Annotated in this window: 73 protein-coding genes and 1 tRNA gene (1 of these 74 running past the window's edge); 38 read left to right on the top strand and 36 right to left on the bottom strand. The window is 31.0% G+C overall.

The window, feature by feature from the left end:
- The 4 genes in view from OEM44_02570 to OEM44_02555 are tightly spaced (at most 3 nt apart) and all read left to right on the top strand, a layout consistent with a single transcriptional unit that may run on beyond the window.
- Positions 1-579, top strand: the 3' portion of a protein-coding gene (locus OEM44_02570) for a ribose-phosphate pyrophosphokinase (protein MDH3515685.1). 297 nt of this gene lie to the left of the window's left edge; 579 of the gene's 876 nt are visible here — the last part of the coding sequence; the start codon falls outside the window, past its left edge; its stop codon occupies positions 577-579.
- Entirely contained in the window at positions 579-1,526 is a 948-nt protein-coding gene (locus OEM44_02565; GenBank protein ID MDH3515684.1) for a methyltransferase domain-containing protein, read from the top strand. Before OEM44_02570 ends, OEM44_02565 begins: the two co-directional genes overlap by 1 nt.
- On the top strand, positions 1,523-2,422 hold the full coding sequence (rnz, locus tag OEM44_02560; protein ID MDH3515683.1) for a ribonuclease Z: 900 nt from the start codon (positions 1,523-1,525) through the stop codon (positions 2,420-2,422). Before OEM44_02565 ends, rnz begins: the two co-directional genes overlap by 4 nt.
- Positions 2,423-2,425: 3 nt before the next feature.
- Complete coding sequence (locus OEM44_02555) at positions 2,426-3,148, top strand: NAD-dependent deacylase (protein MDH3515682.1); 723 nt, start codon at positions 2,426-2,428, stop codon at positions 3,146-3,148.
- Positions 3,149-3,233: 85 nt separating this feature from the next.
- Here the strand turns inward: OEM44_02555 and OEM44_02550 are convergent, their stop codons facing one another.
- Both OEM44_02550 and OEM44_02545 read right to left on the bottom strand, forming a co-directional pair.
- Positions 3,234-3,632 carry a hypothetical protein gene (locus tag OEM44_02550; protein MDH3515681.1) on the bottom strand — a complete coding sequence of 133 codons (399 nt, stop codon included), beginning with the start codon at positions 3,630-3,632 and terminating at the stop codon, positions 3,234-3,236.
- On the bottom strand, positions 3,629-4,177 hold the full coding sequence (locus OEM44_02545; GenBank protein ID MDH3515680.1) for an AAA family ATPase: 549 nt from the start codon (positions 4,175-4,177) through the stop codon (positions 3,629-3,631). Before OEM44_02545 ends, OEM44_02550 begins: the two co-directional genes overlap by 4 nt.
- Positions 4,178-4,249: 72 nt before the next feature.
- On the opposite strand from OEM44_02545, the gene thpR reads away from it, so the two are divergent.
- The 3 genes from thpR to OEM44_02530 are packed head-to-tail and all read left to right on the top strand — an operon-like array spanning position 4,250 to position 6,856.
- Positions 4,250-4,789, top strand: a complete 540-nt coding sequence (gene thpR, locus OEM44_02540) for an RNA 2',3'-cyclic phosphodiesterase (protein ID MDH3515679.1) — start codon at positions 4,250-4,252, stop codon at positions 4,787-4,789.
- Positions 4,786-6,120, top strand: a complete 1,335-nt coding sequence (cca, locus tag OEM44_02535) for a CCA tRNA nucleotidyltransferase (GenBank protein ID MDH3515678.1) — start codon at positions 4,786-4,788, stop codon at positions 6,118-6,120. The genes thpR and cca overlap by 4 nt, the downstream gene beginning before the upstream one ends.
- The gene (locus OEM44_02530) at positions 6,095-6,856 is read left to right on the top strand and encodes a serine/threonine protein kinase (protein ID MDH3515677.1); all 762 of its coding nucleotides are present in this window, start codon (positions 6,095-6,097) and stop codon (positions 6,854-6,856) included. Before cca ends, OEM44_02530 begins: the two co-directional genes overlap by 26 nt.
- Here OEM44_02530 and OEM44_02525 read toward each other — a convergent pair.
- Positions 6,857-6,930 (bottom strand) — tRNA-Pro (locus tag OEM44_02525). It lies immediately after the preceding gene.
- Between the two features lie 56 nt (positions 6,931-6,986).
- On the opposite strand from OEM44_02525, the gene OEM44_02520 reads away from it, so the two are divergent.
- Positions 6,987-7,202: a hypothetical protein gene (locus tag OEM44_02520; protein MDH3515676.1), complete on the top strand. Its 216-nt coding sequence runs from the start codon at positions 6,987-6,989 to the stop codon at positions 7,200-7,202.
- Here the strand turns inward: OEM44_02520 and OEM44_02515 are convergent.
- Both OEM44_02515 and OEM44_02510 read right to left on the bottom strand, forming a co-directional pair.
- A complete protein-coding gene (locus OEM44_02515; protein ID MDH3515675.1) occupies positions 7,197-8,345 on the bottom strand; it encodes an NAD(P)/FAD-dependent oxidoreductase in 1,149 nt (382 codons plus the stop codon). The two genes, OEM44_02520 and OEM44_02515, sit on opposite strands and share 6 nt — an antisense overlap.
- A gap of 1 nt (position 8,346) precedes the next feature.
- Positions 8,347-9,138 (bottom strand): SDR family oxidoreductase, encoded by a 792-nt coding sequence (locus OEM44_02510; GenBank protein MDH3515674.1) that lies wholly within the window; start codon positions 9,136-9,138, stop codon positions 8,347-8,349.
- Positions 9,139-9,196: 58 nt separating this feature from the next.
- Between OEM44_02510 and OEM44_02505 the strand changes: the two genes are divergently transcribed.
- Complete coding sequence (locus OEM44_02505) at positions 9,197-9,418, top strand: nucleotide-binding protein (GenBank protein MDH3515673.1); 222 nt, start codon at positions 9,197-9,199, stop codon at positions 9,416-9,418.
- A gap of 3 nt (positions 9,419-9,421) precedes the next feature.
- Here the strand turns inward: OEM44_02505 and OEM44_02500 are convergent, their stop codons facing one another.
- Together OEM44_02500 and OEM44_02495 are read right to left on the bottom strand one after the other, a co-directional pair.
- Positions 9,422-9,706: a hypothetical protein gene (locus tag OEM44_02500; GenBank protein MDH3515672.1), complete on the bottom strand. Its 285-nt coding sequence runs from the start codon at positions 9,704-9,706 to the stop codon at positions 9,422-9,424.
- A 31-nt stretch (positions 9,707-9,737) separates the two neighbouring features.
- Positions 9,738-10,295: a hypothetical protein gene (locus tag OEM44_02495; GenBank protein MDH3515671.1), complete on the bottom strand. Its 558-nt coding sequence runs from the start codon at positions 10,293-10,295 to the stop codon at positions 9,738-9,740.
- A 54-nt stretch (positions 10,296-10,349) separates the two neighbouring features.
- Here OEM44_02495 and glnA point away from each other — a divergent pair, with 54 nt between their 5' ends.
- Positions 10,350-11,810 (top strand): type I glutamate--ammonia ligase, encoded by a 1,461-nt coding sequence (gene glnA / locus OEM44_02490; GenBank protein ID MDH3515670.1) that lies wholly within the window; start codon positions 10,350-10,352, stop codon positions 11,808-11,810.
- Here the strand turns inward: glnA and OEM44_02485 are convergent.
- On the bottom strand, positions 11,807-12,085 hold the full coding sequence (locus tag OEM44_02485) for a hypothetical protein (GenBank protein ID MDH3515669.1): 279 nt from the start codon (positions 12,083-12,085) through the stop codon (positions 11,807-11,809). The two genes, glnA and OEM44_02485, sit on opposite strands and share 4 nt — an antisense overlap.
- A 54-nt stretch (positions 12,086-12,139) precedes the next feature.
- Positions 12,140-13,843, bottom strand: coding sequence for a thermosome subunit beta (thsB, locus tag OEM44_02480; protein MDH3515668.1), 1,704 nt, complete (start codon positions 13,841-13,843; stop codon positions 12,140-12,142).
- A 103-nt stretch (positions 13,844-13,946) separates the two neighbouring features.
- On the opposite strand from thsB, the gene OEM44_02475 reads away from it, so the two are divergent.
- The gene (locus tag OEM44_02475; protein MDH3515667.1) at positions 13,947-15,269 is read left to right on the top strand and encodes a serine hydroxymethyltransferase; all 1,323 of its coding nucleotides are present in this window, start codon (positions 13,947-13,949) and stop codon (positions 15,267-15,269) included.
- A gap of 2 nt (positions 15,270-15,271) precedes the next feature.
- Here the strand turns inward: OEM44_02475 and OEM44_02470 are convergent, their stop codons facing one another.
- Both OEM44_02470 and OEM44_02465 read right to left on the bottom strand, forming a co-directional pair.
- The gene (locus tag OEM44_02470) at positions 15,272-18,649 is read right to left on the bottom strand and encodes a DNA polymerase II large subunit (GenBank protein ID MDH3515666.1); all 3,378 of its coding nucleotides are present in this window, start codon (positions 18,647-18,649) and stop codon (positions 15,272-15,274) included.
- Positions 18,650-18,666: 17 nt separating this feature from the next.
- A complete protein-coding gene (locus OEM44_02465) occupies positions 18,667-19,416 on the bottom strand; it encodes a geranylgeranylglyceryl/heptaprenylglyceryl phosphate synthase (GenBank protein MDH3515665.1) in 750 nt (249 codons plus the stop codon).
- Positions 19,417-19,481: 65 nt separating this feature from the next.
- Between OEM44_02465 and OEM44_02460 the strand changes: the two genes are divergently transcribed.
- From OEM44_02460 to OEM44_02450, 3 genes are all read left to right on the top strand, one after another.
- Complete coding sequence (locus tag OEM44_02460) at positions 19,482-19,844, top strand: hypothetical protein (GenBank protein MDH3515664.1); 363 nt, start codon at positions 19,482-19,484, stop codon at positions 19,842-19,844.
- A gap of 138 nt (positions 19,845-19,982) precedes the next feature.
- A complete protein-coding gene (locus tag OEM44_02455; GenBank protein MDH3515663.1) occupies positions 19,983-20,585 on the top strand; it encodes a winged helix DNA-binding protein in 603 nt (200 codons plus the stop codon).
- 123 nt (positions 20,586-20,708) lie between these two features.
- Positions 20,709-20,870, top strand: coding sequence for an AbrB/MazE/SpoVT family DNA-binding domain-containing protein (locus OEM44_02450; GenBank protein MDH3515662.1), 162 nt, complete (start codon positions 20,709-20,711; stop codon positions 20,868-20,870).
- 4 nt (positions 20,871-20,874) lie between these two features.
- On the opposite strand, the gene OEM44_02445 is transcribed toward OEM44_02450, so the two are convergent.
- A complete protein-coding gene (locus tag OEM44_02445) occupies positions 20,875-21,264 on the bottom strand; it encodes a hypothetical protein (protein ID MDH3515661.1) in 390 nt (129 codons plus the stop codon).
- 485 nt (positions 21,265-21,749) lie between these two features.
- On the opposite strand from OEM44_02445, the gene OEM44_02440 reads away from it, so the two are divergent.
- Complete coding sequence (locus tag OEM44_02440) at positions 21,750-22,952, top strand: AAA family ATPase (protein MDH3515660.1); 1,203 nt, start codon at positions 21,750-21,752, stop codon at positions 22,950-22,952.
- On the opposite strand, the gene OEM44_02435 is transcribed toward OEM44_02440, so the two are convergent.
- Positions 22,929-24,374, bottom strand: coding sequence for a DNA-directed DNA polymerase II small subunit (locus OEM44_02435; protein ID MDH3515659.1), 1,446 nt, complete (start codon positions 24,372-24,374; stop codon positions 22,929-22,931). The two genes, OEM44_02440 and OEM44_02435, sit on opposite strands and share 24 nt — an antisense overlap.
- 76 nt (positions 24,375-24,450) lie before the next feature.
- On the opposite strand from OEM44_02435, the gene OEM44_02430 reads away from it, so the two are divergent.
- Positions 24,451-24,987: a stage II sporulation protein M gene (locus OEM44_02430; GenBank protein MDH3515658.1), complete on the top strand. Its 537-nt coding sequence runs from the start codon at positions 24,451-24,453 to the stop codon at positions 24,985-24,987.
- Between the two features lie 86 nt (positions 24,988-25,073).
- Positions 25,074-26,000 carry a plastocyanin/azurin family copper-binding protein gene (locus tag OEM44_02425; protein ID MDH3515657.1) on the top strand — a complete coding sequence of 309 codons (927 nt, stop codon included), beginning with the start codon at positions 25,074-25,076 and terminating at the stop codon, positions 25,998-26,000.
- Here OEM44_02425 and cbiE read toward each other — a convergent pair.
- On the bottom strand, positions 25,997-26,713 hold the full coding sequence (gene cbiE / locus OEM44_02420; GenBank protein ID MDH3515656.1) for a precorrin-6y C5,15-methyltransferase (decarboxylating) subunit CbiE: 717 nt from the start codon (positions 26,711-26,713) through the stop codon (positions 25,997-25,999). The two genes, OEM44_02425 and cbiE, sit on opposite strands and share 4 nt — an antisense overlap.
- A gap of 2 nt (positions 26,714-26,715) precedes the next feature.
- Positions 26,716-27,207, bottom strand: coding sequence for a hypothetical protein (locus OEM44_02415; GenBank protein ID MDH3515655.1), 492 nt, complete (start codon positions 27,205-27,207; stop codon positions 26,716-26,718).
- A 73-nt stretch (positions 27,208-27,280) separates the two neighbouring features.
- Here OEM44_02415 and OEM44_02410 point away from each other — a divergent pair, with 73 nt between their 5' ends.
- Positions 27,281-28,795 carry a peptidylprolyl isomerase gene (locus tag OEM44_02410; GenBank protein MDH3515654.1) on the top strand — a complete coding sequence of 505 codons (1,515 nt, stop codon included), beginning with the start codon at positions 27,281-27,283 and terminating at the stop codon, positions 28,793-28,795.
- A 2-nt stretch (positions 28,796-28,797) separates the two neighbouring features.
- Here OEM44_02410 and OEM44_02405 read toward each other — a convergent pair whose 3' ends face one another.
- Both OEM44_02405 and OEM44_02400 read right to left on the bottom strand, forming a co-directional pair.
- The gene (locus tag OEM44_02405; GenBank protein ID MDH3515653.1) at positions 28,798-30,153 is read right to left on the bottom strand and encodes an NAD(P)/FAD-dependent oxidoreductase; all 1,356 of its coding nucleotides are present in this window, start codon (positions 30,151-30,153) and stop codon (positions 28,798-28,800) included.
- Between the two features lie 69 nt (positions 30,154-30,222).
- On the bottom strand, positions 30,223-30,798 hold the full coding sequence (locus OEM44_02400; GenBank protein MDH3515652.1) for an ACT domain-containing protein: 576 nt from the start codon (positions 30,796-30,798) through the stop codon (positions 30,223-30,225).
- A 125-nt stretch (positions 30,799-30,923) separates the two neighbouring features.
- Between OEM44_02400 and OEM44_02395 the strand changes: the two genes are divergently transcribed.
- From OEM44_02395 to OEM44_02385, 3 genes are all read left to right on the top strand, one after another.
- Positions 30,924-31,001 carry a hypothetical protein gene (locus tag OEM44_02395; GenBank protein MDH3515651.1) on the top strand — a complete coding sequence of 26 codons (78 nt, stop codon included), beginning with the start codon at positions 30,924-30,926 and terminating at the stop codon, positions 30,999-31,001.
- A gap of 145 nt (positions 31,002-31,146) precedes the next feature.
- Positions 31,147-31,365, top strand: a complete 219-nt coding sequence (locus tag OEM44_02390) for a hypothetical protein (GenBank protein ID MDH3515650.1) — start codon at positions 31,147-31,149, stop codon at positions 31,363-31,365.
- A gap of 140 nt (positions 31,366-31,505) precedes the next feature.
- A complete protein-coding gene (locus OEM44_02385; protein MDH3515649.1) occupies positions 31,506-31,877 on the top strand; it encodes a DUF3450 domain-containing protein in 372 nt (123 codons plus the stop codon).
- An 18-nt stretch (positions 31,878-31,895) separates the two neighbouring features.
- Here OEM44_02385 and OEM44_02380 read toward each other — a convergent pair whose 3' ends face one another.
- Positions 31,896-32,816, bottom strand: a complete 921-nt coding sequence (locus tag OEM44_02380) for a transcription initiation factor TFIIIB (protein MDH3515648.1) — start codon at positions 32,814-32,816, stop codon at positions 31,896-31,898.
- 173 nt (positions 32,817-32,989) lie between these two features.
- A complete protein-coding gene (locus OEM44_02375) occupies positions 32,990-33,181 on the bottom strand; it encodes a DUF1059 domain-containing protein (GenBank protein ID MDH3515647.1) in 192 nt (63 codons plus the stop codon).
- Between the two features lie 132 nt (positions 33,182-33,313).
- Between OEM44_02375 and OEM44_02370 the strand changes: the two genes are divergently transcribed.
- Positions 33,314-33,694, top strand: coding sequence for a CrcB family protein (locus tag OEM44_02370; protein ID MDH3515646.1), 381 nt, complete (start codon positions 33,314-33,316; stop codon positions 33,692-33,694).
- A gap of 238 nt (positions 33,695-33,932) precedes the next feature.
- Here the strand turns inward: OEM44_02370 and OEM44_02365 are convergent, their stop codons facing one another.
- Positions 33,933-34,205, bottom strand: coding sequence for a hypothetical protein (locus OEM44_02365; protein ID MDH3515645.1), 273 nt, complete (start codon positions 34,203-34,205; stop codon positions 33,933-33,935).
- A 901-nt stretch (positions 34,206-35,106) separates the two neighbouring features.
- On the opposite strand from OEM44_02365, the gene OEM44_02360 reads away from it, so the two are divergent.
- Positions 35,107-35,406 (top strand): hypothetical protein, encoded by a 300-nt coding sequence (locus OEM44_02360; GenBank protein ID MDH3515644.1) that lies wholly within the window; start codon positions 35,107-35,109, stop codon positions 35,404-35,406.
- On the opposite strand, the gene OEM44_02355 is transcribed toward OEM44_02360, so the two are convergent.
- On the bottom strand, positions 35,403-36,350 hold the full coding sequence (locus OEM44_02355) for a hypothetical protein (GenBank protein MDH3515643.1): 948 nt from the start codon (positions 36,348-36,350) through the stop codon (positions 35,403-35,405). The genes OEM44_02360 and OEM44_02355 overlap by 4 nt on opposite strands.
- Before the next feature lie 123 nt (positions 36,351-36,473).
- Here OEM44_02355 and tfb point away from each other — a divergent pair, with 123 nt between their 5' ends.
- Positions 36,474-37,379 (top strand): transcription initiation factor IIB, encoded by a 906-nt coding sequence (tfb, locus tag OEM44_02350; GenBank protein MDH3515642.1) that lies wholly within the window; start codon positions 36,474-36,476, stop codon positions 37,377-37,379.
- Positions 37,380-37,409: 30 nt separating this feature from the next.
- Here the strand turns inward: tfb and OEM44_02345 are convergent, their stop codons facing one another.
- The gene (locus tag OEM44_02345) at positions 37,410-37,676 is read right to left on the bottom strand and encodes a hypothetical protein (GenBank protein ID MDH3515641.1); all 267 of its coding nucleotides are present in this window, start codon (positions 37,674-37,676) and stop codon (positions 37,410-37,412) included.
- A 112-nt stretch (positions 37,677-37,788) separates the two neighbouring features.
- Here OEM44_02345 and OEM44_02340 point away from each other — a divergent pair, with 112 nt between their 5' ends.
- Both OEM44_02340 and cysC read left to right on the top strand, forming a co-directional pair.
- Positions 37,789-38,331, top strand: a complete 543-nt coding sequence (locus OEM44_02340; GenBank protein MDH3515640.1) for a hemerythrin domain-containing protein — start codon at positions 37,789-37,791, stop codon at positions 38,329-38,331.
- A gap of 37 nt (positions 38,332-38,368) precedes the next feature.
- Complete coding sequence (cysC, locus tag OEM44_02335) at positions 38,369-38,884, top strand: adenylyl-sulfate kinase (protein MDH3515639.1); 516 nt, start codon at positions 38,369-38,371, stop codon at positions 38,882-38,884.
- Here cysC and OEM44_02330 read toward each other — a convergent pair.
- From OEM44_02330 to OEM44_02310, 5 genes are all read right to left on the bottom strand, one after another.
- On the bottom strand, positions 38,876-39,691 hold the full coding sequence (locus OEM44_02330) for a 3'(2'),5'-bisphosphate nucleotidase CysQ (GenBank protein ID MDH3515638.1): 816 nt from the start codon (positions 39,689-39,691) through the stop codon (positions 38,876-38,878). The genes cysC and OEM44_02330 overlap by 9 nt on opposite strands.
- A 10-nt stretch (positions 39,692-39,701) precedes the next feature.
- The gene (locus OEM44_02325) at positions 39,702-39,911 is read right to left on the bottom strand and encodes a hypothetical protein (protein MDH3515637.1); all 210 of its coding nucleotides are present in this window, start codon (positions 39,909-39,911) and stop codon (positions 39,702-39,704) included.
- Positions 39,912-39,951: 40 nt separating this feature from the next.
- Complete coding sequence (locus tag OEM44_02320) at positions 39,952-40,695, bottom strand: SDR family oxidoreductase (protein ID MDH3515636.1); 744 nt, start codon at positions 40,693-40,695, stop codon at positions 39,952-39,954.
- A gap of 263 nt (positions 40,696-40,958) precedes the next feature.
- Entirely contained in the window at positions 40,959-41,390 is a 432-nt protein-coding gene (locus OEM44_02315) for a hypothetical protein (GenBank protein MDH3515635.1), read from the bottom strand.
- Positions 41,391-41,666: 276 nt separating this feature from the next.
- Positions 41,667-42,275 carry an ELP5 family protein gene (locus OEM44_02310; protein MDH3515634.1) on the bottom strand — a complete coding sequence of 203 codons (609 nt, stop codon included), beginning with the start codon at positions 42,273-42,275 and terminating at the stop codon, positions 41,667-41,669.
- A gap of 26 nt (positions 42,276-42,301) precedes the next feature.
- Here OEM44_02310 and OEM44_02305 point away from each other — a divergent pair, with 26 nt between their 5' ends.
- Positions 42,302-43,453 (top strand): aminotransferase class V-fold PLP-dependent enzyme, encoded by a 1,152-nt coding sequence (locus OEM44_02305; GenBank protein MDH3515633.1) that lies wholly within the window; start codon positions 42,302-42,304, stop codon positions 43,451-43,453.
- Here OEM44_02305 and OEM44_02300 read toward each other — a convergent pair.
- Complete coding sequence (locus tag OEM44_02300) at positions 43,448-43,705, bottom strand: Lrp/AsnC ligand binding domain-containing protein (GenBank protein ID MDH3515632.1); 258 nt, start codon at positions 43,703-43,705, stop codon at positions 43,448-43,450. The two genes, OEM44_02305 and OEM44_02300, sit on opposite strands and share 6 nt — an antisense overlap.
- 76 nt (positions 43,706-43,781) lie before the next feature.
- Here OEM44_02300 and OEM44_02295 point away from each other — a divergent pair, with 76 nt between their 5' ends.
- Both OEM44_02295 and OEM44_02290 read left to right on the top strand, forming a co-directional pair.
- Positions 43,782-44,438, top strand: a complete 657-nt coding sequence (locus OEM44_02295) for a cyclase family protein (GenBank protein MDH3515631.1) — start codon at positions 43,782-43,784, stop codon at positions 44,436-44,438.
- Between the two features lie 41 nt (positions 44,439-44,479).
- The gene (locus tag OEM44_02290) at positions 44,480-44,974 is read left to right on the top strand and encodes a dual specificity protein phosphatase 23 (protein MDH3515630.1); all 495 of its coding nucleotides are present in this window, start codon (positions 44,480-44,482) and stop codon (positions 44,972-44,974) included.
- Position 44,975: 1 nt separating this feature from the next.
- Here OEM44_02290 and OEM44_02285 read toward each other — a convergent pair whose 3' ends face one another.
- From OEM44_02285 to OEM44_02275, 3 genes are read right to left on the bottom strand one after another with little or no spacing between them, the layout of a single operon-like run.
- A complete protein-coding gene (locus OEM44_02285; protein MDH3515629.1) occupies positions 44,976-45,122 on the bottom strand; it encodes a hypothetical protein in 147 nt (48 codons plus the stop codon).
- Between the two features lie 10 nt (positions 45,123-45,132).
- Positions 45,133-45,285 (bottom strand): hypothetical protein, encoded by a 153-nt coding sequence (locus OEM44_02280; protein ID MDH3515628.1) that lies wholly within the window; start codon positions 45,283-45,285, stop codon positions 45,133-45,135.
- 31 nt (positions 45,286-45,316) lie between these two features.
- Positions 45,317-45,853 carry a hypothetical protein gene (locus OEM44_02275; protein ID MDH3515627.1) on the bottom strand — a complete coding sequence of 179 codons (537 nt, stop codon included), beginning with the start codon at positions 45,851-45,853 and terminating at the stop codon, positions 45,317-45,319.
- A 52-nt stretch (positions 45,854-45,905) separates the two neighbouring features.
- On the opposite strand from OEM44_02275, the gene OEM44_02270 reads away from it, so the two are divergent.
- Genes OEM44_02270 through cobJ form a run of 6 tightly spaced genes read left to right on the top strand, consistent with a single transcriptional unit; the run spans position 45,906 to position 51,062 of the window.
- The gene (locus OEM44_02270; protein MDH3515626.1) at positions 45,906-46,184 is read left to right on the top strand and encodes a hypothetical protein; all 279 of its coding nucleotides are present in this window, start codon (positions 45,906-45,908) and stop codon (positions 46,182-46,184) included.
- 1 nt (position 46,185) lies between these two features.
- Positions 46,186-46,503, top strand: coding sequence for a transcription factor S (locus OEM44_02265; protein MDH3515625.1), 318 nt, complete (start codon positions 46,186-46,188; stop codon positions 46,501-46,503).
- 34 nt (positions 46,504-46,537) lie between these two features.
- Positions 46,538-47,284 (top strand): proliferating cell nuclear antigen (pcna), encoded by a 747-nt coding sequence (gene pcn, locus OEM44_02260; protein ID MDH3515624.1) that lies wholly within the window; start codon positions 46,538-46,540, stop codon positions 47,282-47,284.
- Between the two features lie 35 nt (positions 47,285-47,319).
- A complete protein-coding gene (locus tag OEM44_02255; protein MDH3515623.1) occupies positions 47,320-48,723 on the top strand; it encodes an aspartate kinase in 1,404 nt (467 codons plus the stop codon).
- 37 nt (positions 48,724-48,760) lie between these two features.
- Positions 48,761-50,221: a hypothetical protein gene (locus OEM44_02250; GenBank protein MDH3515622.1), complete on the top strand. Its 1,461-nt coding sequence runs from the start codon at positions 48,761-48,763 to the stop codon at positions 50,219-50,221.
- A 46-nt stretch (positions 50,222-50,267) separates the two neighbouring features.
- Complete coding sequence (gene cobJ / locus OEM44_02245) at positions 50,268-51,062, top strand: precorrin-3B C(17)-methyltransferase (protein MDH3515621.1); 795 nt, start codon at positions 50,268-50,270, stop codon at positions 51,060-51,062.
- Here the strand turns inward: cobJ and OEM44_02240 are convergent.
- On the bottom strand, positions 51,059-52,105 hold the full coding sequence (locus OEM44_02240; protein ID MDH3515620.1) for a tyrosine--tRNA ligase: 1,047 nt from the start codon (positions 52,103-52,105) through the stop codon (positions 51,059-51,061). The two genes, cobJ and OEM44_02240, sit on opposite strands and share 4 nt — an antisense overlap.
- Positions 52,106-52,198: 93 nt before the next feature.
- Here OEM44_02240 and OEM44_02235 point away from each other — a divergent pair, with 93 nt between their 5' ends.
- The gene (locus tag OEM44_02235) at positions 52,199-52,408 is read left to right on the top strand and encodes a hypothetical protein (GenBank protein ID MDH3515619.1); all 210 of its coding nucleotides are present in this window, start codon (positions 52,199-52,201) and stop codon (positions 52,406-52,408) included.
- A gap of 261 nt (positions 52,409-52,669) precedes the next feature.
- Here OEM44_02235 and OEM44_02230 read toward each other — a convergent pair whose 3' ends face one another.
- Positions 52,670-53,242: a hypothetical protein gene (locus OEM44_02230; protein ID MDH3515618.1), complete on the bottom strand. Its 573-nt coding sequence runs from the start codon at positions 53,240-53,242 to the stop codon at positions 52,670-52,672.
- Positions 53,243-53,324: 82 nt separating this feature from the next.
- Here OEM44_02230 and OEM44_02225 point away from each other — a divergent pair, with 82 nt between their 5' ends.
- Complete coding sequence (locus OEM44_02225) at positions 53,325-54,407, top strand: DegT/DnrJ/EryC1/StrS family aminotransferase (protein MDH3515617.1); 1,083 nt, start codon at positions 53,325-53,327, stop codon at positions 54,405-54,407.
- Complete coding sequence (locus OEM44_02220; GenBank protein ID MDH3515616.1) at positions 54,404-54,880, top strand: tetrahydromethanopterin S-methyltransferase subunit A; 477 nt, start codon at positions 54,404-54,406, stop codon at positions 54,878-54,880. Before OEM44_02225 ends, OEM44_02220 begins: the two co-directional genes overlap by 4 nt.
- On the opposite strand, the gene OEM44_02215 is transcribed toward OEM44_02220, so the two are convergent.
- From OEM44_02215 to OEM44_02205, 3 genes are read right to left on the bottom strand one after another with little or no spacing between them, the layout of a single operon-like run.
- Positions 54,877-55,233 carry a dUTPase gene (locus OEM44_02215; protein MDH3515615.1) on the bottom strand — a complete coding sequence of 119 codons (357 nt, stop codon included), beginning with the start codon at positions 55,231-55,233 and terminating at the stop codon, positions 54,877-54,879. The two genes, OEM44_02220 and OEM44_02215, sit on opposite strands and share 4 nt — an antisense overlap.
- Before the next feature lie 39 nt (positions 55,234-55,272).
- A complete protein-coding gene (locus OEM44_02210; GenBank protein ID MDH3515614.1) occupies positions 55,273-56,166 on the bottom strand; it encodes a PfkB family carbohydrate kinase in 894 nt (297 codons plus the stop codon).
- 17 nt (positions 56,167-56,183) lie between these two features.
- Entirely contained in the window at positions 56,184-56,627 is a 444-nt protein-coding gene (locus OEM44_02205) for a hypothetical protein (protein MDH3515613.1), read from the bottom strand.
- Between the last annotated feature and the right edge of the window lie 92 nt (positions 56,628-56,719).

Genomic DNA, 56,719 nt, shown 5'->3' with positions numbered 1-56,719 from the left:
TTTTTACCAGGGGAAATAATTACAATGAAAGTTTTAGGTAAATTATTCAAAGGTGTAGGTGCATCAAAAATAATTGCTGTAGATATTCACAGTATTATTGGTTTCAAACATTTCACCATAAAAACAAAAAATGTGTCTGCAATACCAGATCTTGCCAAATATTTTAAAAAATTAAGCCTAAAAAATCCTCTTGTAATATCACCGGATCAAGGTGGAAAAGAAAGAGCAAAAGAATTTGCAATACAATTTAATTCAGATTATATTGCTTTAGAGAAAAAACGAGATAGAAAAACAGGTAAGATAGAGATTAAAACAAAAAACATAGAAGTTACAGGAAGAGATCTTATTTTAGTTGATGATATGATAAGTACAGGAGGGAGTATAATCAAAGCTACACAGTTTCTTAAAAAACAAAAATGTAAAAAAGTGTATGTTGCATGTACACATGCACTTTTAATGAATAATGCAGAAAAGAAGATAAAAAAATCAGGAGTGACAAGTATTATTAGTACAAACACAATTCCAGGTAAAACATCGTTAGTTGATATCTCTAATACAATTGCAAGGGCAATAATATAATGCCAGAAAGTTTTTTTGTTTTATCTAAAGACTATCTAGAACTTGCAACAGATGAAATTATTGCTATAGCAAAAATGTATGATAGGTTTTCAAAAATAAAGATAATAGCAAATTTAGTTATTGTTCAATCAAAGACTAATTGGAAAGAAATTACAAAACGATCTACTTTTGTTAAGATCTCAGGTCAGATATTACGAAAGATGTCAGGTTTGTTCTTAGATGAAGATAATTTTGAAGTACTCAAAAATGCAAAGACGTTTGTTTGTAGAATAATTAATTTATCCTCAAATCAATTTAATGTAGTAGAATTAGAAAATTCTATGGGAGATATGATATCAAAATTTTCTCATGCAAAAGTAAAATTAGATGATCCTGACATTACGGTTTATCTTATTTTTACTAATGAAGAAAACTTTTTTGGGTTTTCAAAACGAGTTAAGAAAATAAAAAGACCAATAAAGGTGAAAAAATATCCACATGAATTAGATTGGAAACTAACAAGAGTGATGATTAATTTGCTAGGATTAAAGAAAGGTGAAACTGTTTGTGATCCGTTTTGTGGTACAGGTACCACTCTTTTGGAAGCAGAATCTATGGAAATACACGCAATTGGGTTAGATTTTGATGAAAAAATGTGTAAAATGTCTAAAGAAAATCTAAAGGCGAATGGATACAAATCACAAGTTATCCAATCTGATTTTCAGGAATTAGCAAAAATATCTGAAAAATTTGATGGTATTGTAACTGATTTACCTTATGGGACATCTTCAAAAACATCAGAAAAACCCCAAGAAATTTTAAATAAATTTTTTTCAATCATGCCTAAAAGAAAAAAAATTGCAATCATGTATAAAAAAGAATTAGACAATAAGTTGAAATTAAGCGGATTAAAAAAATATAATATTTATAGACATAAAAGCTTGACAAGAACAATCTTAATTAAATGAAACTTGTATTTCTAGGAACATCAGCTGCACAACCTACTGAGAATAGAGGATTATCTTGTATATGTTTAGAAAGAGATGGAGAGATTTTAATGTTTGATGCAGGAGAAGCTGCTCAAATTTCATATATGAAATCAGGATTAGGATGGAATAAAAAAATGAAGTTGTTTGTTACACATTTACATGGAGATCATTGTATAGGAATTCTTGGATTACTTCAAACGATGTCTATGCAACATCGAACTGAAACATTAGAAATTTTTGGACCAATTGGAATTGAAGAATTTATTGCAGCTAATATCAAGGTACTAAATTTTGGATTATCATTTTCTGTTTTAATCAATATAATCAAAGAAGGAAAAGTGTTTGAAAATGAAAAATACTTAATTTATGCATCTAAAGCAAATCATTCAGTAACAGCATTTTCTTATTTGTTTGAAGAAAAAGATAAGCCTGGAAGATTTAATATTAAAAAAGCAAGGGAATTAGAGATACCTGAAAGTGAATTATGGAATAAATTACAAAAGGGAAATGAAATAACTATTAACGATAAAATAATTACTCCAGAACAAGTGTTAGGAGAAAAACGGCAAGGTAAAAAAATAGGAATATCAGGTGATACAATGCCCACAAATCAATTAGAGAAATTTTTTGAGAATTGTGATTATCTTGTGTTTGATTCAACATTTTTAGATAAGGAAAAACAAAAAGCACAAGATACATGTCATTCTACTGCAAAGCAAGCAGCAATTTTGGGAAAGAATGCAAAAGTAAAAAATTTAGTACTAACACATTTTTCTGCTAGATATAAAGATGAGGTTGAACATTTGAAAGAAGCATTAGAAATTCATGATTCAGTCATAACTGCAAGAGATCTTTTAGAAATTGAAATTAAATGAAATATGTTTGAAATAATTAATGATCAAATTAGAGATGCTAAAAAAATCATATTTGTAACAGGTGCTGGAATTTCACAAGAAAGTGGGATACCCACATTTAGAGGAAAAGATGGGTTATGGAGAAATTATGATGCAATGAAATTAGCTACAGTAGACGCTTTTTATACAAATCCAAGATTAGTTTGGGAATGGTATAATGAACGAAGAAAGAATATTTTTGCAGCGCAACCTAACCAAGGTCATAAAGCAATTGCCGAACTAGAAAAATATGTTGACGTTGTGGTTTTAACACAAAATATTGATGGATTACATCAGAAAGCAGGCAGTACACAAGTGCTAGAATTACATGGGAGTATCATTAAGATCAAATGTTCATCTTGTGGATTTAGAGATGAAGTCCTCACAGAATTTATTGAAATACCACCATTGTGTAGTTGTGGAAATATACTTCGTCCTGATGTAGTATGGTTTGGAGAATCTTTACTTCAAGATGTATGGAAAAAAGCCATGTTTTCTGCTAGTGAATGTGATCTAATGATAATTGTTGGTACATCATTAGTTGTATCACCTGCAAATATACTTCCAATTTATGCAAAACAAAATGACGCAGTATTGATAGAAATTAATCCAGAAAAAACAGAAATGTCAACAGAAATGGATCTCACCATAAGAAGTACAAGTACATTTGCTTTACCTGAATTTGTATCAATTTTCAAAAGAAATTAAATTATGGCTGTAAGAAGATAGATAGATTATAAATTAATACTAGAAAAAGTCAAAAAAGAACAAATTTACTTTAGCTAGATTTTTTTTAATTACCATAAACTATCCAATCAATTATTCCATCAATATTTGATGAAGTAAGAATTGTCTTGATAGGACCCAATGGAGATTCCTCTGCTTCTTCACAAATCACTATTTTTCCAACAAATGCAGTTTGTTTGTTGAGATAAAACCATGTTGTATTATTTTCTAAATTTTTTTCTAAATTACGACTAAAGACTTTTTGAAAGCGATTATTATGAATTGTTTCATAAATTTTTTCAAAAGATCGTAATTCTTTAGAAATAGCATTAATTGAATAATTTTCAGTTTTAATTGTAGAATATGGTAAAATATTAGAAATTGCCATTTTGATTTTATCAGGATCTTCTGAAGGATTTACTGATGAAAACATTTCAATTTTGCAATTAATATTAGGAATATTCATTTAATCCAACTTTGAATAATTTTGAAAGCAGTTTCAATTAATTGATCTTTTGTTAAACCAATATTGGATATTATATAATCAGATAATGCAATTGAATTGTTAATACCCACATTTAATTCACGATTATCTCTTTCTTCAAAATGTTCTTTTGTTTGTGGATCATCTAATCTTCCTCTTTTTTGTAGAAAATTAAATCTGGCATCTGTTGATGCATGAATTGCTAGTAATTTTACATCACCAAATTTACGAAGTACCTTAATCTCATCATTTGATCTTACTCCATCTATTAGAATAACATCTGCAGTTGAGGAATCTATTTGCAATTTAACTAATTCTGCAACAGCGCCCGGGCCATTTTTTTCTCTGAGCTCAAGCATTAAATTTCCAAGATTATCTCGTGTTGGTTCAAGATTTCTGTTTTTTGCCTCTTCTCGGATAGTATTACCCATATTAATTACAGTATATCCTTTTACTTTCAATCCTTCTGCAATAGTAGATTTACCAGCGCCTGGCATGCCTGTTAAACATACTATCAGTTTGGTCATAATATATCAAAAATAATTCCTGTCTATGAAGTTACCGGAAATTATTATAAAGATACGTTGAAGAATGGTGTAATGCGAACTTTTGTAGCAATTGAAATAACAAATAATGAAATTATCAATTCTGTAAAGAAATTTCAAGATAGCATTAAAATCGATGCAAAGCCTGTAGAATCAAATAATTTTCATTTTACATTACAATTTTTAGGAGAAATTACAGAAGAAGTATCCAAAAAAATAATCAAAGCTCTTAATTTAATTGAATTTACAAGTTTTAGTGTAAATCTAAAAGGTGTAGGTGTATTTCCAAGACCTGAATTCCCAAGAATAATTTGGATTGGTACAGATGAAAATGGAGGAAATATGTTAATTGAATTATCAAAGAAGGTGGAAAAAGTATTAAAACCATTGGGATTTTCTTCGAATAAAGCTTTCAAGCCTCATATTACAGTATTTAGGATTAAAAAGAAAATCGGTAATATAACAAACGAACTAAAAAATCGAAAAATGGTAGATTTTGGCATACAAGAGATAGTCAGCATAAAATTGAAAAAAAGTAAATTAACATCAAAAGGACCAATTTATTTGGATTTAGTGGAAATAAATGCAAAATGAAGAAAAATATAATCTCCGCAATTTCTAAGACTGTAATTCCATCTAAATCGCTTGAAAAAACGAAAAAAGGAATTGCAGAATTGGCATTTAATTTAATTCAAAAAGAAATCATAAAATTTCCAGAAGTAATAGGATTAGAATTTGGAGGTTCATTTGCAAAAGGTACATGGTTATCAAAAGATGCGGACATTGATATTTTCATTAGATTTAAGAAAAATACATCAGAAGAAAAGTTTGGAAAAATTTCTAAGAAAATTGGTTTTGATTCCTTAAAAAAATATTCTCCTTATGTTAGATATTCACAACATCCATATGTTGAAGCTAGAATTAAGAACACTAAGATCAATGTAGTACCATTTTATGATGTAAAAATTGGAAAGTGGAAAAGTGCTGCAGATAGATCAACATTTCATACAAAATTTATGAATAAATCATTAACATCTAAAATGAAAAATGATGTTAGAATTCTTAAAACATTTCTTAAGTTAAATGGAATTTATGGTGCAGAGATTGCAAAACAAGGATTCAGTGGATATGTTTCAGAAGTTTTAATTTTATATTTTGGGAGTTTTGAAAATGTTATTAAATCAATATCAGCAATTAAAGAAAATCAAGTTATTGGAAAAACATTGAAAAAATTTGAAACATCTATCGTAATCATAGATCCCATTGATAACAATAGAAATTTGGCTGCAGCTATTTCTGATGAAAATATTGGAAAATTTGTTCTTGTTTGCAGAGCATTCAAAGAAAAAACAAAAATAGATTTCTTCAAAAGTAAAAAATCACGAATATCAAAAAAATATTGGAATAATTTACTAGTGATTAAATTTAGTTATCAAACTAGAAGTCCAGATATAATATGGGGGCAAATTAAAAGAGTCACATCATCATTGTCAATACAATTAGAATTAGGAGGATTTAGAGTTTTACGAAGCAAACCTCATATAGATCACCAAAATGAAATCTATTTATTTTTCTTCTTAGAATCTACAAAAATCAGTCGAATATATTCAAAAAACGGACCAGAATTTTTTAGAGAAGATAGCTCTAAAAGTTTTATTTCTAAAAATCTTCAAAATTCGGAACTTTTGTGGATTGGAAATAATAAAAAGATAATCTCATTAGAAAAAAGAAAACATATCGAGGCAGTAAATTTTATGACAGAATTTTTGAAAAAGAATCTCCATATAGGGATACCAAAAGGTCTTCAAGCAGATTTTAAAAAAGGTTTTAAGATATCAGTAGGAAATAAAAATTTAAGCAAATCAATTAAAGAGACTGCAAGTGAACTGATTTCAACAGATGGCACACTTCTTTATTTCAATTAAGAGGTTTGTTGATGAACCATACTCAAAAATTCTTGGATACCCAAAAGCCACTTCTAGACAAATAAAATCAAGAATTGTAGAACTAGAAAAATTAAAAATAAAATCAATTGCATTAGTAGGTTCTACAACTCTTGGAAAAACAGCAGTTTTGGGAAAGGGGTATGTTGGAGTCGTTGTTCTTGCAAAAAAAGGAACCAAAGAAGTTGCATTAAAAATTCGAAGAACAGATTCTCAAAGAAAAGAAATGAGGAGTGAGGCAGTTTTACTAAAACTTGTAAATTCAGTAAATGTTGGACCAAAAATGATTGATGTCAGTAAAAATTTTTTAGTAATGGAATATCTTGAAGGGATTAAAATTAATGAATGGATAGATTCCTTAAAAGGTACAGGTAGTGCAAAAAAATTAAAATCTACAATTAGAAAAATTTTAGAAGATTGCTATAGATTAGATCAAATTGGTTTTGATCATGGAGAATTAAGCAATATTTCTAAACATGTTATAGTTGGAAAAATAAAATCAACCATAATTGATTTTGAAAGTTCTAGCATTAATAGAAGACCATCTAACGTTACATCAATCACTCAAGCATTCTTCATTGGTTCGGGATTTGCAAAAAAAGCCCAAAAAATTTACAAAAATCCATCTAAAGAACAACTTATTAGTATTTTGAGACAATATAAGGAAGAAAAATCTAGGGAAAGTTTTGAAAAATTGTTGAAAATTTTAAGAGTGTGATGGGACCGGCAGGATTTGAACCTGCGACCACTAGTCCCCCAGACTAGTATCATACCAAGCTAGACTACGATCCCTTGTTTCAGAGGCATAAAATGAAATTATTAAATCGTCGTATTGTTTAACATAATTATTGAAACTTTGTAATATTTGTCACAAAATTTCCGCTACTGACAAGGATCATCTTGATTGTATTCAAAAAAGAAGTATTGAGTTGGAAGATGCTGATTTTAAAAATAGTATTCCAGAAAAACTGAGTCTATCAAAAGATACTCATGAATTGAGTATAGAGGTAAGAGCTATCTTAGAACATCTTTCAAAAGATAAAAACAGATCAGATGAGTCATAACCACTTTGTCATTCGTTCTTTTTCAAATTCAATTTTTTTAGAAAGATTATCAGAAGTAGATTCTGAGAGATTTGTTGAAGGTTTAGATTGTGAAAACATATCAACTTCAAGAATTGATGCTGTTTCTTTACCCGATTCTATAAAACATCCACCTTTTCCATCAAATAAGGTTAGTTCTTCTTTAGATTGAATTTTTGAAATTATATTTTTGGCAACTGTTATTCCCTCTCCTTCTGCAAAAACTCCTGCTTTTGGAACTGTCATGGTTTCTGTAACAGACATACTAGTAACATCACCTATTGCAAATACATTTTCAAAAGATGTTTTACAATCTCTGTCAATTGGAATAAATCCAGGTTCTTTAGCTAAACTAGAATCATAAATAACTTTGGGAGCAATGTGTGGAGGAATAAATAAAAGCAAATCAAAGTTAGCTTTACTGTTTTCAAAAATAAGTTTGTTAGATTCTACAGATTTTATTTTGCAAGAATTATGAAAAATAATTTTCTCAGAATTTACTAGTTCAAGAATTTGTTTACTTACTTCAGGACCAGCTGCTGGTAAAGTAATAGGAGCTGGACTGTAAAAATCAATTTGAATGGAATTTCGTATTCCACGTTCTTTAAGCATGGAATCTACTAATAGACTAGCCTCAAATGGTGCGGGAGGACATTTGTAAGGCATTCCCATTATACATATAGCAATTTTTCCAGATTTTATACTCATTAATTTATCATGAATTTCTAGAAGTTGATTATGATCATACAGATTTAATCCGTTATTTTTTAATCCAGGAATTCTTTCAGGGGCCAATATAGATCCCATTGAAATAATTAGAAAATCATAAGAAATATTTTGAGATATAGTTTTTACATTTTTATTTTGAAGATCAATTGCTAAAATTTCATCTTTAATGAAATTAATTTCTTTTTTTGGTAATTCATTAAGTGAACCAATAGAATTTTCAAAAGTCCTAGTTCCATTCATTATCCATAATTTTGCAAATCCTACCATGAACCAGTCTTTTTTATCGATTATTGTGATTTTTACTTGTGATGAAGAAAGTGAATTTCTTAGTTCATGGGCTGATGAAAGTCCACCAAAACCCCCACCTAATATAACAACATGTGGAATACTTGACAATTTAACGTTCTTGTGTTGTAGGTCTTATCAAAATCTCATTTACATTAACATGTGGTGGTGACTCAACAGCATATAAAATTGCATTTGCAATATCTTCTGCTTGTAATGCTTCCATCTTTTTTGTATTTTCTATAAATCCTTGTAAGGATTCATCAGTAATTGTATCATTAAGTTCTGTTGCAACAACTCCAGGTTCAATACTAGTTACTCTAATGTTGGAACGTACACTAAATTCTTGCCTTAATCCCTCAGTAAATGCTGCAACAGCATGTTTTGTTGCACAATAAACACTACCTGCAGGAAAAACAATTCTTCCAGCTACTGATGAAAGATTTACAATATGGCCTGATTTTTTCTCTTTCATATGTGAGATTACCGCAGCTGTAGAATACAATACGCCCTTGATATTTACATCAATCATTCTATCCCATTCATTTATTTTGAGACTTTTGAAGAAACTCAAAGGCATCAAACCCGCATTATTTACAAGAATATCAATAGAACCCCATTTATCTAAAACTGCTTTAGCGAAATTCTCACATTCAGATCTTTGCGTTACATCTAATTTTTGATAAAAAACTTCTCCTCCATTAGTAGAGATTTTTTTTGCAAGATCCTCTAATCTATCAACTCTTCTAGCTCCTATTGCAACCTTAGCACCTGCTTTTGCCAGGGTCAAAGCAGTAGCAAATCCAATCCCACTACTGGCACCAGTTATTATTGCAACTTTACCTTTAATCATATTAGATAACACAAGGATTTTGTCCTTTACATTGTAAAAATGTTTAGACATTACGAAATTTCAAAAGAAATATGGCACCTTTATTAAAAGAAAAATAATAAATAAAATCATGCAAGCAGAAAATTGCGCATATTGTGGTAACTTGACAGATTTGCCATTTCAATGTAATTATTGTAAAGATCCATTTTGTGCAGAACACAGACTTCCTGAAGAGCATAGATGTGTAAAACTCAATCAAATTAGAGCAAAAAGATTTGGTGAAAAAAAAGTCATACGAGATGGTGGACGAGACAAACCAAATATTTTCAAACGTATTTTTGGCAGATTTTAAAAATCAGTAAGGACTTTTATCAGGAGAAATTTTTGCGCGTCTCCCTTGATAAATGAGAGCTATTGCAAGTGCAAACATTACCATCGCAGTTAATGGGAAATTTTGTGGTGGTGGTAAAATAAACCAATAATAAACTCCAAAACCAATAGATACAACTGCTTGAATCCATAGCTTTATCCATTTTGGAGATTTAACTAATCTGCTTATAATTTCAACAACAAAAATCCCAATTACTGGATAAATTGTGTAAAATAAAAAATCAATTACGTCAACGCCTGTATGGGACATGCAATATCAAAGAAAAAGGCATAATTTTTACCTAATCTTCCCAATGAACCTTAGTTGCAATATTTTTAGCAATTAAGGCCTGAGCATTTTCATATGGAATTGTAGCTATATCTTCAGTCCTGAAAGGACCATATTTTTCAAGGTCAGCACCAACAATCTCATCTACCTCATTGAGAAATCTTATAACCACTTTTTTTGTTTTATGGTTTTGAGCTAATGATTCAAGAAATTTTGATTTTCCATTTATGATTGCAGAAATTATCATTTCAATTCTTTCTTGCTCATTCTCTTGTGAATCAAAAATGAATTTTTCTTCATCTAAAAGATGACTAATTTCCAAATCAGAAGATTTTAAAATTTTCTCGAGTCTGATTTTGATTAGCAATGATGTAAGTTCAATTGCCATTTCTATCATAGTATCTTTAATTTTATTTTCTGTACCATCAAATTCTTGTTTTCTCAAATTTCCAATAAAATCAGATAGATTTCTGTAAAAAGTTGGATCAATTTCTAAAATTGAATCACTTTCAGTTTCTCGTAAAACTATGTGATGTAATGAGTTAATATCAATTTGACTTGATTCTGACATTTCTTACCTAATCCTTAAATGATGGATGTATTTGTGTTTGATTGAAGAATAAAGTTGCCCTATAAAGTCAGTCACGGTAAACCGATTCAAGTAACATATTCGCCTGATGAAGTTTTCGCTAGAATTCAGCATGAAGGCATTCAATTTATTGATCTACAATTTACTGGTCTTACAGGTCATTTTCACCATACAACAATTTCAGCAAATACTTTTACCCCAGAACAAATGAGAGACGGATTACCAAAATTAGATGGTTCATCTATTGTGGGTTTTACAACAATAGATGACTCAGATCTATTACTAAAACCAGATCCAAATACATTTGCAATAATTCCTTGGATGACTGAAAATAAAACTGCTAGGCTTCTTTGTGATATCTATTGGGGAGAAAACAGAGGAAGATTATCAAGAGACCCAAGAGGAATTTCTCAAAAAGCAGAGGAATTCGTCAAAACTCAGGGTTTTGATTTTAGTACATGGGGACCAGAAGTGGAGTTTTTTGTATTTGATAAGGTACATTGGGATGTTTTGACACCATATAAAGGACAATCATATTCAATTGAATCAAAGGAAGCTCCATGGAGTCAATCTGGAGACGGATATCCAATGGGATTGCAAGAAGGATATTATCCAAGTACACCATCAGATACACTTACACCATATAGAAATGAATGTGTGAATATTCTCAACCAAAATTTTGGAATATTATGTGACAATCATCATCATGAAGTTGCAACTGCAGGACAATGTGAAATAGATATCAGATATGATCAAATGACAAATGCTGCAGATGCTGCACAATCGTACAAATATGTAATTAAAAATGTTGCACAAAAATATGGAAAAGTTGCAACAATGATGCCAAAACCAGTTGCTATGGATGCAGGTTCTGGAATGCATGTTAATGTTAGTTTATGGAAAGGAAAGGAAAATGCATTTTTTGATCCAGATGACGAGATAGAATTAAGTCAAATTGGAAGATATTTTTGTGGTGGAATAATCAATCATGCAAAGGCACTATCTGCATTTGGCAATCCTACTACCAATTCATATCATAGACTAGTTCCAGGATATGAAGCGCCGGCATACATTGCATGGAGTTCAGGAAATCGTTCTGCTATTGTGAGAGTTCCAAAACATCTTAAAGGAAAGCAATATTCAAATCTTAAAAGACTAGAATTTAGAGCGCCTGATCCTTCTTCAAATCCATATCTTGTATTTGCTGCAGTAACAGCAGCAGGAATGGATGGAATTAAAAAGAAGATAGATCCTGGAGAACAAATTCGTGATGATATTTTCAAGATGACTAAATCAGACAGAGCTAAAAGAGGAATTGGAGTTCTTCCAAAAAGCCTAGGGGAGGCATTAGATGAACTTGAATGTGACAGAAAATTCCTTAGCCCAATTTACACTAATGATGTAATTGACAAGATTATAGAATTAGAAAGAAGAGATCAACGTGAAATAGCTATTAGACCACATCCACATGAATTTTATCTATACTTTGATGTCTAGATTCTTCCAGTAAACTGAAAGACATAGTATAATGAAATAGTTATTAGACCAAATCCTCCGCCTAGAAACATCATTGTTTTATTCTCAGTTGTTGTAGATTTGTACAATAAAATTCCACCTGCAAGACCTATAAACAATATGAAAACGCCACTAATCACACTATCGAATCTTGTATTTGTAATAATTGGATGAAAGAAGCCAGCAAGTAATGCAAAAAACACTATTAAGTAAACATATTTGAATCCAGTAAGCATTTTTAATGTTGTTTTACTCAATGTTGTTCGTAAAAACAGTAATCAAATAAACTTTTGAAAAATTTTTAAAATAATTTACATCATTCCGCCCATGTCAGGCATTCCACCCATTCCAGGCATTCCACCCATTCCAGGCATTCCACCCATTCCAGGCATTCCTTCTCCACCACCAGGTGGTCCTCCACTAGATTTCTGTGTAGCAATTACATCATCTATTCTAAGAATCATACATGCAGCTTCTGCTGCTGCAGAAACAATTTGAAGTTTAACTGCAAGTGGTTCAATAATGTCACTAGATTTCATATTACCAATCTTTGCTTTCATTACGTCAATTCCAGTCCATTTTTCTCCTTTCTGTTGTTTAGAACGAAGAAGTGTTAGTGTATCAATTGGATCCATTCCAGCATTTTCAGCTAACGTTAATGGAATTTCTTCTAATGCATCGGCAAATTTTTCTGCAGCTAATTGTTCTCTTCCTTCTAAAGATTTAGCCCAGTTTCTAATTTTTGTTGCAGCGAATGTTTCAGGAGCACCTCCACCTGCAACAATTTCAGGCTTTAAAATTACATCTTTTACTACCATTAATGCATCATGAACAGAACGTTCAACCTCATCTACTACTCTTTGTGAACCTCCGCGTAAAAGTAATGTAACAGATTTTGGATGTTTACATCCTTCAATGAACACCCATTTATCCTCTTCAATTTTTCTTTCTTCAACAAGTTCAGCACTTCCTAGATCCTTTTCAAAAAGATCATCAAGATTTGTAACTATTCTTGCGCCTGTTGCTTTTGCTAATTTTGTAAGATCGCTTTCCTTAATTCTTCTAACAGCAATGATTCCTGCTTTTGCAAGATAGTGTTGAGCCATGTCATCAAGTCCTTTTTGACATAAAACTACATTTGCACCAGAACCAATTACTTTGTCAACCATTGTTTTCAACATTCTATTTTCTTCATCTAGAAATGATTTTAGTTGTTGAGGGTTTGAAATGTTAATTTTTGCATCAGTTTCAGTCTTACTAATTTCTAATGCGGTGTTAATTAATGCAATTTTAGCATCATTGATTCTTCTTGGCATTCCTCCATGAACAATTTCTTTGTCAAGAACAATACCTTGAATAATCATTGAATCTTTAATTGATCCTCCTGCTTTCTTTTCTACTTTAATATCATCAATGTCAACATCATATTTTTCACCATTCTTTTCAGCAACAGCCAATACTGATTTTACAATAATATCGGCAAGTAGATCTGAGTCTTTTCTTACAAGTTTAGTTTGCATTGAAGTTTTTGCAATTTTATTTAGAATAGTTTTGTCATTTGGTGAAATTTTATCTGCGATGTTTTCAAGGTATTCCTTTGCTTTTCGTGCAGCTTTTCTATAACCATCAACTATGATTGTTGGATGTACATCTTGATCTATTAATGATTCAGCTTGTGAAAGCAAGGCACCTGCTAAGATAACTGCAGAGGTTGTACCATCTCCTACTTCATTATCAGTAGTTTTGGAAATTTCAACCAGCATTTTTGCAGCTGGATGTTGAACATCGATTTCTTTTAAGATGGTTGCACCATCATTAGTTATAGTAACATCACCTAATGAGTCAACTAGCATTTTATCCATGCCTCGTGGACCTAGACTAGTATGAACGATTTCAGCAATAATTTTGGCTGCAGCAATATTATTCTTTTGAGCATCTCTACCCTTAGTTTCTGAACCGCCTTCTTTTAGTAATACAACTGGCATAGTTCCTTTGGATGTAGCTTGCATACCCATAGATGGGAAAACCTCTAATTCCCCTTTTATACCTTCCAGATCAGATGATATGAAATCAGTATAACATCGGTGTTTTTAAATTGGGAAAATTAAGTTGCAAAACATGGTCAAATCAGCAAATAAAAAATCTTATGATAAAATTTTTACAAAATTGAAGGAACATCATAAATGGTTTGAAAATTCAATTCCATTAATTGCAAGTGAAAATATTCCAAGTCCAGCTGTTAGAGAGGCAATAATTTCTGATTTTGGTAATAGATATGCTGAAGGATGGCCTGGAGAACGGGTTTATGCTGGTTGTCTATACATTGATGATGTTGAATTTGAATGTATGAAACTAGCCAAAAAATTATTCAAAGCACAATTTGCTGACGTGAGACCAATTTCAGGAGTAGTTGCGAATTTGGCAGTATATTCTGCTTTTACTAATCCAGGTGATGTAATGTTAGCACCATCAATACCTGCTGGTGGACATATTTCTCATGGTAAAAAAGAACATTCGGGAACTGCAGGTTTAGTTCACGGATTAGAAATCGAATTCTATCCATTTGATGCAGAAGAAATGACAATTGATATTGACAAAACAAAACAAAAGATAAAAGATCTTAAAAAAGAGAATCGAGTTCCAAAGATGGCAATGTTTGGTGGTTCATTGTTTTTGTTTCCACATCCAGTCAAAGAATTATCAGATTTTCTAAAAAGTTATGATATACATATTAATTATGATGCAGCTCATGTTGCTGGATTAATTGCAGGTGGCAAATTTCAAGATCCTTTACGAGAGGGAGCTGATACTATGACTATGAGTACTCATAAGACTTTGTTTGGACCTCAAGGAGGTTTAGTTTTAGGTTCTGAAAAACACGAAGAAGTAATTAAAAAAGCAACATTTCCTGGTCTTACTAGTAGTCATCATATTCATCATATGGCTGGAAAAGCTGTAGCATTTACAGAAGTTTTAGAATTTGGAAAAAAATATGCAGTTGAGGTTATAAAAAATGCAAAGGTGCTTGCAGAAGCTCTTAATGATATAGGATTCAAAGTATTAGGAGAAAGAAGAGGATTTACAGAATCACATCAGATTGCAGTAAATGTTTTAGATTATTCTGATGGTGGTAACGTAGAAGCTAATTTAGAAAAAGCTAACATCATAGTAAACAGACAACTTATTCCAGGAGATATTAAAGCAGGAAGAAACTATTTCCATCCAGGTGGAATTAGATTAGGGGTTTCTGAAATTACGCGACTTGGAATGAAAAAGAATGAGATGGAAGAGATTGCATCTTTCATAAAACAAGTTGTAATTGATAAAAAGGATCCAAAAAAGATACTTTCTAAAGTAAAAAATTTCAGAAAGGACTTTCAAAAAGTAAAATTTTGTTTTGATAATAAGCTAGGTGCTTATGAATATGTCAAACTGAGATAAATTTAGTCATAATCAGTAAGAAGTGATTGATCTCCTTTACTCTTACCAAATACTAATTCAATTTCATCTGACAAAGCATGGATTCTTCCTTTTTGATATTCTCCTACATTATATTTCTCTACAAGTCTTTTTGCAAGTTTAAGATATTTTTCAACAGAGCCTCTTGTAATTGTAGGAATTAATTTATGACCACAATAACAAGTTTGGATAAGAGGTATTCGACGAAATGATTTTCCACAACCAGTACACCTGAAGTTCTGTCTTGCATATGCTCTGAGATTTCCCATAATGTCTGGAACAAGATGAGTTGAGATAACATTTGAAACAATCTCGGAAGTGTTTACTGCATTAATTAATTCAGCATTTTTTACTTGCATATCAAATTTATCAAGCATAGAACCAAGCGTTGAATATGCACTACGTGATTTTGAAGCGGTCAAAGATGAAGTTGGATGTGTGAAAAAGTAGTCATAGAATTGTCTTTCAGTTTCAAGTCGTGTTTTGATAATTTCAACAGATAAAACATTTGATGCTTTAATCTTAGTGAGTGTAGATTCAAAGAATTCTAATGAGAGGTATTTTGTAACTTCAAGGTTATGAGCTTGTGGTTGAGATTCATGTGGTAAAACAAGTGGTTGTATAAGTAATGGTGCATCCATTAATCCACCTATTCTATCGGAAAGGAATTGTCTTGAGAAATTGAGAAGACTATCCATTAAAAGCATGATTGAATCAGCATCACCATCAGCATCTCGTCTTTTTGCAGAATGCCAATTAGGTGTTGCAAAACAAACATGTGTTTCTGTAAATCCAATTATTCGTCCAACTATTCCAACAGAAGTATGTGGCGCTAAACCAATTATTAGATGTCCAATTAGATCTTTAGAGTTTTGAACATTATAAAATGAAGAGTGACCATAAAATTTTTCTAAAAGAACATCTATGTATTTACAAGTAGATACTAGATAATTTCCACTTTCATATGGTATTATCACATCTTGCATACGAATCTCAATGATCTGATCCATGTGCTCAAGAGGTTTTCCATCAATATCATAAGAATATCCAAGTTGTTTTAATTTTTTAATAGAGGTTCCTATCCATGATGGTTTGAAATGAGTTAGTGGGGAATTTGTTGCATCAAATCTAACAGTTCCATCTTTGAATGTTGTTAGTCCAAAGTTTTGGCGTGCAAGTCCCTTTTCAAGAGGTTCAGCAATTTTATCTTGGTTGATTAATTCTTTGACTCCTTTGTATGGTTCTTTTGCACGAAGCCCCATTTTTTCTTGAGCTAAAAGTAATCTTTTTTTTAATGGAAATTCTTTATGTGAATGAGTTGGTGCTTTACGTTTACATTTATGACAGAATGGCTCAATTAGATCATCTCTGCAATTTGTACATCTGTAAGTAATTGTCGTTTTTGTACCACAAATGGAACATTTTATACCAATAGAAGGTTGATTGCACTGATTACAGTGTCTATTAAAAATATCAGCAAAGAAATGTTCATTTCTAGATGCCTTGAGAAGATCTCTAGTAGGGCCACCTTTATCACTAATTGGAAATAACACATGTGTTGGAGGTTTCATTTGTCTGGCAGCTGCTTTTTCAGGTCTTCCTATTCTAACCCCAATTGAGGTTGAGAATTTATTATTTATTTTAATGCCAGATGTTTGTGTTAAAATTTTTGGGACTGATAAATCAGTGATAATTGGTTTTTGTCTGAATAAAAGGTTAAAGAATATTTTTGCCTCTTGTTCTTCAAGAATAATTATTTCATTTTTAACTTTATGGGGAACACCCAAGTCTTCAAGAATTTGTTTAATTTGTATTGGATATTCTATCGATGTAGAGTTGACCTTATTGGGTTCTAAAAGTTTGTTAAGTTCATCTGATGAAATACAATCCCAGTAATACAGATAGTGTGGATGTAATGGAATTTGAAAGTCAAGAGAGATTTTCAGTGCTTCGTCAATTGTAGGTATTTTTCTTAAAAATTGATTTAGATGTTGGTCATAAGGTTCGTATTTTTGAATTTTTTGTTTTAGTTCCTCAATCCAAAATTCTTCAACGTAACCCGAAGGTACAAGTTGAGCATTATTTTCAAGAAAGTCCCCAAATGAAATCAATATATCGCCTAAATGGAGTATTTTTTTAATTTCATTTTTGATTTCTAATCCATGTTTTACATCTTTAATTTTTACTACATCTCCGTTTTTCAGACGAACAATTGGGGTATCTATTGAATCTACAAATGCAACAGTAGCACCTTTTCCAGGAATATCTATTTTGATTTGTGTGCCTACAACTATAGTATGATCAAGAATTTCAGCAATTACAGGATGAATCCCAACTGCCGCGAAACCAGTATTACATGCTCTCCCATATCTTAATCGGAATCCTCCTAATTTGTTAGGCATAGATAAAACAGATCTGCCAGTGATTACTTCTCGCATTCTTTTAGCAGCAGCATCTTCTTGATTATCACCAGTTTGAACTGCACCTTTAAGATCATTAAGCCACTCCCATCCATCAAGATTGTATAATTCAATTCTTTTTAGTAGTTTTTTAGAGCGTCCAATTAATCCATCATTTAAAACACGTAATGCACCTCCTCTAACTCTATCAGTTTTGATACGAGTCATACCTTTGTGATTTACAACCTCATAAGGATCAGTATCCACACCATCTAGTTCTACAGGAAGATTAGATATGACACGTTCAATATCTTCATCTAAAATATGGAATTGAAAGCTACTTGCTTCTCTTTCATAGATTCGTAATTCTTCAACAAATCTGCCTGTTTCATCATCAAAAGAGTTAGCTTGAAATTTTGATAATCCAGCAATTTTTCTAACATGATCTGCAATTAGCATTGTTACAGCAGATTCTGTACCTCCTGCTGAACGCATAGGCCCTGCGATCGAAACAGAAAGGTATTCTGTACCGTCTTTATTTTTCTTAATTTTGACTTCATTAATTCCTTGTAATGGTGCAATCGTGACACCTTCTGTAACAATTGCTAACCCAACACGAACTGCAAGATCTAACTTCTCTTCTAAAGATGCATTTTGTAATGAATATTTTCCTAATGCAATTTCTTTTGAAAGAATTAATGCTGAGAGTTCTTTTCCATTTATTTTTAGTATTTCTCTGAGTGGTTCAGCAATATCGATTTCGTGCATTTTAGCAACTCTGTCTGCTAAATCAAAAGCAATTTTTGGCTCAATAATTCCTGAAGAATCAACTAGACTAGATTTTGCTTTTGCTGCATGCTCAAAGATAGAATATGTATCAGATGAAAGATTTGAGTAGTATTCACGATAATAATCAGGCATTTTAATACCATTGATACGGGAAATTGCATTGTTTTCAGACATGATAATTGTTCTATTACTTACTTTTTTTGAATTGCTTTTGATATTTGCTCTAGTTTTTTAATACTTCCACCTTTTTCAAGGAATGTTCCAATAACTAAAGCATTAGCTCCTGCTTTAACCAAATTTTGAGCAGTTTTAACATCTCTAATTCCCCCTCCCACAATCAGAAAGCCATTAAATACATGTCTTACAGCCTTGACCATTTCAGGTGTAACATTGGTTTTTGCACCAGAGCCCGCCTCTAAATATACAAATCTCATTCCAAGAAATTGTGCTGCAAGAGCATATGCAGCAGCAATTTTTGGTTTTTCAAATGGAATTCCTCTTGCTGAACCAACAAACCAAGCAGATGTTCCATCTCCTATTACTAAATAAGCGGTTGGAAGTGGTTCTAAACCAAATTTAAGAACACTTGGAGCACCTAAGGCCTGTGCTTGTGTGATGAAGTAAGGATTCTCTGAATTCATTAATGAACTAAATAATATTGCATCAGCATCAGGTACAACACCTGTAATGTTTCCAGGAAATAGGATTACTGGAATTTTAATTCCTTTTTTAATACCTTTAACCACTTGAGCCATTTCAATCTGATCAGACGCGGAAGAACCTCCAACTAAAATTGCAGAAGCCCCAATTTTTTCTACATCTTTAGCTAGCTTGCGTGATGCTTCTAAATTTGATACTTCTGAATCAATTAATACAAATAGTAATGCATTTTTCTTTTTTAATTCTAAGTTTAAGAATGTCTCAATTTTATTTCCAGCCATAAATGAAATTTGTACATGGCTCTTTAAAGTTTAATTGGAATACCGATATACAGATTTGTATAGCTATGAACGATATTGAACAATCCAAATTTAATAATATTATTAGTAAAATTATCAAAAAATCTCTGTTTACGGAGCGACAAATTGAAATTATTTTAAATCAAAAAGATCTTTTAGAATCTAAATTTTCTATAACAAAAGGTGCCTATTACAGGCAAGTTAAACAATCTAGAGAGAAATTAATTGGATTGTATTACTCAATCATACTTTTACGTGGTTTAGGCATACTTTTACCTGATGATATAGATGTGATATCCAAACTTTCCGAACAAATTAGTGTGATTAATGAGAGTGATATATTTCCTGAAAGAGAAGATGAAGTCATTAGTGTGATTGATAAGCTTGTTCGTCGTGCATGTAATATGTGATGTATGTGTGAGTAAATTAAGTACAAAGTTGAATTAGGTGTGATAATAATTGTGATTGTATGTGTGAGTTTGTCAATCCAAAGTGTGAAATAATATTGTTCAATCACAATAAATCACAATTTAGGCGTAAAAGTTGTGATGTTAATAGAAATTCCTGAACCTGAAGTAATTTTAGGTGTGATTTTGGCATTTTTAATTGGATTAGTAGGGTTGTATTCATACTATAAAGTACGTCCATTTGTAAAGCCTAGAGGCGAAATCTATGATGCATCACAATCTGAACGTCTAGAGTATTATGAAAAACAGTTAATTGATATGAAAATACGCCTAGATGCATTAGAAATACAAGAAAATGAGCAAAAAATAGAAGATCCTAATCTAGAACTAAAGCAGTTCTTAGAAAAATTAGCAAGGAATGAAGTTCAGGAAAATAAGAGTGAAAACACTAACAAACCTGAAGTTATTCATGAAAAACCTGTTTCTCTGCCTAGCGTTCCTCCTCCAAATCACATAAATCCAATAGATTATGTGTTGCATTTAATCACAAACAAAACTATGACATCACGTGATATACAAATCACATTAAAACGTAGTAGGGAACATACTTCAAGATTAATGAAGAAGTTATTTGAAGATGGATATGTACAAAGAAATACTGAAACTAAGCCATATACTTATTCAATTACCAAAAAAGGGATAGCAAAAATAGAACAAAGTGAATTAAACCCAGCAATCACATAAGTTCTTTTACAAAATAATTTGTAGTGTTTTAGATTAATTATAGTAAAATAGGCCTAATTTTATATTTAATTATTAATTATATATTTTAATAAATTATATATATTAATAAATTATAATGGTAATATGTCAGTACAGGAAAATGAAGTTTTAGTAAAAATCACTTCGGCTGGTACAATTTCAATCCCTAAACAATTTAGAAAATATATGGATATTCAAAAAGGTGAATATGTTAAAGTAATTCTTGGAAAAGATAGATTAATAGTAAGAAAAGTGGTTATTTCTTAAGTAATTAATGTTGATTTTGGCCAATTTTAATGGTTTGGTAAGTCCATTCACGACCTGTCCTAATTCTATCCACCCTACCTTTTGAAGAAAATCTAGACAAATATGTAGAAATTATACTTAGTTTTACAGGTTCATTAAATTCATCTTCATATTTTTCAAGAATATTTGTGGATGTAAATTTGCCCATTGGGAAAAATTTATCCACAATATACCAAATTTTAGAGCCAATTGAGTCCATATTAATTGTTTCTGGTAAATCTTCTTCAATATTCATCAAATCCATCATCTCAAATATTTTAAGGACTTTTTCTCTGGTCACATTGCCTTCTAGTTTAATATCATAACGTGCACCGTCTGCATCCTCCATACCTATTCTAATACGTTTTTTGGCCATCGGTCGGATCTACAAAGTCAGATGTTAACAGTTCAATAGATCCGATCATGTTTGTTAACAAAATAGTTTGTTAACATTGACTGCGTAAGCCACGCCTGACCTATTTTTTGTTATTAACACAGGTTTATCATTAAACATTCTAAGATAGATTACTTTTACGCCTGGAGTGGAAATGAAAGGGTCAAAATAAAGGTATTAACACTGTTAACATCAATCTTAACGCCTGGAGTGGAAATGAAAGGGTCAAAATAGGCTTTTTTTGAAATTTCTTAACATCCCATTAACAAAAACGTTAACTCAAAAAACTAGATTTACCCACACACCAATATTTCCACTCTGTCTTTTTTTATTTATTTTTTTTTAGAAATCTAAAACTAACTAAAAATAATTAATTACAAACTAAACTACAATTACTATTCTATACTATACCCTCATAATTCAGATATGAATATGATAACATTGGTAGGAAATGAGGGTGTGTGAGTATGTCTGATCCTATTGAAAGAATGCTTGATGCAGCAGAATCTGGAAAATCTATAATAAAAAACAGAGACATTCTTCATTTCACATACATTCCAAATACCATTCTACATAGAAATTCTGAACAAGAACAAGTCACACAATCCTTATTACCAATACTAAAACAATCTAGACCTTCTAATCTTCTAGTTTATGGAAAACCTGGGACAGGTAAAACATTAGTAGTTAAAAAAGTACTTTCAAAAATCCAAGAAAGAGTTGAAAAAACTAATTTTCCAATTAAATTAATATATTCTAACTCAAAAGACGAAACAACACTATATGGTTTACTTGTTAATCTAGGCAGGCAACTAAACCTGACTGAAAAGGAATTACCCTCAACAGGTTTGGCAACAAGTGAGGTCTTTAAGAGACTACTAAATAAAATTGATGAAGACAAACTTAATGCCATTTTTGTAATTGATGAGATTGATTATCTTGCCCAATTAATAGCGAAAACAGGTAAAGATATTTTATATCAATTTACGAGAGCAAATGAACGTCTAAAACAAGGATCTTTGACTTTGGTAGGAATTTCAAATGATTTAACATTCAAAGAAAAACTTGATCCTAGGGTAATCAGTAGTCTTGGTGAAGAAGAGATTGTATTTACAAATTATAATGTAGAACAAATCAAAAAAATTCTTGAAGAAAGAATTCATGATTCATTTATAGAGAACTCAGTTGAAGAACCAGCTTTAAATCTATGTGCAGCCCTTGCAGGGGGAGAACATGGCGATGCTCGTAGAGCAATCGATTTGATTCGCGTTGCTGGTGAAATTGCAGAAAGACAACAATCTGACAAGGTTACAATTGAGCATGTTAGAGAAGCAACTCAAAAAATTGAGGAAAATAAAGAGGAAACATCCCTAAAATCATACCCACTTCATGAAAAATTAGTGATTATTGCAATAATGAAAGCAAATGGATCATCTACAGGAGAGATTTATTCATCATACAAAAATCTCTGTAAAATAGTAGGACGCAATGAACTTACTCAAAGAAGAGTCACACAAATGCTAAGTGAAATTGAAATGTCTGGAATTATTTCCGGACGAATTATCCATCAAGGAATACATGGTAGAACTAAAAAATACAAACTTACGGTCTCATCTGAAATGATAAAAAAATCCTTCAAAAACGAGCTAACTTTGCAAGATATTATTTAAGTTTGAACTATAATTTTCATGAAAAACTTGGAAAGTTTTCAAATTTACCATAATAGCTATTCCTGGATTTGGAGTCATTCCTACACTTGCCTGAAAAGGAGTTTGTTTTTGCCATGAACCTGAATTAATTAACAAAATTCCTTTGTACATATCTAACTCTGCTCTATGAACATGTCCAACATGAAAAATATCTGGAATATCCTCAATAACTAAAAAATCCTCTATTTCAGGTGCTATTGGTGTCTGACTGCCATAAATTGGACTCAAATGTCTTGCTCTAAGAAGGTGTTTCATAACATTTGTTGGTTTATCATAACTTAATCCAGGTGTGGTTTTTACTATATCATCAATACTTTGTCCATGAAACATCATTACTCTTACACCATTCAATGAGACTACCGCAGGATTTCCAACCATTATCACATTCTCTCTATCCCATAAACCTGAATTGTATTTTTTTGGTATAGCAGGTTGTGGCAATGCCCTTCTTCCAGGATCGTGGTTTCCAGGCATAATGACAATCTTTATATTTTTTGGAATTTTATCAATCAAATCCTCTACCTTTTTTAATTGCTCTTGAATGGTTAAACAAATCAATTCTTTATTCTGATTTGGATAAATTCCAACCCCATCAACTACATCTCCACCAATTAGGACAAAACGAATTTTTCTAGCAGTTGGATCAGGACTAGATATCCATGAAATAAACTCTGCAAACTCCTCCTCCATGAAATATTTACTTCCAATATGCAAATCTGAAAGAAATACTGCGTATGCTTCAGTCTCTGATTTGTTTTTGACCTGTTCTGGAATATCTGGCAAGATCAAATCTTTGATTATATATCCTGAATTCTTTGCTAAACCTACTCTTGCCATTACAAATTGATCAATTAGAAGAGTTCCTGCAGTCTTTTGCAGCTCATTATCAAAAACAATTCCTTCAAATGAGCCTGAAGGGTCCTCAAGAACCAATTTTGTGATATTTCTTTCAGTACTTCTGACTGATACAAGACCACATACATAAACATCATCATCATTTTTTGTAGTTTTAACTAATGCTGCAGATTTCAATAATCTTGATTCTGGTCTATCTGAAATAATTCGTTTAAGTTTGTTAAAACGACTTGAAAATAAAGCATTATAACCTTTAACTCCTTCACCTGATGTTATCTTGTTGGTTGGTTCAAATATCACTTTGATTTCATTTTGAAGTGTCAAGTCCTCCTTAATTCCGAGATAAGTCTCTAAATCATCCTGGTTAATCTGAAATAGTTTTTGTTTTGTTTTCTGTCTTACTATTTCCTTTATTATCCTCTCTAATTTTTTTACATCTACATTTTCTAATATTTTAAAAGCATCTGGATGAATTTGGAATCCTTTGTTTAATGCATAGTTTAATGCAAAGGATAATTCCTTTTTCATACAAAAAAATATAATTTGGTTTAATTAAATCTGCGCCTATACTAACCCTCAAATATTGTGTACAAGAAATGCTATTGTGAATAAAGTAAGAATAATCACATTTTTCATTTTTATGGGAATTTTTGCTGCTGCTTATCAAATTGGCTCTATGTCTTCAGTTAGTGAAGATGAAGCCAATATCTTCATGTCTGAGTTTGAAGAACTGATATCTGATATTGATGCTATTGGAATCTTTGCTCACAACGTAACTATTGCATTACCCATGTTTATCCCTGGATTTGGAGTTGCATGGGGACTTTTTTCAGCTTGGTCTACGGGATTTGCCTTTGCCTCGATAATTGTTGTTGCTCCCCAACTTGAAGATATTCCACCACTTTCAATTCTTTTCTTATCTCCTTTTGGATTAATGGAGCTTGTTGCATATTCGTTTGGAATCTCTAGGAGTTTTATTTTGATAAGAGCTATTAGCAAAAGGATCAACTTAATTCCATTTATCAAACCAACATTAATTGAAATTGGAATTGTTGTTGGGCTTCTATTAACTGGTGGCTATCTTGAATTTTACATGATAGAATTAGCTCAAGAACAAGGTGTCGTTATGCCGGATTTATGATTATTAGATTTTACCTATGAATTTGCCTATTCAGTCTAAAATAATTTAGTAGTAAATTATAAACCAAATTTAAGAAGAAATTAATCATGCAGACAAGTATTACTCTACTAACATTGCTTGTTGTTTCGTCAGGATATTTTATAACTGAGTCATTTGCTGAAATTTCTGAGAATCAAGCATTTCTTTTGGAAGGTTCTGGATTTGCCGTAAGTGAAGATTTTATAAGAATATCTGAAATTGATCTTGGTTTGTCTTCTCAACAACAAAAAGGAAGTACAATTAACTTTCTTACAGAAGATGGTTTTATTACATTAGATGATGAAGAATTTATCATCTCTAAAATAGATGGAAAGTTTTTGCGTGAGGGTCGATATATTAGAATTAATGGAAACATTGAAGACTCAAACGGGTTTGATACATCAATTAACTTCTTTGGAAGACTAGTTGAAGAAAGTAAGAATGCATCCGTTTATGGTTTTACAGGCAGAATTACAACTCTTGATGATACTTTCAAAATAATTTACACAACAAAATTATCAACATTAACTAAAATAACTCCAGTTTCTACAGATTCAAAAAAATCTAATGAATTAACAGTTCATATTCTCAAAGGCTCATCAACGCAAGGTGTTGATTCTTACATTGGTACTGGTTCAGTTAAATCAGATACAACATCAACTCAAAGCTTTATAGATGGATTTAGATTGAGATATTTCTCACAAGATAGAATTTCAGTTCAACCAGGAACTACAATTACTATTGTAAATGATGATACTGTTCCACACAATATTCTAAGTGGTACGGAAAATTATGGATCTCGTTATGATAAATATACATCAGATGGTAGAATATCAACAGGGGAAATCCTACCTGGAAAATCAATTAGTGTAACATTAAATGATGCAGGATTCTATAGGCTATATGATCCTAATTATCAATGGATGGGAATTGTAGCATATGTGTTTCCAAATAATGATAATGTAATTCTAGGAACAGGCAACAAACAAAATTAAATTTCCCATTGCCATCTATAATTTATGTATGAATCTAAACTTGTCTGATTAAACACCATTACAGACAAATCGGAAAATTCTTTTCCTTCCAAATCTTTTACAGTTCCTACGAAATCAGTCTCATTTTCAGTTGTTATTGCCTCATAAACATGAACTTTTATTCTATTAGTATCAAAACCATGTTTTCGGAGATAAACTGCTATCTCAGATGGCATAAAATGTTTGTCTGGTTGTTTAGGCCACGGCCTTGGAATCAAAACTACACTAAATCCATCAATTAAGGCCTTTTGCAATTCTAATTTTTTATCCTCAATTGAGGTGGTAACATGCATTGTAATTACTTTGGATTTATCAAGAGGAATCTTCGCTCTTGAAGCTGCAACTTGAATTGAGCTAATTCCTGGTATGATCTCAACTTTCCCAAAAACTTCTATTAATCGATCTACTACTTCTGATTCTGAAAAATTAACATCTCCAGTAAATGGAATTACCAACGTCCTATCCTCAAGTTCAGGAAGAATTTTTTGATATGCTTCCTCCTGATTATTCATAGTAATTTCATAGATTTCTTTCCCTTCAACCAAATGCTCGATAGTTTTAATGGTATACTTGTAACCAATTATTATATCACAATTTAATATAATTTCTTTTACAATTTCTGTAACGTATTTTGGAGAACCAGGTCCAACACCTACAGCAAAAACTTTTCCCAATTTTACTTTGTAAATTTCTGTCTGTCTTTAATATATTTCACAAAAGGTTCCCAGTCCACTTTCATGTACTTTGTAGGCTCTTTTGCAGGATATTTTACCCAATCTTGGGCTATAGAATACTGGAATTTTTCTTGTTTTCCATCTTTTTGATATTCTAGTAATAATGAACTTCCCCAATCTTTTTCTTGATAACTAATACTCGAAATATCATCAAATGATAATTCTACATTTCTATTATCTTCTAAATCATTCATTAATTGTTCTTCATCATATCCATCATGATGAATCATCGTGTTTTTTGATTTGATAAAATTAATCACCTGTCTTTGAGTAATGGCCTTCCACCAATTTATCTTAGCCTCTGTTTTATGTATAAACATTAGATGTTTATCCGTAAGTAATAGCATACCTTCTCTTCCACCTATTGAAAAGAATTTTTTAGATTCTCTCCACACTGAAACTAAATGCGCCTGAATCTTTTCATCAGGTTCCATGTTGGATAATTTATTGGACTTTGTTAAAAACTAATACAATTAGCTTTTATGTAAGGAATTTTAAAAAAATTTATTGAACAAAATTTTTCTAACATTAACAGTATTATTACTTTTAATTAGTTTTGGAAATTATACATTTGCTCAAAATAATGACAAATTAGTTATCTTGGAAACAAATCTTGGAAATATAGTAATAGAGTTTTTTTCAGATGATGCACCAAATCATGTTGCCAACTTTATCAAATTATCTGAATCTGGATTCTATGACGGAACTATCTTTCATAGAATAATTCCTGGTTTTATGATTCAGGGTGGTGATCCTAATACAATTAGTGGTGATCCAGATACTTGGGGGATTGGTGGTCCTGATGAAAGAGTAAATGCGGAATTTAATACAATAAAACATAATCGTGGAATTGTTTCAATGGCAAGATCACAAGATCCAAATAGCGGAGGATCTCAATTTTTTGTTGTCCATAAAGATTCCAATTTTCTTGATGAACAATACACTGTATTTGGTAGAATTGTAACTGAAGAAAGTTTTCAAACACTCGATAAAATTGCCGCAGTTGAAACAGGAAGTAAAGACAATCCAATAGATCCTGAACAAGTCAGAATTACAAAAACTACCATAGTTAACCGTTCTGATGTTTCAAATATCCTCGAATTATCTGAACCAGAACGTATACAATCTTCAGTTATCCAATCAACTGGTAATCAAAAATATGAAAATTCTGAACACGAAATCAGATTTAGTGTACCTGAAGGATGGTTATTGCAACAACCCGATAAAACACAACCAAATTCTCCTGATGTTGTTGCAGTCGGACCAAAAACTGGTGTAATAAATCCAGTTATCTCTTTAACAATACAAGAAACTAATCAAAAATCTTTAGATGATCTCATTACTGAAAAAACTATAGTAATACAATCCGCTATTGACTCAGGAAACTTGAATATTATTTTACAAGAAAAAACAATTGTTAATGGATATGAGACATATGTGACTGATGCAGAAGGACTATTTTCTTCTAACAATGAACAATATGATGTTAAATTTAAAGAAATTATGTTTTATGATACTGAAAAATTTTACACACTTGCTTATAGTAATGGTGTCGATGATTTTGATTCACAACTACCAAGATTCATTGAAACAATTGACTCCTTTGAAATATTATCAAATGATCCCCCTCCTCCTAAAAATGAAGACGTTGAAGAAGGTGGTGGGTGTCTTATTGCTACTGCAACTTTTGGCTCTGAATTAACTCCTCAAGTTCAACAATTAAGAGAATTTAGGGATAACATACTGTTACAAACAAACTCAGGAACTATATTCATGAACACATTCGATAGTTTCTATTATTCATTTAGTCCTATTATTGCAGATTATGAAAGAGAAAATCCTGTATTTAAAGAGGCAGTAAAGGTCACCATTACTCCCATGTTGACTTCTTTATCAATTCTGAATTATGTTGATATTGATTCTGAACAAGAAATGTTAGGCTATGGAATTAGTTTGATTTTATTAAATATGGGAATATATTTTGCCGTACCCACAATAATTATTTTTAAAATTAGAAAATAATTTTACCAAACATCATCAACTTCATCAAGTAGTTTGTATTCTTTTTCAGTTTTATCTTTCATTAGTTTTAGTCTTGAAATATCTCTATCAAAGAACAAGTCTATGGTCCAATCAAGAAATACACGTATTCTTTTATCAAGCGTTGCAATTTTTGAAAGGTATACATTTCTCCAAATTAACCAGGCCCAAAATCCTGAAATGTTCATTCCTAAAAATGTAGCAATCCCAGATCTTTTTCCGATAATTGCCATTTGTCCCTTAGAATGATAAACAAATTTTTTTTTCTCTGAATTTTTGATTAAAGATATCAAATTTTTAGCAGCAACCTTTGCTTGAGCTTCTGCAATTTGAGCAGTTGGAGGAAATGGCCTTTGAGTTTCAGGATCTAAAAACAATGCGCAATCTCCTATTGCAAAAACTCCTGGAAAATCTGGAACTTCAAGAAAATCATTAATGATTAATTTTCCCTTATCCGTCTTGAACATTGATCTCTTGATTGTATTAACAGGGGTAACTCCTGCAGTCCAAATCAAAGTCTTTGTTCTAATAGAATCAATAACTGCATCATCAATAGAATCGTTTGGAGCTGGATCTACTGTTTTTGTAGTTACTTCATTCCCATCAAAACTAGTTACTGCAGTTTTTAATCTAATGTCTATTCCTCTTTCAACCATCTTGTCTTTTGCAAAACCTGCTAATTTTTGATTAAATCCAGGTAGGATCATCCCTAATGCTTCTAATACAATTACTCTAAGATCTTTTTTCTGAATAGTTGGATAATGTTTTCGTGCATCTAAAAGAAGGTCCATTAATTCACCTGCAGTTTCAATTCCTGCAAAACCGCCTCCCACCACAACAAAATTTAAGAAACTTTTTCGGAGAATTGGATCAGTCTCATTTTCTGCTTGTTCAAGCATATCGATAACTCTGTTTCTTAATACTACTGCATCATTGAGTGTTTTCATTGTATATGCATTTTTTTCAACATCTGACATTCCAAAAAAGTTTGTTTCACTTCCTAATGCAACCACTAAAAAATCATAATGAATTGAGATACTTCTTCTATCTCCTGTACCCCATAATGTTACTAGTTTTCCATAAGGATCGATATTTTTTACTCTACCCTCATAAAATTTTGTATTCTTGCATATTGTCCTAATTGGCAATACTATATGCCTAGTTTCAATCATTCCAGATGCAACTTGAGGTAGCATTGGTGTAAATAAGAGAAAATTATCTTCACTTACCATTAATAGTTCTATTTTAGAATTATTCTTAAACTGTGATTCTAACTGTCTAGCACATTCTACTCCTGCAAAACCCCCACCCAAAATCACGATCTTCTTTTTTTTAGCCAATTACGCTCTCTCCATAACCTGACTGAATATATGCTATAAGATAATCTCTCCTAAAATCATTAAATTTTCTTAAGTTCTTATGATATCCGAATGTAAGATATCATATGCTTTTAATGAATCCCTCTCGTTTAAAATAATAATGATGTGTTCTTGGCTGAAAAATGCATTAACTAATTCTATCCCATTAGCATGTAAAACTTCAGCAACATAGGATACTATATCAGATTTATTCTGAAAATTAGGTATTGAGATTCTAATTTTTACAAGACCTGTACTAAATACATCATCACTATTTGAAAAATTACTAAAAATCTGTCTAACATCTTCTATAAGAAATCTAAAGGAATCAGCCATTCTAAAAAATTTATAGTTGTTAGTTACCTTTGAGAATTGATTTAAAATTGTAGTAGGATCCATCTTATTTGATTCCTGTACTGAAAATTTAATATCCATAATTCCATCAGTTAATGACAACCTAGCATTTTTCAAAACTGATTCTTCTTTAACTTGTTCTTTATTTTCAAATGAATCAGAATATCGTTTAATTGCAACTACCACTGTATGGAGATTAACGGAATTCCCTAGAATCCTTTCAATCTCTGGTTGAATCTTTACTGCTAGTGCTGTGTAGTTAATCAAATCCATTAGGAAGATTTGATAGAATAATTAAAGTTCCAAATCCTGACTCTAAAGGAAGAAAGCATATCTTTGAGATTCATACCAAAAAGAAACCACTTGATAGTGATGTAGATATTGCAAAACTAGTAGAGATTACAGACGGTTTCAGTGGAGCAGAAATTGTTGCTATAGCAAAGAGCCGCACTCACTGCTCTGAAAAGATATGTTGAGGGTAAACCTGAAAATGTCAAAGAAATCCAAATTATGCAACAAGATCTTATTGATGCAGTAGATAAGATAAAGCCTCAAAAGAAAGAGGCACCTCTCATTCATTCTATAAAATAGTCTAAATACTAATGAAGATGAGGGAATACAATGAAACTCTATCTTGATTTTGATCCTTGCCAGGAATGCAATACAATGATGGCAGAATTGAGTAGCCCAAAAATGTTATTTGCTGATGAAAAGACTAGAGCAGATGAATCTGCAAAATTTCTCAGGCATTTAACATATAATCACAATGAAGTTGTTCAAGCAGTTATGGAAGATCTTCCAAAACAAAAAAGAGATCAAGAACCTGATTTCTACAAGTAACTCTTTTTTATTCTATAAAATTAATAATCATATTGATATACAAAAAAATCCTAATATTTTTGTGAAACAATAAAATGAAATCCACGTATCTTTTTGGCTTATCTGTCATGCTCTTTTTTCTTAGTTCCTTGCAAATTACTATGGCATATGAAACAGAACAAGAACCAGAACCACCAAAAATTCCTGAACCTTCTCCAGAACCAGAACCAATCAAAATTCCAGAACCCGTACCTATTCCTAATCCATTTCCAGAGGAATCTAATTCAGAAAAAATTAAAAGATTAACAGAAGAAAATGATAGACTAAAACAACAAAATTCTAACTTTCAAGATCAGATAACAAATTTGAAAATCGAAAATTCAAGATCAGAATCTAAAATATTAGAGCTTGAAAAAACTATTCAAAGTCTAAAAGAAATCACAATGGAACAAATTCGTGTAATAATGGATTTAGTAAACAGATTAAAAGATATATCATTTGAGAAAATATTTTCTCCTATAATTAATTTGTAGGAATTTTTTTAGGATTAATCACTCAATTAGGCTTAGTGTTTTCTTAATCAAGTCTACTCTGTTTCTGATTGTAACATCACTTACTCCAGCTTCTACTGAAATTTTTTTTTGACTTATTTTTTCACCATTGATTATACATGATATGTATAATGATGCAGCGGCTTGTGCTACAGGATGTTTTCCAGCAGTAATCTGTTTCTTTTCACATCGTTTTAGTATCTCAAATGCGTCTCGTTTAGTTTTTTCTTTTAGATCCATGTTGTTTGAAATTTTTGAGATAAACGAGGAAATATCATACTGATTAAGATTCAACCCAAATTTTTTGATTATGGTTCTTAGATCTCTCGAAAGTATTCTTCTTTCAACATTTCCAGCATTTGCAATATCATCTAATGTTCTTGGGATGTTATTTTCTCTACATGCTGCATATAGTGAAGCCGAGATCAATGAAGTCATTGTTCTCCCTCTCGTCAGTTTAGCATTAACTACTTTCCTGTATATGTAGGCAGCATTTTCTACAACGTTATCTGGAATACCTAACTTTGTTTTCATTCCATGAAGCAAAGTAAATGCTTTGCTTAATGTAGCAGTCTTTCTTGATTTGCTTCTTTGATCCCATGTTCGTAGTCTATTGAATTCATATTTTGTTTTATTAGATAATGCATTTCCTGAAGAATCTTTGTTAGTCCCAATCACAGTTGATAATCCTTTGTCATACATTGTTAATGATGAAGCAGGGCCTGTTCTTGATAGTTTGATAAAATCTTTCTGAGAATAACCGTTGTTTTCATATGATACATCAGCCATATTTTGCAATAAGATAAGACCGCATCCCCCACAAACAATTTCACCCCTTTCAGAATCTGTTATTGCAGGATAGGTTTTGCAAGTATCTAGATGACACTTTACATCATAATCGTTTGAAAAATTTTCTATCACTACTAATTCACGTACGTGTTTTTGAAATAAAAACAGATTGCTTAAGGTAATTTTGTAACTAAAACTTGAATTTATAAACTGAAAATTCCTCAAATTTTCTTTATTAGTAATTTAATAATCAATATACAATGAACAACGTAATAAATGTTAAAAATAAAACAATTTGTTAAAGATTATTTTCTAATTGATTCTAAAGAATGCCCTCTATTGGTAATCATTTGAGTAACTGCTTCTATAGTATAGTCGATTCCGTGTTCTTCTTCAAAATGCATTCTTAATTTTTCAATTAGGCCTACGGTTTTTTCTTCATCTAAAATGAACTCACATTCAAAACCATAGTCTTCACATCTCAATTTCAGTGTCAATTATTCTGAAGAAAATATCAAACCTATAAAAACCATAGACATATCTTTCTGAATTAGCAATAATTAGCCATATCTATCCCAAAATTCTTTCAAATAGCACTAATAATATCAGTTAATTTGTAATCATATTAGATGAAAGGACTAGAATATGTTTTTCTTGCAGTTGGCTCTGTACTGGGAGCTTTTCTAAGATACAAAGTAACTGAATCTCCATTACTTTTTAACACATTACCTCTGAATGTTTTGATTGTAAATATTTTAGGGGCATTTATTCTTGGTATATTTGTTATAATATCACAACAATGGAATCTTGATGGAAGATACTCTCTCTTTGCAGCTGTAGGATTTTGTGGATCCCTTACAACAATGTCTGCATTTGCTCTTGATTCAAGTAATCTCCTTGAAGGCAATCATTATGGAACTCTTGCAATTAACATTATTGCCAATACTGGCTTGTCTATAACAGCATTAATTGGAGGAAAGTCATTAATGACTGTAATTATTAATCATTAATTAGAATGGTACATTCTTATCAGGTTGTAAAGTTTCAAGCAATTTCTTTTGTTCAAGGAACACATTGGTCTCAATCAGTAAGCGAAAAGGGAATTCTTTACAAATCGCTAAAAGATCCATTTTCAAAAATTATTGTGCAATCTTCCAATAACACAAAAAAATTGTACCATGTACCAAAAGACAGAACAGTTGTTATAATTAATAACACTGTACACTTTCTAGGCGAATTGGCATAAGACTATTTAAAAAATTGATCAACTTGATCTCTGTATTTTATAGCAATTTTTCCAAATTCTGAAAAATCATCTGCAGTTGGATATTTCATCTTCATTGCAAATTGATTGATAAATATCGATAGCGCACTACCTATTATTAGATTGTAAACACCATCAGCAACATTGTTTGAATATGGAAATGCAACTCTGATAAATGGTAAATATGTCTCCGTTTGGGAAATCATTAATTTAATGTGTTTTTCAACAAATTCTTCAACATCAGCTGGAATTGCCATATGACTGCTTATACATTGATTTCTTATAAACGGAACTTTGATTTTCAGGCATGATTGAACTATTTTTGGTTTCTAACAATAACTACTCATCTTATTAATTAACAAAAAATCTTCTAAAAAAGGTCTGACAACAATATCATCTATGACGTTTAGTTGGGTCGATAATAACAGATCAATTGACAATCTCAGAAAAGAAGTGGAAAAAGTATTTTCAACATTTCCAGCAATCATTTTTACAAGAAATTGTTTTTCTTTCATCTATTACATGACAAAATATATGATTCATTTTTGGAATTAATATTGTTTCTGAAATTAAGAAAAATGAGATCAAACTCAATGTGACTGAAGATTATCTAGAAGTTTCAGCAGAACACAGAAAAATCTGAGGACAAAAAGAAAACTAACTAAGAAAAGAATGTAGTCAGATATACTAATACAGAACAATAATCTCTTTAACTGAAAACATTATTGTATCTCAAATAAAAACAGAACTTTCTAATGATTTTCTAAATATCTCCCATAAAATTGAAACCTACAAAAATTCAATACAGAAAATTTATCTTGATGCAATATTTTTTTTAAATTTAACAATTTGAGCCAGATACTTTTCTTTCCCCTTTCTACTTCTAGGAAGACATCTTAATTGGCTGTTGCAACAAGGACAGATAATTCCATTATAATTTACAAATATTTCACAATAATTGTATCTTTTCTGTCCAGATGCATATCTACCAATCTGTGTGGGTTTGAGGGCTTTGTATTTTTTGCAGTTGCCTATACAATAAGTCATCAAAATCTAATGAAATTATTAAAAGATAAAATTTTTGATTGCACTGCACTCACTTTTGTAAAAAATTCTTAAATGAAATTAAATTTATACCTCAAATTCTATTTTCAACTATTGCTTGAATTAAATAAAAAAGTATTTGGAAAAATCACAACTAAAGAAATTATTGGGGCTGATCCACCTGCAATACCTGATACTGACCATCTTCTGAAAAATGAATTTACAATTTTACTTGAAGATCTTAAATCACAACCGCAAGAAAATCTTGAAAAACTCTTAGAGAAACAGAAAATTGCTGAAGCACACATTAACAGCAGACCTGGTGCTATGGCTCTGGCTCAAGACAAAATTCAGCTTTTTAATGAATACAATAACAAGTATATTCAAATAATTCAAGAAAAACTCAAATCCTAAAGTTTTTTCTTTTTTGAATGCTTTTTACTAGAACTTTGCTTTCTTCTAATAATTAATGAGATTATCGTGCCTGCAGGGATTCCTATGATTGTTCCAAGACTCACATATGGCGCAATAAAGAAATCACCAATCCAAATTCCACCATCTACAGTTAATTCCATGAATGTCCTAGGTCGTAAAACTACTGAAACTGTCTGCGAATCTTCTTTTTTATTCCCAATGTCATCTGTATATGTTACAATAATTTCAAATGGTAATTTGTATTCTGAATTTACTTCTTTATTTGTTGTAATAATTTGTGATGTGATTTCAATAGGGATATTTTTTTCTATTTTTGAAAATGTATGTGATGTTTCTCCTCTTAATTCAATATCTTTTGGTGTGATTATCTTTATGTTAACATCTGTAATATCTATGTTTTTTGATAACACTTCAACTGTAATTGGAAATTCAGCATTTGCAAAAATTGACTCTGGAATTTTTGTATAAACTGTTACAGTAGGATCTTTTTTTATTACAATTGGAATTGCAATATCATGATAAATTGTAGGTTCAGGTGTTTTGTTATTTGTAGCATGAACCTGAGAATATTTCAAATTAATAAAATGAACACCAGAACTTGAATTACTTGGAATTAACAAATCAATATTTCCACCATATGTTCCACCTTGAGTAAGTTTATCAATAGTGATACTATCTGATATTCCTGCAGCTAAAACTTTGTCTTGACTAGAGAAAATTAATGAAATATCTTGTTTGTCTTCCCATCCGTTATTTTTTATCCAAACTGAGATACTATACTCTCTTCCTGCTATGATTTCATTTGGATACGTTATCTCAATATCCATACCACCTTCCAAATTATGAGTAATTGTAGCTGCGTAGGAATTAGGTACTAGAAAAAACAAGAAAACTAGCATTGGCATAATCCAAAGAAAATTCATGCTCTTATTATGGAGAACTCCATTATGACTATTCTGTGTATTTTAGACTCGATTTTTGCTCAAAATTTAAAGAAAAAAGTTGTTGATTAATAAATAACATCAATTCAGTCACCTAGAATCAATATGGTAAGCAAAACAAAAGAACTATGCCCAAGATGTGCTCAGGGTAAATTAGTTACTGATAATGAATCTGGTGAAATGTTCTGCTCTAAATGTGGATTTGTAATTAATGAAAAACTACAAGAGACAGGACCTGAATGGAGATCCTTTGCTCAGGATGAAGGCGGTAATAAAGCAAGATCTGGCGCACCAACATCATTAACAATGCACGATATGGGTCTTGCAACAATTATCAATCCTGTAAACAAAGATGCATCTGGAAGACCACTAACAGCATCAATGAAAAGTACAATTGAGAGACTAAGAACTTGGGATAGTAGAAGTCAAGTTCATGAACCAGTTGATAGAAACTTTAGACAAGCATTTAGTGAATTAAACAGATTAAAAGATAAACTAGTAATTTCTGATGCAGTAATTGAAAAAGCAGCTTACATTTATAGAAAAGCACTTGAAAAAGGTCTTGTTCGAGGACGTTCTATTTCAGCTTTAATGGCATCTGCACTTTATGCTGCATGTCGTGATACTGCAACTCCAAGAAATCTAAAAGATGTAGAAGCAGCAGCAAACATCAAAAGAAAAGATATTGCAAGATGTTACAGATTATTGGTCAAAGAACTTAATTTGAAGATGCCAGTAACTGATTCAATTCAATGTGTTGCAAGAATTGCAAGCAGAATTGGAATTGCTGAAAAGACAAAAAGATATGCAATGAAAGTGTTAAAACTTGCACAGGAAAATGAAGTATCAGCTGGAAAGGATCCAATGGGCTTAGCTGCAGCAGCACTATACCTATCCTGTGTCAAAACTGGTGAGGACAAGACTCAACGTGATATTGCAGAAGCTGCTAATGTTACTGAGGTAACTATCAGAAATAGATACAAAGGCCTCAAAGAATCACTTGATTTATGATTTCTTTTCATTGAATCTTTTTTTATATGCTTAACAATCAAGGGGGGCTATACTATTACTCTTAGAATCATCAAAAATGCGACATCTGGATGCCTGTTTTTTAAAGAATGCTTCATCAGCCACACCCAAAAAAATTACTACTACTGCTGCAAGTAATATTACATGAACTGAAACGATTGATCCATCTTGAATAGATAACATGCCTATGAAATTTTGTAATTCAATTAATTTATCTAAAATTGTAGTATAATCTAAATTAGATATTAAAATAACATATCCTCTTGTAATCAAATTCAAAATAGATAAAACTATTAAATCTATTAGTGAGTCAACCTAAATTAAAGATAATTTAGTCAATAATTACAAAGCTATAATTGATTTTAAATAACATATACTGAAAGACAACATTATGAGTGCAACAAATCAACTTCGTGCAGATCATGATCAAGTTCGTCGACTAGAAAAAATAGTATCGAAATGTGCAGATGAACTATACAAAGGAACAAAAATTCCATTTTCAGATCTGACAAAAATTACAATAATAATTTCAGAATTTGTTGATTCCATTCACCATTCAAGAGAAGAAGATTCTTACTTTCCATGTGTTGCAAGTTATGATACATTAAAAGAAGAAATTCGAAAATTTATGATAGAGCATGAATTTGGAAGAAATATTGCTCGACAAATATTCCATCATTTAAAAAGATGGAAAGATGGGGAAGATGCACAAGAACCTGTATCGAGATATTTGAGAACATATGCTATTTTCCTAAATGATCATCTTAACAAAGAAAATAAATTCTTTGATGATGCAGAAACAAACGTCTTATCAAAAGAAGAAGAAATTGAAATGTATGAACAATATAGATCAGTTTTTGCAATAGTAAAAAAAGTGGAAGAATTGATTGCAGAAATTGATTATTTAGAAAATCAATCTTGGGCTGTAAATTAACGTAAGCTCTTTATGTGTTACTCAGATAATTTCATTTATGAAACCTTTTGTTCTTTGGATGACTGGTCTTCCTTGTTCGGGAAAGACTAGCATTGTAAAAGATTTACAAAAAGATATTCCAAATTTGGCAATGCTTGACGGTGATGAATTAAGAGAATGGTTCTCACCAAAAGATTTTTCAAAAACAGGACGTGATGAGCACAACAAAAAAGTTGCTCATTTGGCTAAGCTTTTACTAAAGCATGGTGTTCCAAGCGCCGTATCTCTGGTTTCTCCATATGTTGAGAATAGAGAAAATGCAAGAGAGATTATTAATGCAGGCGTTCAATTTGCAGAATGTTATGTAAAATGTTCACTTGAAAAATGTGAAGAAAGAGATGTCAAAGGCATGTATGCCAAAGCAAGAAAAGGAGAAATTAAAGGATTTACTGGAATTGATGATCCCTACGAAGCTCCAGAAAAAGCAGATTTAGTAATTGACACTGAACACAAATCTCTTACAGATTGTGCAAAACAAGTAAAGGACTTCCTTATCGGAAGAAACTTACTCTAATTTTTTAAATTCTTTTACTATTTTATCATGGATTAATCCATTTGTTACTAGAATTCCGTTTAGATGATGTATCTCTTTGTTATTGTATGTAATGTCATTACCTAACATATCCGTCATTTTTCCTCCAGCTTCTGAAATTATTGAGTATGATGCAGCCGAATCCCATTCTTTCATTTTATTTGTGGTGGTGATATATGCTTCTGCTTCACCAGAACTAATTTTTCCAACTTTTAATGAGCTTCCTATACTTGTGAATTTTTTAACTCCTAATTTTTTGATAAATGCTTTCTCTTTGTCTGATAAATGATGTCTTGAACCAACTGTTCTACATTTTTCTAGTTCAGTTACTCTAGTTACCGATATTTTTTTCCATTCATTATGAGAATATCTAAATGAACCGCTCCCTTTCTGTGCAACAAATATTGTATTTTCTGTAGGCCAAGCAATCACACCAAGAATTGGCTTTTTATTTTTTATCAATGCAATCATAACTGTAAATTCTCCTGTTTTATCAATAAAATCAGAAGTTCCATCAAGTGGATCTACAATCCAAATCATATCTTTTGACAATCTACTTAGATCATCTTTATCCTCTTCAGACAAAATCATATGTTCAGTTTGTGAAAGAATACTTTTGATTATCTCATTACTTTTAAGATCTGCATCTGTAATTGGAGAATCATCATTTTTTGTAGATATTTTATAATCTCCCAAATAAATTTCTAAAATTGCATTTCCTGCCTCTTTTGCAGCCTTGATAGCAAGATCTAATTCGGGAATTTTATCAGAAATGGGTATGTCTTTCAATTAAAACTACCTAAGTTGTTAATTCTGGTTTTAATGTCCAAACAATACCTAGAACAATAAATGGAATTGACATGATTCCTATGATACCCAATATAGTGTTAAATTGAGATTCTGATACCTCTGGATTATTTACTATCCATGGTAATGGTAATGTGATTAATACCCAAATAATTCCTAAAAGTATTAACAATTTAGCTTTTGCTTTTCTATTGCTTATCATGCCTTGCTGTATTCCATAGTTATATTAAATCCATGTGAATTCATTTTATTGATTCTCCTCCATCTACTGTAAGTATTGCACCTGTAGTCCAAGATGCATCATCTGATGCAAAATATAGTACTGCTTTTCCAATCTCTTGTGGTTGACCAATTCTCCCTATTGGGTGCTCGTTATCCATGAATTCTTTATCTTTTTGAGTTTTCAAAAATGGTTTTGTCATGTCCGTGTCTACTACTCCTGGGCAAATACAATTCACCCTAATCTTGTCTTTTGCATATTCTAATGCCCAACATTTTGTTAGTAAAATTAACGCAGCTTTTGAAGCAGAATATGCATCAGCATTAAATCCTTGATATGCTTTTAACCCTGCATCAGATGAAATGTTGATTATTGAACCAGATGTTTTTTGTAAGTATGGAATTGCCTCTTTCGTAAATCTAAATTGTCCTGTAAGATTTACATCTAAAACTTCATTCCATTCATCCTCATTAATTTCGTGTAATTGTTTTATCTTTGGAAAAATTCCAGCATTATTTACTAGAATATCCAATTTTCCAAATTTCTTAATTATTTTCGTTACAACATTTTTTACATCATTTGTATTTCTAATATCAGATGTAATCCCAATTGCATTAGGAATTTCTGATGCAGCTTTTTCTAACCTTTCTTGATTTTTTGACGTGATAATAACAATGGCCCCATTTTCTGATAAAATTTTTGCAGTTGCAAACCCTATTCCACGACTTCCCCCAGTTACTAGAGCAATCTTTCCTGATAGTTTCAATAGTTTTTAGATGAAAATTCGTAATTTATAGATCCATTAGACTAATACACAAGCATAAAATTTTACATAAAACCTTGTTAATTATTATAAAATTTAATTTAAAATTTTAAATACTTAAATTTCCAACAGTAATTAATGTCGAAGGATATAATTCTTATCGACTAAAACTGCGTAGCCCCGCAGAACAAAAAAGTAATCAGTCGTTTTACGAACTGAAAGAGAGGAAATCTCTCACTGATCTGCAGTAAAGGGGTATACGCCTCTTAATTTTCTAAAATATCCACTGATACAGAACCCATTAATTTTCCATTTGGATTGATAGTTATTGATAATTCTTGCATTTCAGAAACAAAAATGGTTTTCACTCCATCATATTCCCAAGTAAAATATTCTGAAATTCCAGTTTGATGAAGAGTACCTTTAAGATGAAAATCTTGTGAAAAATTAAATTTTTCACCTGACAGTGTGACTGATAAAATATCTGGACTGCTACCATTGGGTACAAATCTAAACAAATATTCTCCCTTATCGATCACAAATGAATCTGTAAAAACCCCATTAGAATATAGATTGGGATTTGCAAGAGTTATGTGAAATACTATTGTATTCTCTCTTTCAATAGGATCTGATAAAAAATTTATTATCAAAATTCCAACTACAATAATTATGGGAATAATAATAATTTTTTTATTCATTACAGCAAATTGTTAATTCCATTATAAAAATAAATTCTGATTGTATCTAAAACTTTTAGTTCCCTCTAATTCTTTTCAATATCTATATTTTTTAATTTCATCACTATTCAAAGATCATTAAACTCGTTCTTTCTTCAACATCATAAAATTAAACCATTATTTTTTTGATGTCTTCATCATCATTTTTTTATAAGTAAAATTATTTTATATTTCGCAAATATTATTTATTTTTTAAATCCTATTTAGAATTTTTTGATAAGTTCGAAAATAAGTATTTTATTCTCTTTTGGAAGTTTTTGAATTTTTATCTATTTTTTCAATATTAGTGATTGTTATAGTTTTGTCTATTTTTTTCAGAAAATAAACTCCTGTTTTTCCTGATTTGATTATCTGTTTTCCTCCTGGTGACAATATCCATTCATTTACCTCTTTTTTTCTTGCCATTGCTGTTACTATAACTGAAGTTCCAACGTGTTTTCCAATAGATGAAATCAACATTATACATGAATTGACAAATATAGCAGATTCACGATCCTCAAACATGTTGTAAACTCCATTAAATGAATCAATTACAACAAGAAATTTTTTTTCAGATGCCTTTGTAATAATTTCTGCTAATTTTTCTTTCCAATCTGTTTGATTAGGACAAACAATTATCACATTCTTCTTCTTCTGAATCATTCCAGATTCAATATACCCAGAATAAAGTAAATCGAAATCTACAAAAATAACAGGTTCCTTAACTCCATTGATTAATCTATTTAGAAATTCTGCTTTATGGAAAGACTCTGAGCATAAAACTATGCTTGGATTATTTTGTTCAAATTCATTTTGGATATATGTTAAATCATTGTCTAAAACTTGCTCAGGATTTTTATCCAACACCATTTTAACATTTTACAGATATAATAATGAATTTAGCATCAAAAGATATTTCAGATGATTTTGAACATTCTGAAAAAATCTATCTAAATAATGCCTCTATCTCTCTTATGCCCTTACAAAGTATTGAAGCAATGAATGATTTTCTAAAGACATACAATTCAATTGGACCTGATTCCAAAGAGTCAGAACCATTTATTACTGAAAAACTAAGGAATGTAAGAAAAATAATTTCAAAAATAATCTCTTGTCAACCTGATGAAGTTATTCTTACTCAAAGCACAACTGATGGAATCAATATTGTGGCAAATGGTCTTTCTTTTAATGATAAATCTAATATCGTGATTCGTGGAATGACACATGAACATCATGCAAACTTTTATCCATGGATTAAATTAAAATCTAGAATTTCGGTAAAAAGTCTTCCTATAGATGATAATGGTTTTTTCAAATTAGATGATTTACAATCATCCATTGATGATAATACAAAATTAGTATCTCTAAGTCATGCATTATACAATACTGGTTCCATTATACCTGTAGGTAAAATAGGAAAAATTCTTCATGGTAGAGTACCATTCTTTATAGACAGTGCGCAAACTATTGGATGTATAATAGATACTGATGTATCTAAAATTCAATGTGATTTTATGTCATTTAATGGATCTAAATGGTTATGTGGTCCGATGGGAACTGGTATATTTTATTGTAATCGAAAGTCAAGTGAACTATTAGAACCAATCACTATTGGTGGTGAATCTGCAATTATGTATGGAGATTCAAATCTTGCTTTCAAACAATTACCTGATAAATTCCAAACTGGTTTTAGAAATTATGTTGGGATTGTTGGATTAGAATCTTCTGTAAATTATTTGCTAAATTTTGGAATAAAAAATATTCATCAAAAAAATCAATACATGTCAAATATTCTAAGAGAAGAATTATCAAAAATTCCAAATATTACTTTGTATGGACCAGATGATCCAAATGCTAGAACCAGCATAGTATCTTTTAACATTAAAGGATTTGATTCACAGGAAATTGTAGATAAGCTTGAAAAACAAAATATTGTTCTGACTGTTAGAGAAATTATGAAAAAAAATATTGTACGTGTATCACCCCATTTCTTTAATAATGAATCTCAAATACTGCAGGTGATTGATGCAATAAAGAAACTATAGTTTTTCTTGTTCTTCTATTACCATCATAGTCAATGTAGATTGAACTTTACTAATTTTTCTGACCTTGTTGGTGATAATTCCTCTAAGCTTTTCTGCATTATCTGAGGATAATTTTAATACAATATCATATACACCGTATACTCCTTGAACCTCAAATTTGATACCCTCATTAGCAAGAACTTTTTTCACTTCATTGATAATTGATTCATCTGATCCCAAGTCAGAATTTAGTAGAACATATGCTGTAGGCACATGAAGTTTTTCATCAAACAGTATTTAACCTTTCATAGTTCAAAGATTGATTAATTACTAATAACCCCACTCTGATGTGAAACCGATAGATATTACACTCACAATATCTAAATCACTTCCAAATTTTCCAGGATCCCCAAAACCACAATTCATCGTTTGGTCTGATATCAAAAATAACGGATATAATCTTGAATTATTATTCTTTAGTTCACATACTGGTACGCATATTGATGCACCATATCATTTTGTTAAAAACGGTCTAAAAATTCACCAAATTCCGCTTGATAGACTCCTAGGAAAAGCCATTCTCATAAAACTCAAAAAAACTAAAAATAAACCTATAACAAAATTAGATATTATTTCATTCGAAAAAAAGAATGGTAAAATTCCTAACAATTCCACTGTTTTCTTCTTTACTACATGGCAAAAAAATCTATACCAAAGTAACTACTTTACTGAAAATCCTGGATTGTCATTATCGTCAGCTAAATATCTTGCATCAAAACAAATCAATCTTGTTGGTATCGATTCTCCTAGCATAGATCTGGGAAAAGATAAATCGTATAGTGTTCATCACATCTTATCAAAAAACAATATTTTGATAGTAGAAAATTTGTCAAACTTGAATAAAATCTCATCAAAAGAATTCTATTTTACCATTTTACCATTAAAGATCAAGGATGCAACGGGATCGCCTGTAAGAGCGATAGCATCACCATTCGCATCTGCTTAATTTCGTAATACTAAAAATATGGAGAAATATCTTGATCTGATATGAGTAAGCCTGGAAATATCTGGAGAAAGGTACATGGAAAAATTACAAAAAAGCCAACTAACTTCTCATGGTTAATTGAAGAAAAATTAGCTGGATCAGGTATTCCAACAAGTTTTGATGAATTTGAATGGCTTCTAAATCAAGGTGTAAAATCGATTATAACTATGACTGAAAATGCTTTACCTAATGATTGGGTAAATAATATTGATTATCTACATGTTCCTACTCCAGATCTTACTGCTCCTGATATGGATAAGATAGATTTAGCAGTAGATTTTATCCATGAAAAAATAAAAAATGATCAAACAGTAATGGTACATTGTGCTGCGGGAATGGGGAGAGCAGGAACAATTCTTGCATGTTACTTTGTAAAATATGAAAAGTTTTCAGCTATTGATGCAATTAATAAAATTCGAGTTGCAAGACCTGGTTCTATTCAGTCAGAGGTACAAGAACTAGCTATTGGATTTTACGAAAAACATGTAAAAAATTAGTTTAGACAAATTCTGAAACTAATTCACCATCTATAATTTTAATCTTCAATATCTTATTTTCTTGAAAAATTAAAGTTATTCCACCATCCGAATCAGGTTCTTCTACTTTTACAAGTTCTAACATTTTGATTTGATCAAATTTTTCCATTCATGTTCACCTATTCTGGTATTGATACGGTCTCAATTTTTCCATTAACAGATTTGATGAACAAAAACCTGTTGTCTTTAAAGATAAAGGTAATGCCCTTTTCTTTATCAGGTTCTTCTACTTCTAATACTGGTTGTCCTAAAAGACCATCATATTTTGCCATGTTAATTATTCCAAAAATGTTACTTATATCCCTAATTGATTGTTATCTCAATTTCATTGGAACTATTTTTTATATTTCCAGTTTCAGTATAATCATGTTTTTGCCATGATGCAAATACTTCAGATCCAATCTTGTGTTTACCTTTTCCTAAATCTGATGCTTTGAATAGAAATTTCTCATTAAAATCAAATAATTCTTGTTTTACCTCCTCTTCGGAAAGTCTAATAAATGGCTCAAAATTTTTGGCTATCTGAACCCAAATCCTTCTGTTTTTCATTGGATTGACAAGCTTTGGATTTCTTGTCCAAAAGATCGATGCCTTTCTATAAGTATCAATAGTTCTGCCTAGTTCTTTCTTCCTAAATCCACCAGATATCAATTTTATACCATACTTCATTTTAAAGGAAACATCATTGTTATTGTATGCTTTTGTCCAATTTACCTCGTTAAATGCGTCTCTAATACCGCCTTCAACTGAAAATTGGACATAAATTTCAACATTTTCATCAAATGAGTACTCATCCTTTGAATTTACTAATTTGATCTCTGAAATCTTACTTTCTATCATATACTTCCTCTCATAATGATTTATATCCGCAATAAGTGCTTTTTCTGAATACATGAACGCTCAAGTGATCAGTTCTGAACCCAAAGAAATTAGCCTCTCAATCACAGAGACTGATATAGGAATTCTATACATTATTCAACACGAGCTTCTAAAAGCATCAAATATTGATTTTGCAGGAGTTATTGTAAAGCACCCTCTTACCAATGAATGTTGGATGAGAATCAATTCAACTACAAAACCATTGGGTGAAATTAAAAAAGCAACCGATTCAGCAATAAAGATGGCAAAGGAGTTCAAACAATTATTCAATTCCAAAGTTCAGGTTAAGTAGATTGAAGTTTTGCCCAAAATGTGAGGTCAAATTAAAAAAAGGTGATTTAGGCCTTCAATGTAATTTGTGTGGTTATGTTGAAGGACAAAAAATAAAACAAATAAAAAAAATTATTGATGAAGAAGAACCAGATTTTTCATTGTTAGCATTTGAAGGAAATGAAGGAGAGAATACAAATCCAACAATCAAACTAGATTGTGAAAAATGTGGACATGACGAGGCAGTTTGGTGGATGTTTCAAACAAGAAGTGCCGATGAACCTACAACAAGATTTTATCGTTGTCAAAAATGTAAGTACACTTGGCGTGATTACACATAAGGTTTAACTGGAACATAAACTCAAGAAAACTGATTTGACTTTTGAAGCAAAAACAAGTGGTTCAGATGATCTAAAGGCAATAATATCTGCAATATCCACACTTGTTGAAGAAGCTACTTTTGTTGCAACTACAGAAGGAATTACTTTTAGAGGAATGGATCCATCACATGTTGCACTAATTGATATATCATGGCCCAACTCTGCATTTGAAAAATATGAATGCGATAGTGATATTAAATTTGGAGTAAGAATAGATGAGTTTTCAAAACTTATCAAAAGAGCAGACAAAAAAGATAGCATAGAAATTAGTATATCTGAACAAAACATGTTACTTGTAACAGTTGGAAAAAATAAAAAATATAAAATGCGTTTAATTGAAAGCTCTGCAACTGATACACCATTACCAAAAATTCCATATGATTCTAAAATTATTTTATCATCTTCAAAATTTGATAAAATACTTGGTGATGTTCAAGTTGTATCTGATTATCTAACAATACATACATCTGATTCAAAAGGAGATTTTTCAGGTAAAGGTGATTCTGGTGAAGTTGTAATTGAACTTGACAAGGATGCTGAAGAGATTGAAGAAATTTCTTCAAAAGAGGATAGTGTGGGTACTTACAGCCTTGAATATCTTAATCCAGTTGTTAAAGCAGTAGGAACTACTGTAGGTTTTATTACATGTGAATTTTCAAGCGCAAAACCTCTGAGAATTGAGTTCAAGGTAGCAAATATTGGCAGAATTCACTTTTACTTGGCTCCACGTGTGGAAAGTTAAAGCATTTAAAGATTAAACAATTCAAGTATTTTGAATTGAAATTAGTAATAAAATACAGCGGAACATCAATTTCCACTTCAAAAGACATCCAAGCTGTGGCTAAATATATTAATCAATTATCAAAAAAAGATCAAATCGTAGTTATTTGTTCTGCAGTTAGTGGAATCACCGATGATCTTATAGAAATATCTGAGTCTATAAAAAAAGAAAATAAATCAAAAGCGGAACAACTTGCATCAAAAATTATCAACAGACATAAACAATTAGCAAAACAAACAATCAAAAAATCAGATTTACAAAAAAAAATAGTATTAAAACTAGATCAAGATTTTTCTGAACTTCTTGCATTAATTGATGGAATGGTGTTGCTAGGTGAAGTTACTCCAAGATCAATGGATTATATGATTTCCTTTGGTGAAAGATTATCGATGAAATTAATTTCATCAGCAATCAATGATTTGGGAAATAAATCTCTTCCTCTAACTGGCAAAGAAGTAGGAATTGTCACTGATTCCAAATATGGTGAGTCTAAACCATTAATGGATACAACCAGATTGAGAATATCAAAAACAATTGATTCTTTATTCTCAAAGAAAATAATTCCTGTAGTTGGTGGATTTTCAGGTGCTGATCAACATGGACATATAACAACATTTGGTAGAGGAGGTTCGGATTATTCTGCAACAATTATTGGTTCTTGTATTAAAGCTGATGAGATTTGGCTCATGAGTGATATCAATGGATTAATGACTGCAGATCCAAAGATTGTCAAAAATGCAAAATTACTCAAAGAAGTATCATACATAGAAGCAATTGAAATGGCTTTATTTGGTGCAAAACAGATACATCCACGAACATTTGAGCCACTACTATCTAAGAAAATTCCAATGAGGATTAGAAGTTCTTTCAATACTACAAATCAAGGAACGCTAGTTAGGGCATCTACTTCTGCATCTATTAAAAATACTGTAAAATGTGTTAGTAATGTTCGAAATAATGGGTTAATTGATGTTCAAGGTGGTAGTATGGTTGGAACACCTGGTACAGCTGCAAAAATATTTCAAACATTAGCAAAAGCTGGAATCAATGTAATGATGATTTCCCAAAACCCTTCTGAATCAAGCATAACAATTGTTGTAAAGAACGATGACCTTGACAAAGCAGTTAGTGCCTTGGAAATGGAGTTACTCGGGAAAATTATCAAAAAACTGGATGTTACTACAGATGTTGCCATTATTGCGTTAATTGGTTCAGGGATGAGGGGAACTGTTGGAGTTGCATCAAAAGTTTTTGGCGCAATTGAGAAAAACAAAGTAAACGTATCAATGATAACACAAGGGTCATCTGAGCTCAACTTGGCATTTGTTGTAAAAAATTCTGATACAGATGCAGCTGTACGTGCTTTACATGATGCATTTGCACTTGAAAAAATCCATTAAGATAAATCATTTAAGGGAACACAATAAATAAAATTTATTGAAAAAATTAATTGCTATTTTGATTATTGGAATTTTTGCATCCACTCTGATATTTGGATCTATATACACTGATCAATTTATTGATGCAGGATCCACAAAAAAAATTCACTTTACTCAAACTATAACATCTTCACAAGATCCTGGACAGGGACATGAAAATCACCAATTAGCACTTATTTTATCTCCAAATGAAGGAACTCTTTATGACGGTTCTATGACATTTACCTCAAGTGAACCTGTTCAGATTGTAGTTTTACATGAACTTAACTCCCAACAATCAAAAGGTCAACATGTCTGGACTGTTGATGGAAACACTGTTTATGGATTATCATTAATTGATCTACAAAAAAAATCAGATTCTTTCGAGTTTACTGGAGCTGCACTTGCATTACATTCTACTAATTCAAAAGAATTTACAGTAACTGTAAGTGTAGATGGTTGGATCAGAGGTCAACCAACTGAAGTAATAATGCAAAGAATTGAATTACAAAAAGATCCAGAATGGCCACTTTCAAGAGCAAATGTTCCAGCTACAATTCCAATGCATAAAGGGATCTATGAAGGTAATGAACTTCTTTACATTATAACAGATTCCAGTGATAAAGATTATGCAAAATTACTTTCAGAAAAACAACATTGGAATGTAGAGCTTGCTCCAAAAATTTCTAATGTGCCAGAACAACATCTTCAAAAATTATTTATTTTTAAAAATGGAATTAGAGATGATGGAATTTATGGATTTCAAAGTGAAGTATTTTCTAATACTCCATCACAAAATTCAGAATACAGTGCATTACGTTCCGTAATTGAAGTTTCGTGGAAGTTTGGTCAAAAACCAACAATATTTGAATCTGTAGATAACATAATCGCAGCTGAAAAAGGTGGTAGAATTGAATTTAATGAAACTGGAATTGTTCTTAATACCCCACAAATAATTTGGCCAGATGGACAAATGATAATCCGACCTGATAAAGAAATCACCAATGAAATGCTATTTGGTGTGGGCCAAATTACTGAAATAAACAAGAATGAAATGACTGTAACTTTTGTAGCTCACAGAGGATGGGGACCTAACGGAGAAACTATTTACTATATTGTAACCGATGCTACACCTTCAGGACCTGCAAAATCAATGGGAGTTATTTCATCTCCATCTTTATTAAATCTGATCGCAAATTCAGGATATAATGATCTTTTTCAATTTAAAAATGGAATTAAGGGAACAGGATCATTGGGATTTCAACCGGGAGTTGCTAGTACCTTACCTGGTGATGCAAATTATAGTCCAATATGGAGAATTTCCCTAGTTGAATGGAATAATATCAATTCTTCAAAAATTCTAGAAACAAAATCAGACATTGACTCATTTCATGCAGCTGATTTACTGTCTGTAAGTATTGCCAAACCTACTAACAGCGATCATGTTGTTAATTGTCCATTCATAGATCCATTCCAATAGACTTCACTAAAGGGATAAATTACTTAAGTAAAAAATTATTTTAAAATTGACTGGTAAACTCCACATTGTTGGTGTTGGCCCTGGCCATCACGATCATATGACATTTAGAGCAAAAGAAGTTATTGCTAAAAGTGACACAATTGTTGGATATGAAACTTATGTGAATTTAGTCCAAGATCTCATTGAAGGTAAAACTGTTTATCGTTATGCAATGACACAAGAAGTTGAAAGAGCTCATCAATGTATTGATCTTGCAAAATCTGGAAAAATAGTATCGTTGGTCTCAAGTGGAGATCCTGGAATTTATGGTATGGCTGGATTAATTTATGAAACACTTGCTGAGAGCGGTTGGGATCCTAAAGATGACCTGCAAGTTGAAATAATTCCAGGCGTATCTGCACTCAATTCATGTGCATCATTAATTGGTTCGCCATTAATGACTGACTTTGCAGTTGTTAGTATGAGTGATTTGTTGGTTCCATGGGAAATTATAGAAAAAAGAGTTGAGTCTGCAGCACAAGGTGATTTTGTAATTGTAATTTATAACCCTGCCAGTAAAAAGAGAATTCATCAATTACAAGATACTAGAAAAATTCTTCTGAAATACAGGAAACCTACAACTCCTGTTGCAATAATTAAAGGAGCATTCAGAGACTCTGAAACTATTGTTATAACTAATTTAGAGAATTTACCAAATTACTCTGACCAATTAGGTATGATCACTACAGTAATAATTGGAAACTCTTCAACATATACTTACAAAGATCTAATGATTAATCCAAGAGGATACAAATCAAAATATAATTTAGAAGAACAAACTAATCCTAATCTCAAAGTTTAATAGCTTTTCTTTATAACCTCAAAAATTTCTTCATGCAAATTGAGTTTATCTCGAATTGGCGAAATTATTTTCACCAAATAATTTCCCACTGTCTGTTTCAAATCACCTGGATGCAATTTTTTTTCAACGAAGTCTGTTTCCAATTGTGTATAATCTGAATATGATACATTACCACCAAATTTCTCAGGTCTTTCTACATTAATTTCATCAAATTCATGTAGAATTAAAGTTCTTGCAATTTCCAACAATGGATTATTTTGAATATTTGCCTCCTCACACCATGCTTTACTGATCTTTTTCTTTATTTCCTCATCTGTATTGTGAATAAATATACCTGAATTTGGATCTGATTTACTCATCTTGCCTAATATCTGAGAATCACTCATTCCAGTAGGTTTTGAAAGTCCTGGTAACAGTTTATGATGAATTGCAACAGGAACTCTCCATTTCATTTTAGGAAAAATTTCTCTGACTAACATGTGGATCTTTCTCTGATCCATTCCAGCATGAGCTATATCTACATCCAAAGAATGAATATCAACTGCTTGCATTGCAGGATAAAGTAATTTAGCCACATCAATTTTTTTATCATCCTCAGAACGACCCATAATTGTAAGTGTTCTCATTGTTCTGGCAATCGACATATGTTTTGTAAATTTAACAAGATCTGACCAATACTCTCTTTTTTCTTCATATAATTTTGATCCCAAAACAATTTCTACATCTGGACAAACTAACTTGAAAGCATCGTGATAATATTTTGAAACTTTGGATATAGCTTCCCAATCTCCCCCAAGTTTATCGTTAATAAGGGTGTGCCAATCTGCAAGAAAAACTGTACATTTTACACCTGCTTTTATAAAATCATTAATTTTGAAACCAGTACTGATCAAACTACCAAGATGCAAAAATCCAGAAATTTCTAATCCAATGTAATGTTTGGGTGATGAATTCGTTTTGAATAATTCGACTAATTCATTATGTGTTACTATTTCTTCCGTTGGTGATCTTTCCATTAGATCTATCTTTTCTGTTATATCCAAATCAAAACAACTTTTTAAAAGTAAACGTATAAAGTTATTTAAAATATTAATTTAATTTGTAAGCTTTGAATAGAAGATAAATTTTCAATAATTATGACTCTTGAAGAGGGATTAGAATTAATTGAAAGTTATAAGAAAGGATTAGAAAAATTTTTAGAAACGTTACCTGAACAATCAGTTCAATTAGGCTCAGAAATGATTCAAATCCTAACATTGAATTCTAAAAATGAAATAAAAAATTTAGAAGCCATTCAAAAAGCACTTAAAAGATCGCCAAAATGCGAATCTGATTTATCAACATAATTTCCTAAAATCTATTTTGCAATTTTTCTTGTGTTTTCTTAAATCATCTTAAGTATTAAAATTCAGTTCCACAATTTTGCATCTTTTTTTATTGCGTGCTTTTTACTCATATTTTTTAACCTGTCATGATGAACAAGAATTATTCTAGTTTTTACATTTTAATTCTTTTTTATTAGATTCAAATACCATCATATTCAAATTATCTCTACATATCAGAAATAGTTTTTTTAATACAAATTAATCCAAAAACCTACAATGTATTTATGATTTTGATTCGTCTAGACTTTTCCTAGGCTTTGTACTAAGATAAAATGCATGAGCACTGATAATAAAAGCTGCAAGGAATACTTTGGTTGCAAAAACCAAATTCCATGGTCTGTCTGGATCTGGATAAGCAACAGACAATTTATCTATATCTGGAACTAGACCATTAATGATTCCTGCAGTTATTTGTGCATTTAATACTGTAAAATTGTACAGTACTTCATATATTGTGATTATGGAAAATCCTAACAACATTAGCTGAAGTAATGCCATCTTTGTTCCAACTATTTTATCTCCTGCAGTCCTTCTCCAACCTATTCTTGAAACACAATACCATCCAATTATTGTAGAAAAAAATATCCAAGTTGATACTCTAGCAAAATTTTCAAATGGAACAGCTGTATTATGAATTGCTTCCCCCATAACATAAGTTCCATTTTCTATCCATTCTGTCATAGTAACATACACACCAAAAACTAGAGTTGATAACATAACGAATCCACAAATATAGAAAACATATAGATAGACTTTGTAACTTGAGTCAGATTTTTCTAGATGTCGAGATTTCATAATGTCGATTGACAAATTTTGAAATATAAAAATTCATGTTTATTTCAGGAGATTTATAGACTAGAATGAAAAACATCAATTATTGAAAATTGCAATTAATACGCCAATAATAGATAAAGAAGAGATATCTGTGGTTACATCTATTCTTAAAAATGGCGTTTTAACTTCCGCAGCTAAGAATGGAGGACCACACGTTCAAGCTTTTGAAAAATCTGTAGCCACTTTTGTAAAATCAAAATATGTGGTTGCAGTTAACTCGGGTACTGCTGCATTACAAACTGCTCTTTATGCACTAGATATAAAAAAAGATGATGAAATTTTAATACCGTCGTTTACTTTTGTTGCAACTGCAAATGCTATTGTTTCAACTGGAGCAAAACCTGTCTTTGTTGATATCTCAAAAGAGAATTATACAATAGACCCTGCTGATCTAGAAAAAAAAATTACAAAAAAAACACGTGCAATTATCCCAGTTCATCTTTATGGAAATATATCTAATATAGAAAGATTATCTGAAATTTCAAAAAAACACAATCTTCCAATAATTGAAGACTCTGCCCAATCCTTAGGAAGTACATATAAAGGAAAACATGCTGGTACTTTCTTTGAAATGGGGTGTTGGAGTATGTATCCCGCAAAAGTAATGACCTCAGGTGAAGGTGGTTTTATTGCAACTAATGATAAAAAACTTAGAGAGAAACTACTAATGGTTAGAAATCATGGAATGGTTAATGGATATGATACTAGAATTTTAGGATTGAATTTACGATTACCTGAAATTAGTGCAGCAATTGCTACTGTACAAATGAAAAAACTTCCAAATTTTTTAAAATCTAGAAAGAAGAACGCAGAACTCTTAACAACATTACTATCTGATCTTAAAGTTATACTTCCGCATCAGAAAAAAAATGAACATGTTAATTGGTATCTTTATACAATTGCAACTAAAAAGCGCAATAATCTTTTGAAAAAATTAAATCAAAAGGGAATAGGTGCAGCATCTTATTATTCCACACCAGTTCACAAAACCCCCTTTTACAATATAAAAACTAAACTTTCAGTTACTGATTGGGCTGCTGCACATGTTCTATCTTTACCAGTTCATCCAAAAGTAACTCAAAAAGATATTGAATTTATTAGTAAATCTATTCATGAATTACTGTGAATGTTATAGATGAGATTATTGGAGAATTATGCAAAATCATATTGCCAATACCTGAGGAGTGCTACTTTGGTGACCATGAATCTTCAATAGCGATATGCACTCTTTCAAGCATGAATTTACTCAAAAAGTTTGCAAATTCTGAAATTCTAAATAACATTTCAATAGTAGGAAGACTTTTTTCTGAAAATAAGGGAATTGATTCAATTATTGAATATGTCAATAAAAACCAAAAAATTAAAACTCTCATAGTTTGTGGAAAAGATGTTTCTGGCCATAAAGCTGGTCATTCTTTATTTGAATTACACAAAAATGGAATTGATAAGAATAAAAGAATAATAAATTCAACTAGTCCGTATCCATATCTTTCTGTTTCACAATCTAAAATACAATATTTCCAAAATAATGTAACTCTTGTAAATTTAATCAACGAAACTAACTATGAAACAATTTTGAATAAAATTAATTTTTTTTAATAACTATTTCTCTGTCTTTCTAGATTGATTTCATTTTTCTTTTTATATTCTTCCAAAATAGTATCTGGGGTAAGATTTAACTCTAAAGATGCCTGTACAACAAAATGCCAGATATCAATTAATTCTTCTCTTGCTTCTGCATGATCGAATTCAACTGGTGATTTCCACCATTTCCAGTTAGTTGTCCTTTGTAACTCTACTGCTTCATGGATTATTGCAGTGCATAAAGCAGAAATTCTACCTTCAGAGTCTTTAGGATATCTATCTAATTTCATCATATTAGACAGGTTTTCCTGAAGTTTGAAAATTGTATCTAACCTATCTTTGTCTTTTTCAAACATTTCTTTTGACAATTGTAAATTAATTTGAGAAATAATTGAACTTAAATCTTTTTAGAATCGAATCATCTTTTCATAACTCTTAACTCGTTTTGTAATATCACCATTTTTTATCTTTAGCAGGCCATCTAAACCATATCTTTCAACTGCAAATGATCCTAACACATTTCCATAAACTGCAGCTTTTTTAATATCTGATACGCTAGTTGATTTCTTACTTGCTAGATATCCTATCATCGCACCTGCAAAAGAATCTCCTGCACCTGTTGGATCCACAACATCTTCTAACGAAAAACCTGCCGTTGGAAAAATCATATCATCATAAAACATCAAGGAACCATGTTCTCCCTTTTTGATAATCACATATTTTGCTCCCCATCGCATCATTTTTTTTGCACATTTTATCAAATTGAATTCTTTTGTGAGGAGTTTTGCTTCATCATCATTAATTACAACTGCATCTACAGCTTTAATCATTTTAATTACTGCCTCTCGTTTTGTAGAAATCCAAAAATCTATTGTATCACACATTGAAAATTTTACTTTATCAAATTCTTTGATCAATGAAATGTTTTGTTCAGGATCATTGTTAGCAAGATATACAAATTGAGAGCTTCTATAAGCCTCAGGTACGGTTGCTTTAAAATTTGCAAGTACGTTTAACTCTGTTTTTAACGTTGATCTAGTACTTAATGTATCATCATATTTACCATCATAACGAAATGTTTTACCGTCTTTAATAGTCAATCCTTGTAAGTCAAGATACTTGGATAAAATTTTATGATATTGTCCTGGGAAATCTTTTCCAACAACTGCAATTAATCCTGTGTCTACAAAATTACTTGCTGAAATTGCTGCAAATGTTGCTGCCCCACCTAGAATATTCTTCAATGTTTTTCTTGGAGTTCTGATAGTATCTAGTGCTGTTGAACCAAAAACAGTAAGCATTTGGTAAGAAACTAATTTTAATGTATAAATTCCCTTGCCTGTTCCTGTGTTGGATAATATACAAATGGAACCTCAATAGATGCAACAACTAGATCATATTTTGTTACCCCTGTAATCTTTACCAATTGTGATTCTTCGTTTGTATTAGGATCTGTATGAAAAGTACCTTTAACAAAAGTATGGTTTAATGGATATAATGTAAATATCTCTAACTGACCTTTTCCAATGATCTCATCATTAGCTATTACAAAAAATTCAGTTTCTCCTGCAGTCATTGTTAGTAATGACGGATTTTCAAAACGTAATTCAACATTGTAGTTTGAACCATTTTCAGTTTTATCTAATAATTCACTTTGAGAAATACTCATACCTATTTGTGACGCAGAGGCATATTGTGAATATCCAAAAATGCTCATACCTAGTAAAAATAGAATTATACCTACCTTTTTGGACGATTTCATAACTAACATTTTCAAATTTACATTTTAAATCAAAAGGGAAAAAATCCCAATAAATTGTGTAAAAGTTTTGATCTAATCTTTAAGCACATTAG

Source organism: Nitrosopumilus sp. (assembly GCA_029862745.1).
In the GTDB taxonomy this organism is placed as follows: Archaea; Thermoproteota; Nitrososphaeria; order Nitrososphaerales; family Nitrosopumilaceae; genus Nitrosopumilus.
Note: the sequence above shows the minus strand (reverse complement) of the source record. Positions and strands in the feature narration are given on the sequence as shown.

What these genes read in the sequence shown, in the direction of transcription:
- OEM44_02545 (MDH3515680.1), bottom strand. Translation starts at nt 4,177, where the DNA reads ATGACCAAACTGATAGTATGTTTAACAGGCATGCCAGGCGCTGGTAAA.
- cysC (MDH3515639.1), top strand. Translation starts at nt 38,369, where the DNA reads ATGAAACCTTTTGTTCTTTGGATGACTGGTCTTCCTTGTTCGGGAAAG.
- OEM44_02230 (MDH3515618.1), bottom strand. Translation starts at nt 53,242, where the DNA reads ATGAAATCTCGACATCTAGAAAAATCTGACTCAAGTTACAAAGTCTAT.
- OEM44_02235 (MDH3515619.1), top strand. Translation starts at nt 52,199, where the DNA reads ATGACTCTTGAAGAGGGATTAGAATTAATTGAAAGTTATAAGAAAGGA.
- thpR (MDH3515679.1), top strand. Translation starts at nt 4,250, where the DNA reads ATGCGAACTTTTGTAGCAATTGAAATAACAAATAATGAAATTATCAAT.
- OEM44_02370 (MDH3515646.1), top strand. Translation starts at nt 33,314, where the DNA reads ATGAAAGGACTAGAATATGTTTTTCTTGCAGTTGGCTCTGTACTGGGA.
- OEM44_02445 (MDH3515661.1), bottom strand. Translation starts at nt 21,264, where the DNA reads ATGGCCAAAAAACGTATTAGAATAGGTATGGAGGATGCAGACGGTGCA.
- OEM44_02270 (MDH3515626.1), top strand. Translation starts at nt 45,906, where the DNA reads ATGAACGCTCAAGTGATCAGTTCTGAACCCAAAGAAATTAGCCTCTCA.
- OEM44_02390 (MDH3515650.1), top strand. Translation starts at nt 31,147, where the DNA reads ATGAAACTCTATCTTGATTTTGATCCTTGCCAGGAATGCAATACAATG.
- OEM44_02505 (MDH3515673.1), top strand. Translation starts at nt 9,197, where the DNA reads ATGCAAGCAGAAAATTGCGCATATTGTGGTAACTTGACAGATTTGCCA.
- OEM44_02425 (MDH3515657.1), top strand. Translation starts at nt 25,074, where the DNA reads ATGCAGACAAGTATTACTCTACTAACATTGCTTGTTGTTTCGTCAGGA.
- OEM44_02275 (MDH3515627.1), bottom strand. Translation starts at nt 45,853, where the DNA reads ATGATAGAAAGTAAGATTTCAGAGATCAAATTAGTAAATTCAAAGGAT.
- rnz (MDH3515683.1), top strand. Translation starts at nt 1,523, where the DNA reads ATGAAACTTGTATTTCTAGGAACATCAGCTGCACAACCTACTGAGAAT.
- OEM44_02205 (MDH3515613.1), bottom strand. Translation starts at nt 56,627, where the DNA reads ATGAAATCGTCCAAAAAGGTAGGTATAATTCTATTTTTACTAGGTATG.
- OEM44_02565 (MDH3515684.1), top strand. Translation starts at nt 579, where the DNA reads ATGCCAGAAAGTTTTTTTGTTTTATCTAAAGACTATCTAGAACTTGCA.
- OEM44_02315 (MDH3515635.1), bottom strand. Translation starts at nt 41,390, where the DNA reads ATGAATAAAAAAATTATTATTATTCCCATAATTATTGTAGTTGGAATT.
- OEM44_02385 (MDH3515649.1), top strand. Translation starts at nt 31,506, where the DNA reads ATGGCATATGAAACAGAACAAGAACCAGAACCACCAAAAATTCCTGAA.
- OEM44_02210 (MDH3515614.1), bottom strand. Translation starts at nt 56,166, where the DNA reads ATGCTTACTGTTTTTGGTTCAACAGCACTAGATACTATCAGAACTCCA.
- thsB (MDH3515668.1), bottom strand. Translation starts at nt 13,843, where the DNA reads ATGGGTATGCAAGCTACATCCAAAGGAACTATGCCAGTTGTATTACTA.
- tfb (MDH3515642.1), top strand. Translation starts at nt 36,474, where the DNA reads ATGGTAAGCAAAACAAAAGAACTATGCCCAAGATGTGCTCAGGGTAAA.
- OEM44_02340 (MDH3515640.1), top strand. Translation starts at nt 37,789, where the DNA reads ATGAGTGCAACAAATCAACTTCGTGCAGATCATGATCAAGTTCGTCGA.
- OEM44_02495 (MDH3515671.1), bottom strand. Translation starts at nt 10,295, where the DNA reads ATGTCAGAATCAAGTCAAATTGATATTAACTCATTACATCACATAGTT.
- OEM44_02290 (MDH3515630.1), top strand. Translation starts at nt 44,480, where the DNA reads ATGAGTAAGCCTGGAAATATCTGGAGAAAGGTACATGGAAAAATTACA.
- OEM44_02280 (MDH3515628.1), bottom strand. Translation starts at nt 45,285, where the DNA reads ATGGCAAAATATGATGGTCTTTTAGGACAACCAGTATTAGAAGTAGAA.
- OEM44_02460 (MDH3515664.1), top strand. Translation starts at nt 19,482, where the DNA reads ATGAACGATATTGAACAATCCAAATTTAATAATATTATTAGTAAAATT.
- OEM44_02325 (MDH3515637.1), bottom strand. Translation starts at nt 39,911, where the DNA reads ATGATAAGCAATAGAAAAGCAAAAGCTAAATTGTTAATACTTTTAGGA.
- OEM44_02400 (MDH3515652.1), bottom strand. Translation starts at nt 30,798, where the DNA reads ATGGATTTGATTAACTACACAGCACTAGCAGTAAAGATTCAACCAGAG.
- OEM44_02530 (MDH3515677.1), top strand. Translation starts at nt 6,095, where the DNA reads ATGGCACACTTCTTTATTTCAATTAAGAGGTTTGTTGATGAACCATAC.
- OEM44_02510 (MDH3515674.1), bottom strand. Translation starts at nt 9,138, where the DNA reads ATGTCTAAACATTTTTACAATGTAAAGGACAAAATCCTTGTGTTATCT.
- OEM44_02555 (MDH3515682.1), top strand. Translation starts at nt 2,426, where the DNA reads ATGTTTGAAATAATTAATGATCAAATTAGAGATGCTAAAAAAATCATA.
- OEM44_02450 (MDH3515662.1), top strand. Translation starts at nt 20,709, where the DNA reads ATGTCAGTACAGGAAAATGAAGTTTTAGTAAAAATCACTTCGGCTGGT.
- OEM44_02500 (MDH3515672.1), bottom strand. Translation starts at nt 9,706, where the DNA reads ATGTCCCATACAGGCGTTGACGTAATTGATTTTTTATTTTACACAATT.
- OEM44_02470 (MDH3515666.1), bottom strand. Translation starts at nt 18,649, where the DNA reads ATGTCTGAAAACAATGCAATTTCCCGTATCAATGGTATTAAAATGCCT.
- OEM44_02440 (MDH3515660.1), top strand. Translation starts at nt 21,750, where the DNA reads ATGTCTGATCCTATTGAAAGAATGCTTGATGCAGCAGAATCTGGAAAA.
- OEM44_02355 (MDH3515643.1), bottom strand. Translation starts at nt 36,350, where the DNA reads ATGAATTTTCTTTGGATTATGCCAATGCTAGTTTTCTTGTTTTTTCTA.
- OEM44_02365 (MDH3515645.1), bottom strand. Translation starts at nt 34,205, where the DNA reads ATGGCAATTCCAGCTGATGTTGAAGAATTTGTTGAAAAACACATTAAA.
- OEM44_02475 (MDH3515667.1), top strand. Translation starts at nt 13,947, where the DNA reads ATGGTCAAATCAGCAAATAAAAAATCTTATGATAAAATTTTTACAAAA.
- OEM44_02455 (MDH3515663.1), top strand. Translation starts at nt 19,983, where the DNA reads ATGTTAATAGAAATTCCTGAACCTGAAGTAATTTTAGGTGTGATTTTG.
- OEM44_02550 (MDH3515681.1), bottom strand. Translation starts at nt 3,632, where the DNA reads ATGAATATTCCTAATATTAATTGCAAAATTGAAATGTTTTCATCAGTA.
- cca (MDH3515678.1), top strand. Translation starts at nt 4,786, where the DNA reads ATGAAGAAAAATATAATCTCCGCAATTTCTAAGACTGTAATTCCATCT.
- OEM44_02305 (MDH3515633.1), top strand. Translation starts at nt 42,302, where the DNA reads ATGAATTTAGCATCAAAAGATATTTCAGATGATTTTGAACATTCTGAA.
- OEM44_02435 (MDH3515659.1), bottom strand. Translation starts at nt 24,374, where the DNA reads ATGAAAAAGGAATTATCCTTTGCATTAAACTATGCATTAAACAAAGGA.
- OEM44_02465 (MDH3515665.1), bottom strand. Translation starts at nt 19,416, where the DNA reads ATGGCTGGAAATAAAATTGAGACATTCTTAAACTTAGAATTAAAAAAG.
- OEM44_02285 (MDH3515629.1), bottom strand. Translation starts at nt 45,122, where the DNA reads ATGGAAAAATTTGATCAAATCAAAATGTTAGAACTTGTAAAAGTAGAA.
- OEM44_02415 (MDH3515655.1), bottom strand. Translation starts at nt 27,207, where the DNA reads ATGGAACCTGATGAAAAGATTCAGGCGCATTTAGTTTCAGTGTGGAGA.